Origin of the sequence: Rossellomorea vietnamensis (assembly GCF_008180415.1) — a bacterium.
GTDB classification, from domain to species: domain Bacteria; phylum Bacillota; class Bacilli; order Bacillales; family Bacillaceae_B; genus Rossellomorea; species Rossellomorea vietnamensis_C.
The window spans coordinates 1-57,364 of the sequence record NZ_VTEI01000017.1 but is presented as its reverse complement, the minus strand read 5'-3'; the positions used below and the strand labels follow the sequence as shown (position 1 = coordinate 57,364).

The window sequence follows — 57,364 nt, the reverse complement described above, 5'->3', positions numbered from 1 at the left end:
AGGTCCCTTTTTGAATTAGGAGTATAAACATTCAGCAGAAAAAAGTTCTCAAATTCCAAGGTGATAGACCGTCCTTCCGGTTCACTCTCCTCTTCGCCTATTCCATAAGAGACGGAAAGCGGCTTTTCTTTCGTAAAGACCGCTGTTCCGGAATACCCTTTTCGTTCAGCGTAATTCCAGTATTGATGGTAGTTGTCCAACTCCAGAGAAATTTGTCCTTCCTGGAGCTTGGATTCTTGTATACAAAAAATATCGGCATCTGTCTCATGGAAAAAGTCTAAAAATCCCTTTTTAACACAAGCCCTTATCCCATTAACATTCCAAGATACTAATTTCATAATTGCTTCTCTCCCGTTGATTTACTAGAGTCCTATTCTAACAGAAAACAGAGGCGGCTTCACGTTGTGAGAATTAACTATAGTGCGTTAAAGCGAAAAAGCGTACAATCCTTCAGGATTTGTACGCTTTTTTTTAATTACAAAGGAAATTATAAGATATCTCTTTGTGGATAACTCTTAGCATGTGGCTGATCAAGGCGCTTATGCTTTTGACCCAGAGCGCCTAGCCCCTCGGGGTCAAATAACCTTCAGTGAATCAAAGGAAAGCATTTATTATTTTTTCCTTTGATTCCTGCCTGTTGAAGAACCTCTGGCTGGTCGGCCGGCTGTTTTTCCCCTTGAAGTACCACTGCTGCGGGTCTTTCCGCCTTTGCTGCTTTTATCAGCAAACTTATGGAGAGAGCCTCGTGAAACTTCTTTGGATTCCAATACATTTGATTGTCTTCTACCTTTGGAAGAAGCTGATTTGGAAGTTTTACTGCTCCTGGGTTTATCGGAGGCTGCGGGCTTAGTGCCCCTGCTGTTTCTTGAGCGTGAACGATCCTCAGAGTTGTTCCGGCTGCCCCCTGTTTGTTTCTCTTTAGGGTTTCTTGCTCTGTCGGTACTTGGATTCTTAGCCGATTTTTGTTTTGGCTTCGAATCCCTTTCGGTTACATTCCCGATTGTCTGCTTAGGGAGCTTGATGTTCAAGTCCTTCTCAATTTGAGTAAGATCGTCCTTTTGGGCAGGAGAATAGAATGTAACGGCAAGGCCTGTTTCACCTGCTCTCCCTGTCCTTCCGATTCTGTGTACATAGCTGTCTGCATCTTCAGGAATATCGTAATTGAAGACATGTGTGACGCCCTCAACATCCAGGCCTCGAGCCGCCACATCAGTCGCGATCAATAATTGAAACTCGGCTTCACGGAACTTTTTCATTACCTTCTCACGTTTGGCCTGAGATAAATCACCGTGCAATTCATCACAGCTGAATCCGAACGAAACAAGTTCTCCATATAATTTAGATACTCTTCGTTTTGTTCTGCAGAAAATCACCGCAAGATAGGGTTGTTTTTCTTTTATCATATCGATAAGAGTGGATTGTTTCTCTCTGTCGTTCACGAAAACCGCCAATTGTTTCACACTCTTGGCTGGTCCTTGAGTTCTTTCCGCAGAAATATACTGTGGATTTTTCATATGTTTTTTTGAGAGAACCTTGATTTCATCCGGGATGGTCGCGGAAAATAAAAGAGTCTGCCTGGTCGCGGGAGTTTCCTTAATAATCATCTCGACTTCTTTCAAGAAACCTATGTGAAGCATTTGATCTGCTTCATCCAATACAAGTGTATCAATTTGTGATAAATCAATGGTTCCTCTCCCTATATGATCTAAGATTCTTCCGGGAGTTCCAACAACAATTCCCACATTTCTTTTTAGTTTACTAAGCTGCTTATCCACGTCTTGGCCGCCATACACAGGGAGAACACTGATTCCATCTATATGGCGGATCAGCTTTCGAACTTCTTCCGTTATTTGAAGGGCAAGTTCTCTGGTCGGCGTCACAATCAATGCCTGGATGCTTTGTTTGTCAAAATCAAACCTTTCGATGACCGGCAAGATAAAAGCAAGTGTTTTACCTGTTCCCGTTTGTGCTTGTGCAATTACGTCCTTATGCCCCATAACAGAAGGTATTGCTTTTTCCTGGATGGGAGTTGGAGTTGTAACATTATTTTTCTGAAGTCTTGAAGTAATCTCTTCAGAAATTCCTAATGATTTAAAGTCTTTCAAAATGGAATCCCTACTTTCACCTTTAAAAGGAAATATGCTGCTTTAAGTTTTTGAACTTTAGTATTTTCTATTTTGAATAGCTTTCTGCTTTTCCATCAAGCCGTGAGATTTTTCGATGATATCGGTTAGCACATCGCCTTTATATACTCTTCCAAGCTTCGTGTTTTTTTGATAATAGTCAACAATTTCATCAAGCATATCGGCTGTATCTTTGCTTATGCGGACATTCAACTGAATTCTGTTTGAATCACTCACAGTACTAAACTTCCCTTCATGACAGCTTTCTAGCACTTGTTATCAATCTGCTAGCAGTCTGATAACAGGCATATAGTGAATGATAGCACGTAATTCCTCATAATACAATTGCATTTATCGATATATGTCGGATATTGTCTTAGAAGCATTTAAAACAAAGTGGATTTTTGATAGCGATTTTTCATAAAGTTGATCAATCTATATTCCCCGATATATTTTTTGGGAAAACTAATAAAATGATTCATTGAATTTTGATGCTTTAAAAATAAGCATCTTTAATAGTTAATATAAAGAGAACGAAACATAAATACACAGTGCGGATCTTTTTAAAGAGGAGACTGTTCTTAATCCTAAATCTTTTTTGATGGTTGTATTCGTAGAGATGGATGCTTACAGATATCCAAGGGATAATAAGTTTTTTATCAAAAAAGGGAACAGCTCTTTTCTATATTGCATACCGGCTTAATTCAGTTAACCACTAGCTTTTTAGGCTTTCTTTTTCAAAAAGATCAGGAAAAGAGCTTTAAATACTATTTTATCCACCACCCGCTTTTGCGAAGAAGGATTGGAACGGAAAACCATTACTCTCTAGTAATACAACTTAAAAAAGTTTAGTTTAAAAAAGAAAAAACCTCACAGTAAACATGAGGTTTTTTCCTTCATACGCTAAAAAAAGGATTTCTCCACTCCATCAGTGCAGCATGGTTTCCTGATTCTTCGTCTTCAAGATAATCCGGTATGATACCGACAGGCAGACGTCCACATCGAAGCAAAAAGGAAATGACTTTGTCATGAAGTTCACCTTTGATAACTGCTTCGAGATATTGAGAAGCGGACATTACAGCTGCTCTTTCCCCGTATCCTGGCATTCTTCCCCCGCCCAGGAGACGCTCCAATCGAAGCTGTACAACCACTTCATACATAGACTGCATCAGGGCCTTGCCTAAACCAAGCCCTCTGAATGCGGGAGAGACACCGATGTCTACTATGTAGAGAGCATTACCATTAGGATTATGCGTATGAATATAACCGTCACTGGTCACTTCAGACCAAGAATGCTTTATATCCTGTGGGTCAAAATTAGTGATCATGCCTGTAATTGAACCTGCAATCTCTCCTTCCACCTCTATGCACAGAGCTCCTTCGGGAAATAACGCTAAATGGTTTGATAGTTGTTCCTCACTCCACCATAAGTCTGATGGGAATGGCGGCGGAAAGCTCTCCTGCTGAATCCTTATCAGACCTTGGAAGTCCGAATGTTTATACGTTCTAATGACAGCTTCAAGAGGCTGGTCTCTTTTGAAAACATACAGCTTTTTTCTATACAAATATAGAACCTCCCTGTCCTTTTAAATATAACGCTCTATCGGTTATTAAAGCAGCGTTCACTACTTCTGCCTCTATTCATCTTTTCCAATTGAAATGAATGACGATAGGAGCACATCCTATAATAAGTTATTTATTATTTTACCAAATTGAGTGTATATTGTGAAAGATCAGGGAATGGACTTTTTCTATCAGTCGCCTGACACATAGAAATAATTGGCTGGCGTATTTTTTTGGAAACCCTAATGGAAAGCCTTCTGAGAGGTTACATTAAGATAGAGCAGATTCTTGCTCAATCCTTCATCGGGAGTGAATCTACCATGGCAAGAAACAAACTTGTGGTTCCTGGATCAGAAAGAGTATTGAACCAGATGAAAGAAGAAATCGCCAATGAGTTTGGAGTAACACTTGGAGCAGATACGACCGCACGTGCCAACGGATCTGTTGGAGGAGAGATGACTAAGAGACTGGTCGCTCTTGCCCAGCAGACGTTAGCTGAAGGACAGAATCAGTAAAAGTTTATGTCCCCTTCGTTTTTGAAGGGGACTACACTATTTTATTAATGCTGTTTTCGCATAGATTGTTGCTTTCGGATATCCCCGGATACTAAGGGATTTCTCTCTAATCGGGGGAAAGCAGCTCTTTTCTTTTCATGATCACATGGTTATTAAGATGAATTATGATTAGTTTTTTTAGAAATAGCAACAAAGTTTACGAAAAGAGCCTTTATTAATAAAAAAGCCCCCGTTTCCGGGGACTTAGATAGTTCATTCGGTTAAGCTGCCTGGCATATTTTTTCCGTAAAAGATTTCATCCATTTCTAATTTTAGCTTATCGGTAATTTCCTTCACTTCATGTTCTTCCAGCTTGCTTTTGGTGTAACCAAACAGATAATTGTTTAAATCGAATTCCTTCAGTTTACATTTGGTGTGAAAAATATTTTGCGGATAGACATTTACATCTATCATGTCGTATTCCTCTTTAATTTCTTCAGGAATATAATTTTGAATCGAGTTGATATCATGATCAATGAATAACTTGCGTCCGCTGATATCCCTTGTGAATCCTCTCACTCTGTAATCCATCGTCATAACATCTGTCTCGAACGAATGAATCAGGTAATTTAGCGCTTTAAGTGGGGAAATCTCCCCGCATGTGGATACATCTATGTCAGCACGGAATGTACTGATTCCTTCATGTGGATGGTACTCCGGATAGGTGTGGACAGTGATATGGCTTTTATCGAGCTGCATGGTAACAGCTGAAGGAAGCGGCCCTGGTGACTCGTCGAAATGCTCATTCGGCACTTCCACAATCGGTCCTTCAGAAACAAGAATGGTGACAGAAGCACCTTGTGGGACGTAATCCTGTTTTGCTATATTGAGAACATGTGCCCCGATGATATCCGATACATTGGACAGAATCTTTGTGAGGCGGTCTGCATTATACTGTTCATCGATATATTCAATGTAAGCTTCACGCTCTTCTCTTGTGCGCGTATAACATATATCGTACATGTTAAAGCTTAATGATTTCGTCAGGTTATTAAATTCGTGGAGCTGTATTCTTTCTTCATGAGACATTTTCATAATATTTTCCCCCTATGTAATGATGCAGAAACGGTACGTTTCAACTCTTAGTTATTTGTTATGATACCCTGTCATTCAGAGAATAAAACGGTATTCTTTTTATATGGGTGATGCACCTAGTGAAACCCCTTTTTTAAGAAGAGGTTAGATGGCCTCAGCTTTAAAATACAGTGCAGCAACATTAAATTTCCAGTATAAAAAAGGTTGTTTAATATGTTTCAGAGTTTTTGATAACGGGGAATTCGGGTAAAATGGATATAAGATTGGAGCGTGGACAATGAGAAGATTACTGTTGCTCATTATAATTATAGTCGCAGCTTTTAACACCAAGCCTTATTGGGAAGATTATCTCGATTCTTCCTTTATGAATGATACAATTGCTAAATTTGATTCTTTTAAAGAAAATCCCGATGTGCAGGATGCCTTAACCAAAATCAATGACAAGATCGGATCCATCATTTATGGATTAGAAGGATCACTTCAAGATGTAAAAGAAGAAGTACAGAAGCCCAACGAAGATACAGAAGCGGTAGAGGTAAGCAAGCCGGAACTGACTAAGCCGGAGAATCAGGTGTTCTCCATTCATAACCTTGAAATTGGGGATACAAGAGAGGCGGTTGAGGAAATGATTGGAACTCCCGACCGCTCTTCCGTCAATGAATATGGAGTTGAATGGCATGCCTATCACCAGGATTATCATAATTTCCTCATGGCAGCTTTCGATGAAAATAATCAGATAAGCGCCCTATACACCAATCAGGATTTAATAGCTTCAGATTCAGGGATCGCTTTGAACAGCTCTAAAGATGAAGTACATGAAGTCCTTGGAGAACCTATTTCAAAAATCAGAAAAGGCCTTGTCTATTATCAACTGCAGGATGATGGTGAATATGAAATTTATCAACGGGACAGCAGTTATATTACGGTTTTTTATGATAAGCATGAAAGTGAAACCGTTACGGCACTGCAGGTTATTGACGAAGAAATGGAACAAGGCAAGAAAGATATCTACTCTGACGGAAGTTCTGAATTAAAGGAAGGCTTTGAGTACCAGCTCTTTGACCTTACAAATGCTACACGCGTCAATCATGGTCTTCCTTTATTATCGTGGGATGACCAGGTAAAGGTCACAGCACGGGCACACAGCTTGGATATGGCTGAGAACAACTACTTTAATCATACTAACTTGGAAGGCCAGTCGCCATTCGACAGAATGCAGGAGGACAATATTACCTTCACCGTTGCCGGCGAGAATCTGGCCTATGGACAATTCAGTTCTATCTTCGCCCATGAAGGTTTGATGAATTCAATGGGCCACAGAAAGAATATCATTAAGGAAGATTATGAATACCTCGGTGTTGGAGTCGCCTTTAACGAGGAATCACAGCCGTACTATACAGAGAACTTTTTTAGTAATTAACAATACCGTGCCTTTACCGGCACGGTATTTCTTTGGAGTTGTAATATTACACTATAAAAAATCCGCCTCCAATATGGAAGCGGATTTTTTATAGTAAGACTAGACTAGTTCGCAAAAAAGCTTGGTTAGAAAAACCTTAAAAGAAGCTTTTCTAAGGGACGTTTGGCTGAGTCAAAGAGTTTTTCTAGTAAGATAAGAAAGAATAAAATTCTTAGAGCGAGTATTAGGCAGCGTTTTTGAATCCAGCTCCAGCGCCCGAGGGTCCGTACCCACTGGAACGGACTTAGCCACTCGGGATCAAATAACCCCCGGAGAATAAAAGGAAAGACCGCCTTTTTTTCTCCGGGGAACATTTGCCTGTCGGGGCTAAAAGGGGCACTTGCGCTTTTTTTATAGCAAAGCGGCACTTCGGCTGAAATCTTTTCCTTGAAGGATCCTTGATAAAATCATCGTCGCATAGGCCACAACTCCCAGAATGCCTGAGTGCTTCTTAAGAAACTCAGCCTTTATTTTTTCGCGGTCCCCTCTTCCGCACTCGGGAATAATGGCAGCTGTCACAGATAGGAAACTTGAATCCTGCCGGCAGTCTCTTCCCGCAATTTTTGCATTTCTGGGTAAAGGTTGATACTTCTGTGTTCAAGCTTTCATGTACTCCTTCGGCAATGTCCTGTCGGAGACGCTCCCAATAAATTGCTTCTGTTCCTCTTCCCAGACGGTAGAGGAATAAAAGATGAAGACCTACTGCCTTATAAGCGACTTCCTGCTGTTCAAGATTTTTTTGTTTCAGCTTCGGTTCAGGAAGATCGTTTCCACTTATCAGCGCATCCATTGTTTCAAGCCATTGAGAGGTTAACTCAGGTTCTTTTTTCGAAAAGGGGAGATGCAGAAAGCCATAAAGGTCCATCATTGACAAGCGTCCTTCAATTTCTGTTCCTCTTACAAGTTCATACAGTTCACGTTCTTCATAGAGAGAAGCTTTCTTCGTACCGAATGGACTTTCAAACTTCTCCCATAATTCGAAGAACCTTCCAAGGTCGCGGAAATATTTTTGAAATCGTTCAAAGACGGAGTTTGTAGGCGCAATAGCAAATGATTCTACAGGTTCGTCTTCCTGTTGAAGCAGCTTTTCCATCATTTTAATATTTTTAGTGAAAGCTACTTTTCCGACATCATAAATTCCTTTTCGTCCAGCGCGTCCGGCTATTTGTTTGACTTCCTGCGAGGTCAGAGTCCTTCTTCTTGTTCCATCGAATTTATCATTTTCCAGGAAAACTATCCGGCGGATCGGCAGGTTGAGCCCCATTCCGATGGCATCTGTCGCGACAATGACCCTTGTTTCCCCTTTGATGAATCTCTGCATTTGTTTTTTTCTGGTTTCAGGCGGCATGCTTCCATAAATCATGCTGACCGTGTGGCCGTTATTTTGCAGCCGGGAGGCCGTTTCGAGAACTCTTCTTCTTGAAAAACAGACAAGTGCATCTCCTCTTTTGGCATGTTTTAAAGAGAATTCTCTTTTTTCGACTTCAAGCGGGATATCCCTGCTGTACTCAAGGATTTCTATATCACAGTTTTCAAGCAGTCCGATCAGCATGGGCTTGACATTGCGGCTCCCGATAATGTGAACTTCTTTGGCCCGTGCTTTGGTAATGGCTTTAAACCAGGAGAATCCTCGGTCTTTGTCAGCCATCATCTGCGCTTCGTCAATGACTACTACTTCGTATTCTTCTTTTTCATAGAACATTTCGACAGTGCAGGATAAATGGCGTGCGCCATGTGCCGACTTTTCTTCCTCGCCTGTTTTCAGGGCACATGGTACTCCTTCCTTATTCAGCCTGTCGTATACCTCAAGGGCAAGAAGGCGCAGTGGAGCAAGGTAAAGGCCGCTTTCCGCCCGTTTCATGCTTTCTAAAGCGTGATGAGTCTTTCCTGTATTGGTTTCCCCTATATGAAGGACATAACGGGTATTCCCTCCAAGGGAAGCGCTGTACTCTCTTCCGAATATATCGTTCATCATCCGTTCTTCTTCTTCTCGTTTACGTTCAATAGCGGCTTTTTCTGCTGCTTTTCTCTCTTGCCTCTGAGCTGCATCTCTCTCAAGGATCGCTGCATGAGCTTTTTCTTCATATGGAATCTTAGCCAGGTTCAAAAGGTCATCAATATACTCTTCTTGTAGATGGTCCATGTAAATCTGGGCCTGATCAAGAAAGTCATGCTGCAGCGATTTGCGTATTTCATCAGGAGTCAGTTCGTCTCCAAATGCCTGGTGATACTCAAGGGAATGTTCATCTGCCACTAGGCTGTGCAGCGATTTCGGGAAGGTTTTCAGTACAAAGCTGGAAACGAATTCTTCGTAAACATAATAGTAGGTCTCATATTCCCAATAGCTTCGCCCTCTATGCAAGGTGCGGTGAATAAGTCCATTCAGTTCTTGAAAAAATTCACTCAACACACCGTACTCTTCTGGATCAAAAGGACCTAGTTCCTCCAGCTGCTCCTCCAGCATGAAGGTATCCACATGACGGTATCTGATTTTTTCCTGGAAATCGTTTGCCAGCTTTTGAGCAGCAGCAAACCGGACTGGAAGATACCAGCTATCTTTCAGTTCATGAAACTTCGCACTAAGACTGCTGGTGATTTCCTTTGAGATCATTTTTTGTTTCTCTTCAATCTTGTCCTGCTCTAAGCGCAGCAGATACCCTTCCCTTGCCATTTCATATCGTTCTTCCCATTGCCCTTCCTGATATTCGGCAAGGTCCTGAAGCCAGTGAACGACGTCAAAGGGGTGGTAATCTCTCATTTCATTGCGGAACACCTTATTGATTAATTTCTTGTCGACGCCCTCCACCTCATAGTCCCTGCTGCGGAGGAAGGCTTTTTTGTCACTTCTGCTGATGAAATTGGTGACTTTATTCAACCAGACATTCATCCACAGCTGCTCTATATAATGAATCCTCTCTTGTAGGTAATTGTCGAAAGACGGAAGTGTTTCTTTTTTTTCCATGAAGCGGAAAACATCCTCCTTGACCTTTCTTTTAGTATCTTGAATAGATTCTTCGTGAAGTTCATAAAGTTTTTCCATGTAATCACCTTTTCTTATATTGCTTAAATGATTCAATATTGCCTATAAATCAACTTTGACAGACAGGACAGTAAAATGTTTTCTTGGAGGAGATTTCATCTTTGACAACCTCACTTCCACAACGAAGACAAGGCTCTCCTTCCCGGTCATAGACCAGGCATTTGGAATTATATCCTCCAGTAAGGGTATCTCCTTGATAAAATGGATTCTCCATGTACCCTCCGCTGTTCACCGCATCGCTTAAAATAAACTGCATGGAATGGAAAAGCTTCCTGTTTTCATTTTCGGACAGCTCATTGAATTTCCTTTTGGGAAGCAGTCCAGCATGAAAACACATTTCATCGGAATAGCAATTGCCAATCCCGGACAAAAAGCCTTGATTTACAAGAGTGGTTTTCAGGCTTCCTCTTCTTTTAGAAGACAATTCCAGGAATTTAGTTTCGGTTAATTCACTGGATAAAGGTTCAGGTCCCAATTTTTTCAGCTCTTCACCCGCTTTTTCCATTCCTTTATATAAATGTAGATACCCAAGTCTAAGGCCGATAAAGAATAAATGCTGAGTTCCAAATGATAATTTGACTTGGATGGTCCTGTCAGGTTTCTGTTCTTCGGTTCCGAAAAACATCCATCCTCCCAGCATTAAGTGCAATATTAATACTACATCATTTTCAAGATGAAACAGCAAATGCTTTGCTCGTCTTGACACACTTTTAATTGTTTGGCTGCCGGCAAGTAAAGAAAATTCACTAGCAGGAATGTTGATGGATTTTTCTCTTCCGATTTCCACTCCGGTTATTCTCTTATTTTGAAGGTGCATAGTTAACATTCTCTTATAATGTTCCATCTCAGGCAATTCCGGCATGATATCACTCCTGATTTTTTTCTTATCATTTCCGAATAACAACAAAAAACTAATCCTTTATAAGGGAAAGAGTCCTTTACCACTTTAGCGTGCAAAAAGGGACAGTCCCTTTTTGCACGCTGAAGCACTAAATTAACAGCTGGAAATTTTTTGATGACATATGTCTTGTTTGTCCAATGCAAACTATAAACGATCGATTTTAAAGGAGGCAGTTTATGTTCTATCATGTGAAAGAACTTCAATATAATGCTAAGCCAAGTAATCCAGATCCTGTATATGCCAAGAAACTTCAAGAAATCCTTGGCGGACAATACGGTGAAATGTCCGTCATGATGCAATACTTGTTCCAGGGATGGAATTGTCGGGCTGAAGGTAAATATCGTGATATGATCCTTGATATAGCGACAGAGGAAATTGCTCATGTGGAAATGATTGCCACTATGATTGCTCAATTACTCGATGGTGCACCTGCAGGCGATCAGGATATGGCCGCGAAAGATCCGGCAGTCCAGGCAGTCCTGGGAGGAATGAATCCTCAGCATGCCATTGTAAATGGATTGGGTGCACAACCTAATGATAGTGTCGGTTTTCCTTGGACAGCACGGTATACGATTGCCAGTGGAAATCTACTTGCTGATTTCAGGGCGAATTTAAATGCTGAATCCCAGGGCAGGCTGCAGGTTTGCCGCTTGTACGAGATGACGACTGATCCTGGTGTACGCGACATGCTCTCCTTCTTAATTGCGAGAGATACCATGCATCAAAACCAATGGATGGCAGCTATCGAAGAATTGGAACAAACACAGGGAGCAATTGTGCCAAGCACATTTAATCAAGAGTATGAAAAGCAAGACGTTTCTTATTCCTTCATGAATTTTTCACAAGGAGAAGAAAGCAGCACTGGCCGATGGGCAAGCGGACCTACCTTAGATGGGCAGGCAAATTTTCAATATGTTCAGAGTCCTCAAGCGATGGGACAGAAACCGCAGTTGCAGCCGGGTCCTCCTTATCTTCATGGTACTCCGCCAGAAGACTTGCGCAAAATGCAAGGGCAAGGAAAAATGGAACCGAATCAATGAACGAAAGCCGGCCTTTGAGCCGGCTTTCATGTTTTAACCTATTAAAGGGGAAGGTTTCTTTCGTACGATGAAGCATGAAAGGAACAGTTTTCTTTTTGAGCAAGCCTCTTTTTATGTGAAAGGGAGACAAAAGTCTAATCTTTTCCATAAGATAAAGCGAATTCAATGTTATTTAAGGAGGCTGCTTTATGTATTATAGAGAAGATTTCCCTGTATATGCTGAAGATGAAAGACTGTTATTTCCTTTACTTGCTTTAGGTGCAGCAGGCGCAATTGGCGGAGGTTTTGGAGGATATGGCTACGGCCGTCCCGGTTGGGGATATGGCGGAAGACCAGGCTGGGGTTACGGTTATGGGCGTCCCGGCTGGGGATACGGCCGTCCCGGTTGGGGATATGGCGGAAGACCAGGCTGGGGCTATGGCCGTCCTGGCTACTGGCGGTAAATTAGATAGCATGATTCAAAGTAACACCTTTCCGGCTATGCCTGGAAGGTGTTATACATATTTCTGGTTACAAAGAAAGGCAGGAAACTCGAATGCATTGAAAATAAACCGAATTTAAGTATCAAATCCTCTATAACCTAGAAAAGTCAACGATACCTCCATAAATGAGAAGAAAAATTGACTTTATTCCTACAACCCACTAAAGTGTTACTCTTTTATCACATAGCTTTAGAGTCTTTTAATGATTTTTGAAACAATAGCCTGCGGGGCTTAGGGAGGCACTTTCTCAACTAGTCGAGGAAAGACACTCCAGAATATGGTAAAGTAATCAGTGGTACCGAACATCCAGTTTCAGCACTTTGGGTAGTTATATAGAGGGGAAAATTCCCCTTATTTACTAAAAAGCATGTATAAACAGCTTAAATAGCGGAGGAGATTCCCCTTATTTGACTTTAACACTAGAAAGCAGGTGCAATTTCTTCGTATAACGGGAAAAACTCCCTCTATTTACTCCAACATGAGCTTAGAAATTTCAAGTAACGGGAAAACTCCCCTTATTTTTCCCCCGCTAAATCCTTAATTATGAAAATAACAAGCCGCTTTCGCTATAAAGCCACTACAACGTGCGCCAGCCCAGTGGAGTCGTGACAATCTTAAACGGAAACCAACACTTTTTATAGTACCTGACGAGAAAAAGGCAGAATCGTTCTTTGAAATGAACGATTCTGCCTTTTAGATTTTTGTAGGACCTTTTCAGTTGCCGCGGAAACTCCAGCCTTCACTGAATTATTGTTGAACAGGTTTCTTTAACAATCCAAGCATAACTGCAGTGACAAGTGAACCAATCAGGATTGCCAGGATGTACATGAATGGATTTCCGCTTACAACCGGAATGACAAACATTCCGCCGTGTGGTGCAGGTAGTCCAATGCCGAATGCCATGGAAAGGGCGCCCGCTACTGCCGATCCGACAATTGCAGATGGAATTACGCGTCCAGGATCTGCTGCTGCAAATGGTATGGCACCTTCGGTAATAAAGGATGCTCCCATGAAGTAGCAAGTGAACCCTGCTTTTCTCTCTTGAGGTGTAAATTTGTTTTTAAAGAATGTCGTGGCAAAGGCCAATCCAAGCGGAGGTGCCATTCCTCCTGCCATAATGGCTGCATGAGGACCAAAATTTCCTGCATCGATCATAGCGATACCGAAAGTAAATGCCGCTTTATTGATTGGGCCGCCAAGGTCAACGGCCATCATGCCGCCTAGAAGCAGGCCAAGAAGCACAAGGTTAGTCGTTCCCATTCCGCCAAGCCAGTCTTGAAGTTGCTCATTGAGGAAGGAAACGGGTTCATTCACCACGAACAGCATAATCAATCCTGTAATCAAGATACCAAAAATCGGATAAAGTAATACCGGCTTCAAGCCTTCAAGCCAATCAGGAAGATTAGCAAACAATTTTTTTAGTAACAGCACAACATAACCAGCAAGGAAACCGGCAATCAAACCGCCAAGGAATCCACCGCCGCCAGTAGCTGCAAGGAACCCGCCGACCATACCAGCTGCAAAACCAGGTCTATCAGCAATACTCATAGCAATGAATGCAGCAAGTACAGGAATCATCAGACCGAAAGCACCGCTTCCGCCTCCGATAGTCATCAGGGCTTCAGCAATCGGGCTGTAGCTTTCATGGGTAGGATCAGCTGATTGGATACCGAACATGAAAGAAATGGCGATTAAGATTCCGCCACCGACAACAAACGGAAGCATATTAGAAACACCGTTCATAAGATGCTTATAAAATCCGCTGCGTTTTTCTTTTGTTTCTCCTGATTCTTCAGCCTCTTTTCCGCTGCCTTCATATACAGGAGCGTCACCGTTTACTGCACGGTCAAGAAGTTTATCCGGGTTTCGGATCCCTTCTGCTACAGGGACCTGGATGACTTTCTTTCCTTTAAACCGTTCCATTTCCACTTTTGTATCTGCAGCAACAATAATTGCCACGGCATTTTGGATCTCTTCTTTGGTCAAGACATTTTTCGCACCTGATGAACCATTTGTTTCAACTTTAATATCGATATTTTTATCTTTAGCTTTAGCTTTAAGAGAATCTGCTGCCATGTAAGTATGGGCGATTCCTGTCGGACATGCTGTTACCGCAAGAACTTTACCTGAGGTTCCAGCTGAATCGGTAGAAACTGGCTCTTGGGGCGACTCCGGAGGCTCCTCTTCTGCAAGTACTTCTGTTTCCTTTTCATCGATCAAGCTAAGAACTTCTTCTTCATCTGACGCATTCAAGAGTTTCTTCCTGAACCCATTATCCATCAAAAGAGATGAAAGGCGGGAAAGTGTCTCTAAATGGGCATTATTAGCTCCCTCTGAAGCAGCAATCATGAAGAATAAATGACTGTTTTGTCCATCTAATGCTTCATAATCGATTCCTTCTGAAGAGCGGCCGAAAGCAATTGCAGGTGATTTGACTGCAGCTGTCTTGGCATGCGGAATTGCGATCCCTTCACCAATCCCTGTAGTGCTTTGTTCTTCTCTTGCCAGTATTGCTTTCTTATAAAGCTGGCGGTCCTTCAGTTTTCCCGCATCGTCAAGCTTTCTTACAAGCTCATCGATGACATCGGCTTTAGACCCGGACTTTAAGTTAAGGATCATGGTGTTTTTCTGTAGCAGTTCTGTTATCCTCATGGTTATTTCCTCCCAGTAATAGGCTCAATCTCTATCTGTTTCAAAAGCTCTTCAATGGTTTCTTCCGTGCAGAATCCTGAAGAGTAAGCGGTTGCACTTCCTGCTGCTGCTCCATATTTAAAACTGTTCAACGCATTTCCTGTTACCTCATAAGCGGCCACGAATCCAGCAACGACTGAATCTCCTGCTCCCACTGAGTTAACCAGTTTACCTGGAGGTACAGGTGCAAACCAGGCTTCGGCTTGGCTAAAGTAAAGAGTCCCCTTGCCGCCCATGGAGACAATGACATTCCGGGCTCCCATTTCTACAAGTTTCTTCCCGAATGGAATGGCATCTTCTTTACTGTCTATGGAAACATCAAAAAGGTCGCCAAGCTCGTGATGATTCGGCTTAATCAAGAAAGGCCGGTACTTAAGGACGTTCATCAGCTTTTCGTTTGTGGTGTCCACCACAACCTTGACTTCTCTGGCTTCAAGCTGCTTCATGACTTGTTCATAATAGTCAGCCGCCATTGAAGAAGGGATGCTTCCTGCCAATACTAAGGTATCGCCTTGTTGGAGAACTTCCAGTTGTGTCGTCAAATGGCCTAAGGCTTCTGATGAGATCTCCGGGCCAATTCCGTTAATTTCAGTTTCCTGTTTGCCACGAAGCTTGATATTGATTCGGGTATCAGTCTCCACTCTTACAAAGTCGAAGTCGATGTTTTCCTTTCTCAATTCTTCCAGGATATATTGACCTGTAAAACCGCCTATGAAGCCAAGTGCCTTGTTTTTTATTCCCAATGAAGTTAAAACTCTTGAGACGTTGATGCCTTTTCCTCCAGGAGCTTTGTCTTCATGCTCCATGCGGTTGGTTTCCCCCAAATTCAGTTCTCCGACTGTTACAAAGTAATCAATAGAGGGATTTAGTGTAAGTGTGTAAATCATGTTGTCACAACCTTTATTGAAGTATGCTGCTGATAATTCTGTATGTTCTCGCTATCCTGATTGGTGACCAGAACAGCTTCTTCCAGGTCTGCTATTTTGCTGAATGAAACTTCTCCTATTTTTGACTGATCGGCGAGTACATAGCCCTCTTGTGAAAGTTCAATGGCCACTTGCTTGATCAGTGCTTCTTCAGGATCGGGTGTTGTGTAGCCAAAATCAACATCAACGCCGTTGGTTCCGATGAAGCATTTATCAAAACGATAGGTCTTCAGAGTATCGAGTGCAGATCTGCCAATGATCGCTCGAGTGGAACCTTTTACCATCCCGCCAAGCAAGTAGGTGGTGATGCCTTTTTCGAGCAGGGGATCGACTAAAGTAATTCCATTTGTAACGACAGTTAATTTCTTTTGCTCCAAGAAGGAGATCATCCGCTGCGTTGTTGTTCCGGCATCCAAAAAGATCGAATCACCATCTTGAATGAAGGAAGCGGCTGCCTTAGCTATATTGATTTTATCTTGAAGGTTTTTGAATGATTTTTCGGTCAAGCTGGGTTCGGTGCGTTTTCCCTGCAATAAGGAAGCACCGCCATGCACTCGTTTTAGTTTCCTCTGCTCTTCCAATTGAATAAGATCACGTCTTATTGTAGATTCGGAGGCGTTGGTTTCTTCAATTAGTTCTTGAAGCTTTACTACTCCCTTATCTTTTAAAAGAGAAAGGATGATGAGCTGCCTTTCGGGTGTAAGCATTTTCATCCTCCATTTCATGATGAAGTAACTTCATTATAAAGTAAGCCTTTACATTTTTCAATCATAAAAATTCATTTTCTTTCACAAACGTTCAATGTAGTGATTTTTCTGACTTTTATACTCCTGCTGACTTATTCCAATAGTAAATCTTATAAATCTATTAGGAATCAAAAAAGATCAGAGATACGACTCTGATCTTTTAATGAAGCTATTCTTTCCTGTTCACTTTGGAATATGCATCCAGGAGATCTTCTACCGATATTCCGTCTATTTTCATGCCAGACATGCTGCAGTCCTTAATATCAACATTCTGGAGTGAGCTATTCGTGATGGTAGTGCCCTCTAAGTCACATCTATTGAAAAGGACTTTTCTGCCTTCTAAAGTGGTATCTTGGAAAGAAACGCCCCCCAGGTTGACAAGCATAAACCGGCTCCCTGAAAAGTTAAGATCTGCGTAAAAGGAGTTCTGCAGATTGATATTCTGGAAGCGGGAATGGCTCAAATTACAATTGCTGAAGCTGGTTCCCTCTATATTGCTGTTGCTGAATGAGCTCTCTTTCAAATTCATGCTATAGAACTCTGAATCCGGCAATTCATGGGTCTCAAATTGGTTTTCTTTATCGAGGCTTTTTGCGGTTTCTTTTCTATAACTATATTCTTCCTCATTCTGAAAGACAGTTTCATAAACCATTTTTTCGTAAAAATAATGGTTGTTCCGCTGTCTGCTTGATGTTTCCAAGTCCCAGATTCTGATAGGATTGTACTTTTCCTCTATTAATCGGATGGCCTCAGACCCAATACCTTTCCCTTGGTGTTCCGGAGCTACGAAGATCCTGTCGATTCTCCCATAAGAGTTTCCAGCGATTGTCAGGATGATACCCCCGACTAATTCTCCGTCCATCATGATTTTATAGTATTGCAGCTCATCTATCATATATTTCGTCATTTCGATGGATGCATAACCTGGCGGCTGAATGTTATAGTCTACAACATCTTCTTGATCAGAAAGCCATCTTTTCGCTTCCTCATCAAATGTCCTTTTCATCACTGCCGTTAATTTTTCTGCATCATTCAGCAATGCTTTTATAAGATATATTTTCATTTATTTTGACCCCTGTCTCCAAAATATGAACCGATTAAGTTATTTATTTTCCGATAAAGCCGCCTTCTGATTTAATGGTCTGGCCGGTTATCCAGCCGCCATCACTGCTCACCAAAAACCTAATCAGCTTGGCGGCATCATCTGGTACACCCAGCCTCCCTGCCGGAAATAAAGGAAGCAGTTGATTCTTAATCTCTTCGTTCATCCATCCTGAATCAGTAGGCCCGGGGTCTATGGCATTCACTGTAATTCCAACTGGTGCTAAAGCTACTGAAAGGGGTTCAGTAATACCGATTAACATCCCTTTCGTGGCTATATAAGCAAGATTATTGGGATCAGGGCCTTTAGATACGATGTGAATGATTCTTCCGTCCTTGCTCTCTGGAAAGGCCGCTTCGAATCTTTTGGCAAATTCCACTGATAACAGAATGGTTCCGCTGTTATTTACTTTATAATGTTTGTCCAGAATTTCTCTATTTAACGTTCTAAAGTCTGCGTGGAATTCATATGTGGCATTATTGATAAGGATAGAGGGTGTCCCCAGGATTTCCTCTGCTTTATCTATAATCAACTTAGGGGTCTCCTCTTTGCTTAAATCTGCTTGCATATGGGCTGCCCGGACTCCGAGACTTTGCAGCTCTTTCTTGAAACTTTCAGGGAAGTGGGGTTCCTCTCCATTGCCTGCCTCTTCGTCAAAAGGAGACCAATGAGTAAAAAATATATCTGCTCCCGCTTCGGCAAGGGAACGGCAAATGGCTGCCCCTATCCCCTTAGAACGACTGGCACCTGTAATAATCGCTGTCTTTCCTTTTAATCCTGTCATATATATACCTCCTGATTTAGAAAGCAGAGGTGTTTCAGAGATGTAAATTCTTCTTAAATACAAAAAAGCGGATACCAAGGTATCCACTAGTGTTTAAGGATTTACCAACACCATGCCGCCCTTGTGAATGAATGACACATAGACACACTTCTCCCTTACGATGGGGATGAAGCATTCTATACGATTCTTCGCATCAATACAAGATTGTCCACATGTCAGTTTGTAGTTCCTTTCCTTTACATCTCTATGAGAATAGTATAAAGGAAAAATTTTCTTGTTACAATCGCTTTCTATGCCTCACATAGAGTAAGAATTCTGAAGCGATGAAACTGCTGATCTTGCAAGAGAGCGTACATTCACTACCGATCTAATCACCAGGGCTCTTAACAGAGACAAGAAGAAAAGTTCCAATCTACATCCACTTGACTATCTTCCAGCAGCAACCTCTACTTGTGCCAAGTCAGTGCCGAAGTCCTGGCATCTATCTCTGAATCATCTAAATACTGAAAGAATCCAAGCTGATTTCCCATGGGTCTTTGAAAGAAGCCCATTTGACAGGAACTTCCTCCCTGCCATGGATTTGAAAATGGTCTGTACTCAGTTCAACTATTAGTCTTTCCCGTTCTGAAACGATATCCTTAATGCCAAGACGGATGGGACCGCTGTTTGGAGAAGGGGTCCCTTCTGCAACCTGCAGCCAGCAGCCGGGGAGAAGCTCCCATTCAGCAAAGCCCTCGTGCGGGGTAAAATCAGCCTGCCTGTTTAACAGTCTTTCATACCAATTATTTCCTTCTTTGAAATCTGACACCCTGACTTGATACGTCATTTCATAAATCAACCTGTTTTCCCCCTTTTGTGTCTCTTGTATTCATTTCTCGGAAAATGGGGTGCTCTCCTCTATTCTGCTACTCCCTTTCCATTAAGTCGGCAATTTTTTGAGAGTCATAGATATCTTGATTTCTTAAATTTTCTATCACGTTCTCTTTGTTTTCTTTGCTTTTATTTTGATTGAGCTTCCATTTTCCTTCCAGTTTCTCTATTTTGATTCTGATTCCGACAATCCCATTTAACAGGCGTTTAACTGTCTCAGGTTCCTCCTCTATTTTCCAGGGCTTTTCTAAATCCTTTTCATAGTAATTCACCGATTGGTGAAGAATGGATAACAGTTCATCTGCTTCCTGCAGAATTTCTACCCTGCCCTCGACATGAAGAGCCACGTAATTCCATGTCGGCACATTTTTTCTCTCTTTGTACCACGAAGCTGATATGTAAGAATGCGGGCCTGAGAATACGATAAGAACATTCTTTCCATTCAGGGTTTTCCACTGTGGGTTTGCTTTTGCGATATGTCCTATGAGCTCGGGCTGCTCATTATTGACTAGTATGAATGGCAGGTGGGTCGCTTTTGGTCCTTCCTCGTCTTGTGAGAAAAGAATAGCAAAACTGTTTTCCTGGATGAACTTCAACAGCTTTTCCTGATCTTCTACTTTAAAATCTTTTGGAATAAACATTGTTTTCCTCATTTCAATCTTTTTCTTATACTATACTATAAGAATAGAAAGAATTGAGGAGTGAGATTCATGCAGGCTGAATGGCAGTCGGTTATTCCTGCTTTAAATAAACTAGAGGTCACAGCCAATCCTGATAACGATCCGGTTTCGATTGATGGAGAGTCGGAAGGTTTCCTGCTAATTGGAACGGGTACAGACGCAGCTGTTTTCCGGTCAGAGCTTTTCCCTCATCTGGCCTTCAAGGTATATGCGCAGGAAAAAATAGAGAAGAAGTCCATTGAGGAACATGTATACGACCACCTTGGCTCTTCTCCCTACTTTTCCAGGAAAATCGGAAGCGGGGAGAACTTTCTCGTTTTAAGTTTTGAGGAGGGGACGACTCTGTTTGACTGTTTGCTTCGGGGTATCTTTATCCCTTCCTCCGTTATAGACGAAGTTGAAGAGGCAAGGAGCCATATTCGAAATTGTGGTCTCAATCCAAGGGATATGCATCTTAAAAACATCCTTCTGCAGCATGGAAAGGTCAAAATCATTGATGTATCGGAATATATCCTGCCTGGAAATGACCAGCGTTGGGAATATCTGAAGAAAGGCTATCAACAATATTACCGATATATCAATGGCAAGCCGGTTCCTTCCTGGTTAATGGAAACCGTCCGTACATGGTTTAATCAGACAAAGGGCCCTGACTTTACCTTTGAGGAATTTATGAAAAAGGTTATGGCCTTTACATTTCGATGGAAAATTTAAAGTATTAGAGGAGGTTCCCAGTCCGACAGCACGGCTGAAGAAGGATTCTATATCTCCGTCAGGTTAAATAAATGGAGGACGAAATCTCATAGGATTTCGTCCTTCATTTATTTCTGGAGCCTTCTCAATAACAGAAACCGTAACTCTTTATTCAGATTGCTCTTTAAATGGTTATTTACTTTCTAATTCCTTCAATACAGTAAATAGGAAGTGGTAAATAAGCTGAAGATTTTTCCCAAGGGGTTCATTTTCATTAAAGCCATCGAGTTTGTCAATGGAAAGATTTAAATCAAATAATCCGTCTTTGTCATTCCACATAAGCTGAACTTTATCTTCTCCATGAAGTTTTTCTGACAGGGCGGCTTTCAGGTCGTTGGCCATTTTCTTTTGCAACTTTAATCCAGTAAGCGCGCTGTAATGTCCAAAAACATCGTCGACTTCCAGCGTCAATCCATCTATTCTGATGATTTCAAACCATTTGCTGTCGATGAAAAGAAACTCATGGATATTCCTCTTGACAAAGTTGACCGGGGTGTCAAGGAACTGAGGGGTTTCTTCTGTATGAATCAGTTCTTCGGTTTCCTTGTTGACTCTTTCAATCAGAGAGTCATGAAAACGAACCGCATCATCCAAAGGTTCAACTGTGATTTCACCTGACAGAATGCCGGTTTCAGATGCGAATATCCGTTCATCAGAAAACAAAGCAATCTTATTATCCTTCATTTCTTCTTCTATGTATGCTTTAAGTGATTTGGTCAGCATGTAAGGTCCTCCTAAATTCTATTCACTATTAGTTATATCATAACCTCAAGGATAATTCGTAAACTTTGATGTGGAAACTTAGTAAAAGTCAACCTAATCAAAAATAGTTAAAAACGTTAAAAAGGCTCGTGATTTAATTCACAAGCCCTGCTGTCTGGATTAGTAATATACTTGAGGACAGTCTTCCTGTGTAGGAGCAAAGAAACAGTGTGACTTGAACCTCCCTACGTTTCGCTGGTCGTACCAGGTTGGAGGGCAATCCCCTTCAGGCCTGAAAAACCACAGAGCATAAGAGGCGGGATGATACTTCCATCCCTTTATGACCTGTCTTGCCAGCCCAATATCTTTTTCTCTGGCCCTTTGAAAAAAGTACCCTTTAACTGTTGCTTCATAACCACCTGGACGTTGATAGACCATATCTTCAATGGTCCGGAGATCCTTGAAATCCAGACAGTTGGAAATCACCCTGTTGATCCCTACATTTCCTACCGTCAGCATTCCCAGCCGCCCGTCACCTTCCGCCTCTGCTCTCATAAGCCTTGCCAAAAGTTTCACATGCGCTTCTGGTGCTTTCACCACCGCCATATAAAACCATACCTCCTTTTGTAAAACCTACTACACATATATATTCAAAAGGAGTAAAATAGTGGCGATTATATTCAGGAGAGATTGTTTTGTGATGTAAGAAGTTTTTTAAAATTGGCCCTTATTCAAGCCATAAAGTTTCACCGATATCCAGCATCTTCAATTTTCTTTCATCCATATTTGTTCTTTCCCACTCAGCAAGCAGCCTTTCACGTGCTTCGGGTCCTGTATCATCAGCAAGGCGGTAAGCCCCGTAGTGCATAGGTATGAACAATTCACCATTCATTTCTGCGAAGGCTGTGACTGCATCTTCAGGGTTGATATGACTGTCCCTCATAAACCACTCGGGTTCATAGGCTCCGATCGGCATTAAAATAATTTGGGGCGAAAGTTTTTCAGCTATCTCCTTGAATCCCCTGAAATATCCTGTATCCCCGACAAAGTAAATTGACTTTCCACTCGTGCCAGGATTCAATACCCAGCCTCCCCAATGAGAAGTATTGGTATCGGTTATTGTCCTTTTAGTCCAATGCTGTGCAGGGACAAAGCGCATCGTAACTTCCTGTTCATCAAAGGAATCCCACCAATTGGCTTCAATCACATTTTTATAACCCCGCCTTAAAAAAGCGGACCTTAGACCATGTGGAACATAAAAGGTTGGGTCACCTTTCACCTTTTTGATAGTGGCAAAATCCAAATGATCATAATGTCCGTGAGAAATCAGCACAATATCAATTTCGGGTATATGCCCTAATTGAATCCCCGGGTCCGTCAATCGCTTTCCTGTGCCCATCCTTCTTGCCCAAACTGGATCAGTCAGTATGTTCAACCCATTTAACTGAATAAAAAAGGTGGAATGGCCTATCCAGGTAATAGAGTGGAGATTTCTGTTCCTTTGAAGCTTCTCCGCTTCCTTCTCCTCTGCTTGTGGAATCTGGGAAACGAGGTCTTTGGTTTTTGTCCGCCTCTCCTTCATCCACTTCATAAGTTCTCTGAACGTTTTAGTATTGCTGACATCATCTAAATTTTTATATCGTTTTTTTGGCATAAATTTACCTCGGTTTTTACTTTTATTATACTTCAGGCAATGGAATGCCTACAAAAAATTGAAACAGAGATTCCCAGTACAATGAAATTGCTAAGTACCGGGAATCTCTGTTGTTGTTTTATAGGCTTTTTGAAACTTCCCGAATTAACCTTGTAATCATGAGGAAAAATCGGACCCTTGGGTTTTTTTAACTCAAAATCTTTTTCAAACAACCTTATTTAAGTTCAGCCAGGGCTTCCTTATAATTTCCACTCAGAATCCCTTTTTCAGTGATGATGGCAGTGATATACTCATTCGGTGTTACGTCAAACGCCGGGTTATACACTTTCACCCCTTTTGCGGCAACTTCCACCCCGTTTAAATGCGTAACTTCATCTGAATTTCTTTCTTCAATCGGGATTTCATTTCCCGTTTCTATGGCCAAATCGATTGTCGATAACGGTGAAGCTACATAAAAAGGAATATTGAATGCCCTTGCCAGGATAGCCAGTCCGCGGGTCCCGATTTTATTAGCGGTATCACCATTGGCTGCAATCCGGTCTGCTCCTACTATGATAGCTGAGATATTTTTTTCGGCAATCGTATGGGCTGCCATATTATCGGTAATGAGAGTAACATCTATTCCTGCCTGCATCAACTCCCATACTGTTAGGCGGGCACCTTGGAGGACCGGTCTGGTTTCTGTTGCATAGACCTTTAATTCAACCCCTTTTTCTTTGGAAATATAAAAGGGAGCCAGTGCTGTCCCGTATCTTGCAGTGGCAATCCCGCCTGCGTTGCAGTGAGTGAGTACCGCATCTCCATGGGAAAACAATCCTGCAGCATGTTCCCCGATAGACCGGCAGACTCTCTCATCTTCTGTTGCAATTGCCCTAGCTTCCTCGATAAGAAGAGATTGACCTTCTTCCACAGTGGCTGCTCCGGAAAATCGTTTGAGCAGCCTGGCAAGTGCCCATGCCAGATTCACAGCGGTTGGACGGGAACTTTCCAAATAGCTCCTTTTCTCTTCTAATTCATAGTAAAACCCTAGGAAATTTTCTTTTCCCTTAAAGGATTTTGCCCATAAAGCCAGCCCAAATGCTGCTGTTATTCCGATGGCTGGAGCTCCCCGGACTTTCAAAGAATGTATGCTCTCCCACACATCTTCTATAGTTGTAAGCTTAATGAATTCTGTCTTGTGCGGAAGTTTCTGCTGGTCCAAAAGGAGGATATGGTCTCCCTTCCATTGCACAGACCGTATAGTTGTTGTCCCGGTTGTCATGTTCTTCCCCCTTAATATAATGCAAGTTGTTCAGGTGTTTTAATGATTTTTCTCTGAAGAACCAATCTTCTTCCCAAATCCAGCGCTTCGTGTTTTGCTTTTATACGCTGGGCAGTATCTTCTATTCCATCCAGATCGGCAACATGGGCCAAACCTATTGTACGGCGTATGATTTCACAACCTGCAAATCCGATTGAGTCTTCGAAAATTTCAGCTAGGATATGGTCGAGGTATCCGGCTATTGTGGAATAGGCCTCTTGATTATGTTCAAGCCAAAGCTTCGTAAATTCTGCTCTGAAAACGCTCCAAGTGTCTGATATAATGGCCAGCCTTGAAGCCTGTTCTGCCTTCGTCCGTGAAAGGGCATTAAGAAGGATGTTGGCAAAAAACTGGCCGATATCAAAACCTATGGGACCAAAGAAAGCAAACTCAGGATCAATGATCTTCGTATCCGATTGTGTTACAAAGATGCTGCCTGTATGAAGGTCCCCATGCAGAAGGGCATCTGCCTGTGTCAAAAACTTTCTTTTCAATTTGCCTACTTCGAGTTTCAGTATGTGATCCTGCCACAAACCTTCTGCTTTTTCCCTGAGCTGATCTTCAAAATCGTTGCTGTCACGGTCATAAAATGGGTCTGTAAACACCAAGTCCTCGGTGATTTTACAAAGTTCAGGGTTGATGAATTGACCGACAAGTTCTTTCTTTTCCCTTCCGTTCAAACCGAAATCTGATGTAAAGAAAAGAGTTTTGGCAAGGTAAGCTCCCACATGGTTTGCCAGCAGCGGATATGTCGATCCTTCATTCAATCCTTTTCTTAAAATCTTGTAATCAGATAAATCTTCCATGATGGTCACAGCAAGCTCGCTATCTGTATAGAATACTTTTGGAACAGACTCTGGAGTGAACTCACTATATTTTTTCAAAGCGCTGCTCTCGATTTGGGCCCGCTTAAGTGTCAGCGGCATGCTTTCACCAACCACTTTTGCGTAAGGAAGAGCCTGTTTAATAATAATCGATTTTTCATGAGATCTGCTGATGATCCTGAAAACGTAATTCAGGTTTCCGTCTCCAATCTCTGTACTGACAAGTTCTTCGTTCTCTGAAAAGAATCCCAGAGATTTTGCCAGCATTTTTGCAGTATTTTCAGTTAATGGGTAATAACCCGCTTGTTTTACGATGGCCATTTATATTCCTCCTTGTTTACAAGGCTTTTCAGCATAGTAAAAAGCCCCTTTCATTCAGAAAGAGGCTTGAAGACATTAAAAGGCTTCGCACCTCTTATCTGCCAGAAAGTTTCCTTTCTGTTGGAAGTAGCACCGTGCTGCTAGGTTGAACCTGCGTTTATAAAAAGCGCTCCAGTATATACTGGTCACAGTCGGTTGCTGGGCTTCATCGGGCCAAATCCCTCCGCCTACTCTTGATAAGAGAATGTCGTATTTGATTTTTCTAAACATTTTTATTATTACTGATGAACATTAAACTAGGTTTGTTATGAATTGTCAATAGTTTTTTTAGGGTGTTCATTTACTTTTGAGGAGAAGTATCGTTGAGACCTCCCCCCCATTCATCAATACAGCTCCGGCCTTCTATCCTGAAAAATCGGGATTTGTTTCCTCACTTGTTTCACTTTCTCTAAATCCAAGTCGGAAATGATGACTTCTTCTCCTTCACCAGCTTCGGCTATGATTTCCCCCCACGGATCTATGATCATCGAATGTCCGCCAAATTCATTATTGGGATCGCTTCCGCTCCGGTTGCACGCAACAACGTAGCATTGATTTTCGATTGCTCTTGCCAGCAGAAGTGTCCGCCAATGATTTACGCGCGCAAGCGGCCATTCAGCAGCGACATACAGTACTTCTGCCCCTCCCGCTGTATGGGTTCTCATCCATTCGGGAAATCGAATATCGTAACAAATGAACGCAGCTGAAGGAACACCTTCAATCGTGACCGCTCCGCTTGTGTTTCCTGCTGAGAGATAATGATGCTCGTCCATCAGTTTGAACAGGTGGACCTTACTGTACTCACCCAGGAGATTCCCGGATCGATCGAAAGAATAAAGTGTATTGGTGATATTCTCACCGCTTTTTTTAGCGACAGAACCACCGACGATATTGATGCTGTATTTTTGTGCTAAGCCGGAGAGAAATTCGATTGACTCTTTCCCTTCATCATCTGAGATCTCATCCAGCCTTGACAGGTCATAACCAGTTGTCCATAGCTCAGGAAGGACAACAACATCAAGCTTTTTTTCCTCCTCAAATAATTTCTGAAACTCCCGGGAAACATTTTTCCTGTTCTCTTCCGGTTTTCCATACTGTATATCAATCTGCAAGCATGCTATCCTTAAACCCATGATACTCCTCCTCGAAATATTCAAAAAATTGGCTGGACATTTTTTCATTAACCATATAACATAAGCTACTAGAATTTCAAGAATCTTTCAAAAGGAGCGTCTTATGAAATCTTTTAAACAGTCCAAAACCTTAGAAAATCTTCCTCAGCAGTTTTTTGCGAAACTCGTTAAAGACGTGAATAAAGTAACGTCAGAGGGCCATGATGTGATCAATTTAGCACAGGGAAATCCTGATCAGCCCACACCCGGGCATATTATAGAATCTGCACAAGAAGCAGTCGAGAATCCTCTGTTCCATAAGTATTCTCCTTTTCGCGGCTACCCTTTTTTCAAAGAAGCGGCTTCTGAATTTTATAAACGTGAATACAATGTAGATATTGATCCTGAAACAGAAGTAGCGGTACTGTTCGGTGGTAAAGCCGGTTTGATTGAAGTCAGCCAGTGCCTGCTGGATGAAGGAGATATCGCACTTGTGCCAGACCCAGGGTACCCAGATTATTGGTCTGGAATATCACTGGCAAAAGCAGAAATGGTCCCTATGCCTTTGCATGAGAAAAATGATTTCCTCCCTGATTATTCTCTAGTGGATAAAGGTTCATTAGCAGAAGCTAAACTGATGTTCCTGAACTATCCCAACAATCCTACCGGCGCTATCGCCACGGCTGACTTCTTCTCAGAAACAGTTGAGCTGGCAAAAGACAATAAGTTTTGCGTAGTCCATGACCTCGCTTACGGGGCAATCGGATTTGAAGGGGAAAAGCCACTAAGCTTTCTTCAAACGGAAGGTGCGAAGGATATTGGAATCGAGATTTATACTTTATCAAAGACATACAATATGGCAGGCTGGAGAGTAGGATTTGCTGTTGGTAACCCAAGTGTCATAGCAGCCTTGAACCTCCTGCAGGATCATCTTCACTGCAGCCTTTTTGGAGGGGTCCAAAAAGCGGCTGCCACCGCACTGACGTCCTCTCAGGAAAGTGTGAAAGACTTGGTCTCTTTGTATGAAAACCGACGGAATTTCTTGATGGAGCGGCTGCACGAAATTGGATGGGCAGCGCAAGCGCCAAAAGGGTCCTTCTTTGCATGGCTCCCTGTCCCTGAGGGTTTTACTTCAGAGTCGTTCTTCAAAGTATTGCTGGAGGAAGCGCATGTTGCAGTCGCACCCGGTACTGGATTCGGCGAGTACGGAGAAGGGTATGTCAGGGTAGGCCTCCTGCAGGATGAGGAAGTTCTTGCGGAAGCGGTAAGGAGGATTGGTGAGCTGGGGCTTTTTAAACAGTAGGCTTACGATCCTTCCTTCTCTGTCCAGCACTCTCTGATTCTCAAAATTGACGGAAAACTTACAAAAAGTGTTTGACAACAATTCAAACACGTGTCATAATCCATTTTGAATTACAACAAAATTTATACTATTCCTATTCTTATCAAGAGCAGGCGGAGGGACTGGCCCGATGATGCCCGGCAACCGACTTTAGAGCACGGTGCTAATTCTTGCAGCATATTTGCTGAGAGATAAGAGTTTATTTTTTACTGTAAAAAATAAAACCTCTTCCTCAGCGGGAAGAGGTTTTTTGAGGTTTAGGAAATTATAACATCACCCTCTGTTGATTACTTGCAGCTATATTATCCACGTCCAGCTTCAGCGCCTAGCCCCTCGGGGTCAAATAACCCTCAGAGAATAAAAGGAAAGAGCGCCTTTTTTCTCTGAGGAACATTTGCCTGTCGGGGCTGGTCAAGGCGCTTCCGCTTTTGTTTCGTCCAGCTGCAGCGCCTGAGGATCCGTACCCACTGGAACGGACTTAGCCCCTTGGGGTCAAATAACCCAAAGAGAATAAAAGGAAAGAGCGCCTTTTTTCTCTTTGGAACATTTGCCTGTCGGGGCTGATCAAGGCGCTTCCGCTTTTGTTTCGTCCAGCTTCAGCGCCTAGCCCCTCGGGGTCAAATAACCCTCAGAGAATAAAAGGAAAGAGCGCCTTTTTTCTCTGAGGAACATTTGCCTGTCGGGGCTGGTCAAGGCGCTTCCGCTTTTGTTTTTTGTACATACGTTTTGAAAGGAGCATCATTTATGACAAGTGTAACCGCGTCTTATATTGTCCATGGTTCGACGGACAACTTGGAAAAGAAAGCTGAAGGTATTGCTCTTGGGCTCACGGTCGGGTCATGGACGGACCTTTCCCATCTTGAACAGAAGCAGCTTCAGCGCCATAAAGGCCGTGTTGTGTCGGTAGAAGCCCTGGCGGAAAATAAAGGGCTTATCAAAATTTTTTATCCGGCAGCTAATTTCAGTACAGACCTCCCAGCCATTCTGACAACGGTATTTGGAAAACTGTCTCTTGATGGAAAAATCAAACTGGTGGATCTGCAGTTCTCTGATGAATTAAAGTCTGCTTTCCCAGGTCCTGCCTATGGGATTGATGGTATAAGGAGAATGCTCAATAAGTATGACACACCGCTCTTGATGAGCATCTTTAAGAGCGTAATTGGAAAAGAACTCGATTACTTTTCAACGCAGCTTAGAGACCAGGCACTTGGAGGTATCGACATAGTTAAAGATGATGAAATCCTGTTTGATAATCCCCTTACACCTTTTACTAAAAGAATATCAAAGGCAAAAAGTGTATTGGACGGTGTCTATGAAGAAACCGGCCATAGGACCATTTATGCCGTCAATCTGTCCGGAAAGACCTTTGATTTAAAAGATAAGGCCAAGCGCGCAAAAGAATCGGGAGCTGACCTCCTCCTCTTTAATGTTTTTGCCTATGGGCTGGATGTGCTTCAGGCAATTCGGGAAGATAATGAAATCGGACTGCCGGTCATGGCGCATCCAGCAGTCAGCGGAGCGTTCACATCTTCCCCTTATTATGGTTTTTCTCACAGGCTGCTTTTAGGAAAGCTCCTTCGGTATGCAGGGGCTGATTTATCACTCTTCCCTTCTCCTTATGGAAGTGTAGCGTTGGAAAGAAATTCAGCTTTAGGAATAGCAAGAGAATTAACATCCGAAGATTCCCGTATCAAGAAGGCTCTGCCGGTCCCTTCTGCCGGCATCCATCCAGGGTTGACGCCGCTCCTTTACAGAGATTTTGGCGTTGACTCTGTGATCAATGCAGGCGGAGGTGTCCATGGACACCCCCTTGGTGCAGCGGGTGGAGGAAAAGCGTTCAATCAGGCGATTCGTGCAGTAATGAGTGACATACCGCTAGAACTGGCAGCAATTGATCACCTTGAATTGAAACAAGCAATCGAGCTATGGGGAGTGAGCGAGGCAACGGTATGAAAAAGTTAAAAATCTACTGTGATTTCGATGGAACTATTACCACAACGGATAATATTATCTCCTTAATGAAACAATTTGCACCACCTGAATGGATATCTATAAAAGATGATATCCTGGCACAAAAAACTTCAATAAAAGAGGGTGTTGGCGAGATGTTTCGTCTTCTCCCCTCTTCTTCCAGGGCAAAGCTGATTGACTATTTGTTGGACACCCATCAGCTAAGGACGGGGTTCATTGATTTTATTGAATGGAGCAATCAGAACAACATTGATTTAAAGATTGTAAGCGGCGGAATCGATTTCTTTGTGGAACCTATTTTGGAGGGAATCGTTCCAAATGAAAAAATCTTTTGTAATAGCTCTGATTTTTCAGGGGATACCATCAGAATCACTTGGCCATATTCTTGTGACGAGCACTGCAGTAATGAATGCGGCTGCTGTAAAACAAGCATCATTCGAAACGACTCTGAAAAAGGTGATTATATCATTGTGATTGGTGATTCCATTACGGATCTTGAAGGAGCCAAGATGGCAGACCTCGTCCTTGCATGTGATGATTTCCTTGCCGGTAAATGTGAAGAATTGGGGTTGAATTACCTCTCTTTCGAAACATTCGATGAAGTAATATCCATTTTGAAAGAGATTAATAGAGAGGCTGGAACTTATGGGAAACTACCTTGCGAAGTGGAATGAATTAAGTGAAGTGAAAAGGGAATTGGCCGAGCGGGATTGGTTTTATGGGACCAGCGGAAACCTGTCTATCAAGGTGGACTCCTCCCCGCTCACCTTTTTAGTGACAGCAAGCGGCAAAGATAAACGCAAGACAACCTTAGAGGAATTTCTTTTGGTAGACCAGGATGGGAACCCTGCAGAACAAACTCATTTAAAGCCTTCAGCGGAGACCTTGCTGCATTCTGAAATCTACGGGAGGACTAACGCAGGCTGCTCCCTCCACATCCATACGGTCGATAACAATGTTATCTCCGAACTCTACGGAGATGCAGGGAAAGTGGTTTTTAAAGGGCAGGAGATTATCAAAGCATTCGGTCTGTGGGAGGAAGATGCTGAACTTCATCTGCCTATAATTCCAAATTATGCTGTTATCCCTCGTTTAGCCAGTGAGCTGATCCCTCATATTCAGGGAGACACCGGAGCCGTTTTGATCCGTAACCACGGTATTACAGTATGGGGCAAAAATGCCTTTGAAGCAAAAAAACATTTAGAAGCTTACGAGTTTCTATTTAATTATCATGTAAAACTACTGACTTTGCGCCAAGCTGCGCTTAACTAATAGGAGGAATCAGAATATGGCTGTTATTAAAGTAAGAAACACAAATGAAACGATTTCAGGTGAAGAAAACGTCCGTGAGTTTTTGGCGAAAGAAGAAGTTTTATATGAACATTGGGATATATCCAAACTTCCTGCAGAATTGCGGGACCGCTGCCAAATCACTGACGATGAAAAGCAAACGATCATTGATACTTTTAAAAGTGAAATTGAATCACTGGCAGAACGCCGAGGTTATGGCAGCTGGGATGTAGTGGCATTATCAGAATCAACCCCCGGCATTGAAGAGCTTCTGAAGAAATTCGAACAGGTGCATACCCACACGGAGGATGAAGTCCGTGCCATTACGGCAGGCCACGGGATTTTCATCATTAAAGGGAGCGATGAGACAGGATACTTCGATGTTGAATTGGAGCCTGGAGATGTCATCTCTGTCCCTGAAGGTAATCCCCATTTCTTTACACTGATGGAGGATAAACAAGTAGTGGCGGTACGCCTGTTTATTGAATCAGAAGGCTGGGTGGCTCATCCGTATAAGGATCCAGAATTTTCACAATCATAAATGGTATTATGGCCGGCGGACTATTGATCTGCTGGTTTTTATTTGGTTTATTGAAGAGCCGGTTGGTGGTGGCTGGACACATTCTATTGTCTCTAGAAATTCGCATGAGCACCTTAAAACCACTAACATAACAAAAAAGCCAGCAGATAAGTCTGCTGGCTTAAAATCAAAACGTCTTACCTAATTCTTTCGCACGGGCAATTCCATCTTCCTTAATTTCTTGTGCTTTTTCAGGCATTGCATTGTGGCCTTCGATGAACAACCCTTCGAAGGAAGGAACTCCAAAGAATTGCATGATTATGTCCAAATAGCGATGGCCCATTTCCATTTGAGCTGCAGGGCCCTCTGAGTAGATGCCGCCTCGTGCCTGTATGTGCAATGCTTTTTTGTCAGTAAGCAATCCGATTGGTCCCTCGGCTGTATACTTAAAAGCTTTACCTGCAACTGCCACAGAATCAATATAAGCCTTCATGACAGGCGGGAATGAAAAGTTCCAAAGAGGTGTAACAAAAACATATTTATCGGCTGAAACGAATTGTTCACTTAATTCAGACAGCCTTCCCACTTTTGCCTTTTCTTCTTGAGAAAGCTCTTCAAATCCTGATCCTTTTTGAAGTTTACCCCATCCTGCAAAAACATCCACATCTATTTGCGGAATATCCTCCGTGTAAAGATCTAGATGAATGACCTGGTCCGATGGGTTGGACCCTTTATAAGACTCCAGAAATGCTTTTCCGGCAGCCATGCTGAATGACTGCGTATCATCATGCGGGTGTGCTGTAATGTATAATACCTTTACCATACTGATCTTCCCTTCTAAGTAACTTGACACTTTAGTTTTACTTTTTATGTATTCGTTTATTCACCAATCCCATAGTCATTAAAGGAACAAATAATATTTACCCGGATATTCAAACATTAATCATCCAGTTTATAAAACGAACTAAAGTCTTATGAGGCATTCAAATTATTTATAGAATAGGTAATCAAGACTATCAGATACATAGTAGGGCGAAGCACACAGTTAGAAAAAGACTTTATTTCTAAATTGGTTTTATGTTCTGTTGGTTAATTGGCAGCCAGGTAATTATGTTTCTGCGTTGATGATTCGAATTCTTTGTATCATTAGCATAGGTTTCCCTACGCCTTCATAAGAGAACTAAGAACCAGCCTGAATATTTTGGTGCATTAAAAAGAAGCTGACTCATCGCCAGCTTCTTAATTGTACTTATTCCTGGCCATTTACCTCATATGGGTTTCCGCCAAGATTTTTACGTCCTTCAGGAGTTAAGACGAAAGGCTGTTCGCTTTGAGCAGTATTTACTGCCTCAGTTTCGTTTCTTAATGTTCCATCATAGTGCACGGGCTTGTTATCCATGAGAAATTCCTCCTGATAAAATAGTTGTATGTAGTGTTAACCCTAGCATACCATTTTACACATGATTTTTTCAGGGAATTATGGAAATTTTTTAGGAGGCCGCTGCTGGTTGTTTTTTAATTGAGGTTGATTTTTCACCAAAAACAAGTAAGAAATAAACAGCGCCGATGAAATAAATGCAGCCTGTTATGGCAAAAACAATGGAATATCCCCAATAAGACCCGTAGGCTGCTACAATATAGGTTGATACCGGCCCCATCGTTGCCCAGCCGATTGAAAAAGCCATTTGACTCAGGGAATTTGCAATTCCTTTTTTGTCATCCGGGACTTTCTTCATCATTAGAGCCATCTGTATGGGATTGCCTGCGTTCATAAGTGCCTGCCTGAATAAGAATCCAACTACCGCTAGATACAGGTTTGTCGTGATTCCGGTCAAAATCAAGAATGGCAGGGACGATAACTGAAGCAGCACTACTGCCTTCACTTCACCGATTTTATTGACAACAGCGGGACCGATGATCATCGCGATTGCCGTTGCACCCTGACCTAAAGATAAGATGAAGCCAATTGCAGAGTGAGAGGTTTGAAAGCGCTCGGCAAAATAAAGGTTGAGATAAGGCACAACAAGACCCGAGCCTATACCGATGATGAGCTGAGCCCCAACAAAAAGGAACACCAGTTTCCACTGCTTCCCCTTTCCTCTCCACTGGCTTTTCTCCAGTATCTTCTTTGGCTGTTTTCGCACGGACTCCTTCATTTTTAGGATCGGCAGTATTCCTGCCAAGTAAAGAAAACTACCCAAAATAAGAGTCAGACGAAGACTGGTAAGTGAATCAATCCCGAAAAGAGATAGAACGTCGGATAATAGCCCGCCAAAAAGATTACCGATGACATTCGCAGCCATCATGATGGCGAAATGCATGCTGAATAAGTGCACTCTTTCTTTTTCAGTAGAGTTTTCAGCAAGCCACGGTATCATTGAAACTTGAATGAAGGCCATGAACGCTCCGCTTCCAAATGCCAATATAATCAGAGTGGTTTCTCCTTCAAAGAAAGAACGTCCCAGTAGAGTGAGAGCTGCCAATACTGCTCCTAATGCCATAACCCTCTTTCTTCCCCATAAATCGCTTAAGAAGCCGGCGGGCACAAGGAAAATCGCCTGTGCCAGTGCAGTCATGGCAATAACGTTTCCATTGGTGAGCTCGCTGTACCCCAGATCCCTCAGATACAGATTATACAGGGTCATAAAGATCCCGAGGCCTATCTGTGTAAATAAATTAGCAGCTATGGCCATTTTGACGTTACGGTTATAGCTTTTATAATTAGTCCTGCATTCCAGAATATATGCTTTCATTGAAATTTCTCCGCCTCTATTCTTATTAATCCTTTTTTTAGGGTGTTAAAGACTCCTGTTGTTTTAAATGGGTATGTTGACTTCCATTCCAGGTGTACGACTCCGCGGGGCGGGCGGTGAGCCTCCTCGGCTTCGCCTGCGGGGTCTCACCTGTCCCGCTACTCCCGCAGGAGGTCGTACACCTTCCACTCCAGTCAACATTTGCGGAGGATCTGAGAATCCAATATAAACTGGCATATTAACTAACAGAGCCTTTAAAAAAAGCTGTTTTGGAATATATTGTGGCTTTTGGAAAAATCCTAAGAGCCGGATTTTTCCCCGTATACTAAAGGTTCTCTCTAAATCGCGGAGAACGGCTCTTTTCTTTTCAAATTTCCAGGTTATTCATGTGAATTGTGTTTTTTTTGGGGGATTATTATCAAATAGCAACAAAGTTTACGAAAAGAGCCTAAAAAAAAGAAAGTATAAGATTTTCAGATTGAAAATTAGACAGCGTTTTTGAATCCAGCTCCAGCGCCTAGCCCTCGGGGTCAAATAACCTCCGGAGAATAAAAGGAAAGAGCACCTTTTTTCTCCGGAGAACATTTGCCTGTCGGGGCTGATCAAGGCGCTTGCGCTTTTTTGTGCAATCCAGCTCCAGCGCCTAGCCCCTCGGGGTCAAATAACCTCCGGAGAATAAAAGGAAAGAGCACCTTTTTTTCTCCGTAGAACATTTGCCTGTCGGGGCTGATCAAGGCGCTTGCGCTTTTTTGTGCAATCCAGCTCCAGCGCCTAGCCCCTCGGGGTCAAATAACCTCCGGAGAATAAAAGGAAAGAGCACCTTTTTTCTCCGTAGAACATTTGCCTGTCGGGGCTGATCAAGGCGCTTGCGCTTTTTTGTGCAATCCAGCTCCAGCGCCTAGCCCCTCGGGGTCAAATAACCTCCGGAGAATAAAAGGAAAGAGCACCTTTTTTCTCCGGAGAACATTTGCCTGTCGGGGCTGATCAAGGCGCTTGCGCTTTTTTGTAATAAAACATTATTTCGGGAATAGAAACAATTTTTTTGAAGGATTCCCATTTTTTTAAAAAAACAGGGTATATAATTACCGGCGATATCACATAATCAATCTGGTTTTAACAGATACTACCGCAGAAAATGTAAGGAGGATGTCTATGAAGAAAATGCCAATGACCTCTGTGGCCAGCGGAATGGGGATCGAAGTACTACCGGATCTCTATCATTATACTGTGCAAATTGTCAATATAGCTTTTATCGGAAACCCAAGTGTGAGCAATGAATTTATATTAGTAGATGCAGGAATGCCTGATTCACATGAAATGATCATTAAAGCTGCTCAGGAACGTTTTGGTGATGATTGTGTTTGTAAAGCAATCATCCTCACCCATGGACACTTTGACCATGTGGGAGCTCTTGAAGGTTTATTGAAAAAATGGGATGTGCCAGTTTACGCCCACTCAATGGAAAAGCCTTACCTCTCTGGAGAAAGCAATTACCCGCCTCCGAATACTGAGGAGGCTGGGCTGGTTGCAAAAATGTCCACTACCTTTCCGCGACATAGTATTGATATTTCTGCCAACCTCCATATTCTACCTAAAGATGGTTCAATCCCTGTTCTCCCCGATTGGAGATATGTCCATACACCTGGACATACACCAGGACACATATCTTTGTTCAGGAAGAACGACAAAGCTTTAATAGCTGGTGATGCCTTCATTAATGTGGAGCAGGAAAAGCTTTATGATGTCCTGACGCAAAAGCAGGAAATCCATGGACCTCCCCAATATTTCACAAGGGATTGGCAGGCTTCTTGGAATTCGGTTAAAACTCTCACTGAGCTGCAGCCATCTGTGGCGGTCGTCGGGCATGGCCTTCCGCTTGCAGATGATGAGCTTATCACCAACCTTGAACGTCTTTCAAGAGACTTTGGTGAAACAGAAATACCAGAGAATAAGAAATAGGAGTTCATTTTGAAAATTCCTCTGGGAATTATACTCTGGTTACCCATCAGTACCAAAAAGGAAGCACGGAGTAACCTCCGCCCTTCCTTTGTTTGTTAAAGCATCAAGTGGTTTAACACACTACTCCGTTAATTCGGAGCTTCTTGTTCCGATTATAGATCGATAAATATTTAGCAAAAATTGGGTTGTAAATTAAATACTATATTGAATGGCTCTCAGTTCCATCCTCATTATAAAGAGCTGCAGCAAATAAGGCGATTTTTATCATTTTCTCCAAGGCGATCGTCTCCAAGAAGGAGGGTTTCGCACCAAAAGTGGAAGCGCCTTGGTCAGGCCCGACAGGCAAATGTTCACAAGAGAAAAAAGGCGGTCTTTCCTTTTATTCTCTTGGGGTGATTTGACCCCGAGGGACTAGGCGCTGGAACTAGACGTGAACCTGCAGTTCTCTGCCCGCCATTTTTTCTAACATCTCTTGCTGTTTTTCTACAATAGTCTGCAAAGAAAATATCATTGATTCATGAGCCTTCAACGTATCCCTCATCCTAAGGAATGTCATTTCGTCTGAAGGATCTTCTCTAAAATTCACACCTATCACTCCCTTCCTTTTATACTATGTTCTATTCCTTTGGAGTGAATAGACGATTACTAGAAAACATAGTGAAAATTGACTTGCGCTTCTTTACTTGTGCAAAAACATTTTAGAAGAGAGTCATGAAAAAGAATGAAGCTGTGTTATCATGCTTCATTCTTTTCTTTTGTTAATTTCATGATCTTAGAAAAAACCCATAGTAACAGTGTCACGACCATAACGGGGGTGAAAATGATCAAGTAAAGCAGGATGCTTTCAAACAGAGGCCTCTCCCGCTCCCCTTCACTCTTACTGCTTATATCAGTGGATGCTGCAGTAAGAGACTGACTATTTGTAGAGCCTGCCGCTTCAATATTCAGCGAAGCATTAAAATCAGGAGTGAAATACAGAGAGGTCATCACAATGAAAAACAGAAGAGTACATTTTACAATAGATCTTGCCTTCATAAGCTGTGCTCCTTTCAATTAGAGGGTAGACATATCAGGTTGGATAGGCACAAGTTCAGTCTTGCTAAATAGGATGTAAAGGAAGTTAGAAAAATGATGATGCTGAAAGGAAGGTATTACTTCGTGAAAAATATGTATCCCTATATAGTGTCAGGTATGAACACAAGTTCTATACCATCATCACAAGTGAACATAAATAGTAATCATTATCACGCTCCAGAAATGTATGCCGACCAAGGAGTTTATTATGGCGGTATAGATGAATACAGATTGAACCCTTTGCAGATGTCTGGTATCGATGAAGAGGCCTTAACATCTATGGACCTTTCAGATTACTATGGAAGTCAACAGGGAATGAACCCATCCGATATGTACGGCATGCAGCAGGGAATGAACCCATCTGATATATATGGAAGCCAGCAGGGAATGAACCCATCCGATATGTACGGCATGCAGCAGGGAATGAACCCAACTGATATGTACGGCATGCAGCAGGGAATGAACCCATCTGATATGTATGGCATGCAGCAAGGAATGAGCCCATCTGATATGTACGGCATGCAGCAGGGAATGAGCTCATCCGATATGTACGGCATGCAGCAAGGAATGAACCCAACTGATATGTACGGAAGCCAGCAGGGAATGAACCCATCTGATATATATGGAAGCATGCAGCAAGGAATGACCCCATCCGATATATATGGAAGTCAGCAGGGAATGAACCCGTCTCAGCAGAATCAGATGACAACCATGAACCCCTACCCTATGAATGGCACTGCAGTGAGCAATGGTACCGGCCAGTTTCAAGGCGGAATGGGAGGCGGTTCCTTTCCACATTATGGGCAGCAAAGTGGAGGAGCTTTCGGTCCCACAACTATGCAAGGTGCTGGCAATCCGGGATATGGTCCCGGCATTCCATATGGACCGTATCAAACAGGACCTTCGCAAGGAGCTGCTGGACAGCCATTTATGGGAGGCGGTCCCTCGCAAGGGTTTGGTATGCCCGGCCCTTTCGGTATGAACCCTGGTTTGCCTAGAAGATTCTTTTGGTGATGAGAAGCAGAGCAGATCCTTGCTCTGCTTTTTTTTGTATGTGATTACCTTCGAATTTAACAAGGACATAACCTTTTAAATTCACTGTTCAGGAAGTATCCATCTTCTGCTTTTTCTTCATGAAATTTATTATGTGAAGGCTGCTCTTCTTTTTAATTGGCTCTTTTCGTAAACTTTGTTGCTATTTGACGCCAATTCTGAAAAAACAACCATAGTTCAGGGGAATAACCTGGTAAACATGAAAAGAAAAGAGCTTCTCTCCCAGATTTGAGAAAAAACCCTTAGTATCAGGGAAAAAATCCGGCTCTTGGGATTTTTCCGAAAAGCAACAATGTATGCGAAAACAGCCTTTTAATTAGAGAAGAAACTATATTCTTCATTAGATTATAAAGCAGTTACTTACTACTTCCCATTAAAAATGGCAAACTTCGAACTTATTGCCGTCTGGATCACTGAAAGAAAAGAACGTAACGGTTCCGTCTTGTTCAAGTGATCCTACCTCAACTCCCAGGCCCTTTAACTTTAACTGAGTTTCTTCAATTGCTTCGGAAAAAAGTATAGGTTTCACTGCTGAAGCTCCTGTTTTTCCCTCAATAATGGTGATAGGCGTTTCCCCCTGTCCCACTTTAAAAACGACATGGTTTCCTCCATCGAAAACTTCTTCGAGTTCCAATGTTTCCTGATACCATTGCCTGGCATCATCTAAATTTTTTACATTCAATATGACTGTGTCTATTCTAGAAAACATTCTTAAATCTCCTTTCGTCACTTTCAATAGGGTGTTTTTCCTTCTTTGAACACGATTAAACCGTACTGCTTTAAAGACATAGGAAATCTTCATTCAGCGCTCAGCTATAATACAAAGTTATTACAGAAGCTACTTAAACAAAGACAAGTTTCCTACTATTTCTTTGGCTTTCGGCTTAGGCATCGGAGGCAGGGCGACGACGGTCAAAGAACCAGAAGCAATTTCTGTTCTCCCACTGTCATGGACATAGTAATAGCCTTTCTCCGCTAATTTTTCTAAATCTTTTTGTCTTCCTCTTAGAACAATTTTATTCATTCCGGTTTGATACCATAAAATAAAGTCATCTCGTAAATCTGGAAATAAAGACGAATCCGAAAGAAGGTCGATCGTACTGATGGTTGCCGCATGAGCCGTTTGCGCTCCGATTTTTCCTGGTGACATATTCAACTCTTTATTTACGACGAAGTATTGAACTATCTCGCTGTTAATCATACGTCCTCCTAATAGTTGGGTAAAATAAATTTTTTAAAAAGTAAAAGAGGTTTTGATAGTGGAGATCAGATTTTTTTTTTTTAATTTTGGATGTCCACCAAGGGTACCGTAATATCCAATATATTCATATGTTAGAAGCGAGGGTTGAGAGATTCTGCTATTCAGGATTCAGTCTAGAATCTTACCCTTTGCTAGTTGTTTAGTTAAGGTTTCACTTGTATTCCAAGGGGGGCTCCCTCCCCCGCTGTATTGGATTTACTTTCTATTAATACTATACTTGGTAACCAACATTCTTGGAAAGCAATATTATGATAAATAATAATCAAGGGAATAAATTCTCTTATGCATCGAGGAAAGGACAAATACAAGATGTGCAATAAGCAGGCCTTGAGTCTGTTGTTTATCAGGATTTTCCGGGTTTATTATTGAACTATCTTTCGTGATTAATATCAAATAGCCACAAAGTTTACGAAAACAGCCAATGAAATGAACCGAAGAGGTGTTTTTCTTCGGTTACGTTTCTTGTTTCTTCAGCAAGTTCAATTCTTTGTAGATAGAGACGATTTCATCTATTTTCATCCTAACGAGTCCGCTGGATGAGGGAGCAACGAAATCGACCACACCATCCACGACAGACTTCTCCTGTACGCCCCAAGCTATCTTTCGTTTTTGTGAAAATTGTTGATACACCCCTTTCCCGACATAGCAGGCTATTTTAGGTGCATTTGATTGCAGCTTTTTTTTGAGAATGACCCTTCCCTCGCTGTACTCCTCTTTAGTTATGTCAGCAGCTTCTTTTGTCGGCCGCTCCACGATATTTGTCAATCCATACCCTAATTCCAATAAGGTTGAATCTTCCTCTGGTGCGTACTGCCTTGGAGTCAGCCCTGATAGATGGAGGATTTTCCAGAATCGATTACTGCGATTTGCATAGTTATGGCCGACTTCCCCAGATTTAAGGCTGGGATTGAAACCGATAAACACAATATCAAGATTTTTCTGTAAATGATCCGGTAATGGCTGCATCCTCTTCCTCCTTTCAGTGCTTCTATGCTTTAGAGCACAAAAAGGGACTGTCCCTTGAAAGCTTGGCTGTATTCCCATACATTGTTGCTTTCAGATATCCCCGTATACTAAGAGTTTTCTCTCAAATCTGAGAGAGCAGCTCTTTTCTTTTCCTGTTTACTAGGTTATTCCGATGAATTATGGTTTTTTTCGTAATTATGAAATAGCAACAAAGTTTCGATAAGAGCCTAATGCCTTAAAGTTCTAAAGACTTTACTTTTTATAGCTTCCCAGGATGAATTTCAGGTTATCGTGATCTAATTTCAACGGCTTCTTGCCGGCTCTTTCAAGCAATGAGAGCGTATTTTGGCAGGGGAAATGAAGTTCCCGTGTAAAATAGTGCTTGAAAATACCGAGTGCTTCATTCAATGAATTCTCAAGATCGCTCAACTTGTCCTTTTGAGAGAAAGGAACCAGCTCGAGATTTGGGAACTCCAGCACTTCTTTCACGACCTGAAAAATCTCTTTCTGTTTGAGAGGGGACGGATCCGTAATGTTATAGATCTTTCCATTTTCCCCAAGTGTCAATGCTTCCTTTAGCACACTGGCTACATAATCAACGGGGACGAGATTCATCCTTAATTCCTTTTCTCCAAGAAAACGATAAATGTTATCTTCCCATCCATCCTTCTTTGACACTTTCCGCTTGAGCAGTGAAGCTGCTTTCAGCAAGCCATATACACCAAAGGTGGTGTCTGCTTCACCTGTTCTGGAATCCCCGATAATGATGGATGGCCTAAGGATGATGACTTCCATTTTGTCTTTATAGGAATGAACAAGATGTTCCGCATGATTTTTTGATTCTTCGTAGTGGTTTACAAACTTTCTTTCGGAACTGTATAGTTCTTCTTTTCCTGCTGTTTCCATTCCTACTGTATAGGCTGTGCTCACATAAAGGAACTTTCTGCATTCTATTTTCTCTGAGAATTCCAATGCCCTCCTGGTTCCTTCGAGATTGACATCAAAGCTCTCCTTCTGCTGTTCAGGATCAAAAGAAAGGTAGGCTGCCATGTGAAAGATGGCCTCAACTTTCCCTTTCAAATTCTCTGTTTCTTTCAAGTCCAGCCCAAGCAGACTTGAGCTTAAATTTCCTATCACACAGGTGACGTTTTTCCTTAAACCAAGTGGTATGCCGGTAATGAACGCATTTGCTTTTCTTTCGTTCCTGCAAAGGACGTACAAATGGTGGTTGTCATTTAATAATTCTTCCGTTAATTTTTTGCCTACAAAACCCGTGGCTCCAGTCAAAAAAATATTCAATTACTATCCCTCATTTCTATAAGCTATTTTACCGTATAGAAAGGAAAAGAAACAAATGCTTGTATCTGATCGCCTCTAAGATCGGATCTTTTCATAAACTTTGTTGCTATTTGATACTAATTCCGAAGAAATATCAATCTCAAGAAGGAAAAAATATGGTAATATTGAAAGGCTCTTTTCTAAAAGATTGTTGCTTTGAATGCTATTTTATCTCCTCCTAATTTTCACTTAGAAGGATTGGAGTCGCGCTTGGAGCGGAAATCCATTTTAGAAAAACCAAAATCTTTGCGTAAACAGCCTTATGATCTTTACTGAAGTCCTTCCTATCCGTACATAATCAGTAGAAAGTTTGAAAAGGCTATTATGGAAAGGAGGTTGATCACAATGACTAATAAAAATGATAACCGCGAACGGAAAAATAAGTATCCAAGAAATAAAGCATTCAATGAAGAATTTGCAAAGGATGCAGCCATTCGCAGTGAAATCACCCAGCAGGACATTAAAAATAAATTGAAGTGATAATGGTTATCCCCTGTCTCATAAGGACTAGGGGGGATCTTTTGTTATTTAATAATAAAATGTAATAATAATAGGTTTAGAAATTAAAAGGTTTTTCCTTCCAATTATCGAATTCTATATATATATTAGAAAAATTCCGTTATAATGGAACAATCGAAGAAATTTCCATAGTCGGACAAAGGATATGAAGCTGGAGTCCACATGTAGGAACAGAGTGTCAGCGGAACACATTCTAACTGTAAGTTAAATACAGCCAGTAAGCTTAAAATTCATAGTTGGCCTGATGGACTGGGCATAGGACTAGTCATAAGCCAAAAAGATGGGGTGCCTCCCCTCTTTTTGGCTTTTTTTATATTAAAAAAGGCTGTATTCGCATACATTGTTGCTTTCGGATATCCCCGTAAACTAAAGATTTTCTCTCAAAGCTGAGAGAGCAGCTCTTTTCTTTTCCTAGGTAGGAGGTTATTCCGGTGAATTATGATTGTTTTTTTCGAAATTAGTTTGAAATAGCAACAAAAAAGAAAAACCTTAATGGAGTGAAGAGATTATGAAAAATTTTGTGCTTACTTTTAAAAGGTATTCTGCAGGTCTTCAAGGAGTCGCAAGGTATGGATAACACGCTTGTTATTTATATAAGGAATGAAGCCGACATTGTTGCAGCACGGAAAAAAGGTAGAGAGATTGCTCAACAATTACAGTTCAGCTTAACCAATCAAGCGAGAATTTTGACAGTCGTTTCAGAACTCTCAAGGAATATTTACAGGTATGCGGGCTGCGGCCACATAGAATTTGTATTAGTAGAACAGGATCGGAAAAAAGGGATCAGGATTATTTCAGTAGACCAGGGGTGCGGAATACCGGATGTCGAAAAGGCCATGCAGAAAGGATATTCTACATCTGGAAGTCTTGGTGCAGGTCTTCCCGGAGTGAAGACAATCATGGATGAGTTTGAACTCACATCGGCTCCAGGTTCAGGAACCAGGGTGGAAGCAGTTAAATGGCAAATAAGATAAAATTTATGAAGTTTGATTTCGTCTAAATAAAGAACTGTTATAATCGAACGGTTCTTTTCCACGTTAAAGCATTAAAATAGACAGTCCCTCTTAGTGCTTTAACGTGGTAAAGCGCTGTGAGAAACTATCCCTATTTCAATGTTATGTGCCGATCTCCTCCTGTTAAACAGCCGACTATCATCGGCCGTTAAGTCCTCTTCTTCAGGTTGCTTACACACTTTGTCCCTTCACTTCTAAAAAGGAGCGGCTTCCGATAGAAAAAAAGAAAATGCTTGTTAGAGCAATACCTGCAACGAGCCACAGCATGAAAGGTCCTCCCGCTTCATTGAACAGAAATCCCCCCAAGACAGGGCCGGCAAAGTTTCCTATTTTTCTGAACTGTCCAGCACCAAAATAAATTCCCCTTAAATGTTCAGGTGCCAGTCTGTCAATCAAAACAGAGTTCGCAGGAAAAATCAATATCTCCCCTAATGTCAGAAAGGCGACAGAAACAATGCACATCATCCACCCATCAGCAAAACCAAATCCCATTAATCCTAAACTCATAATGAGAGCGCCAGTGACCATCATTTGCATCGGTTTGAATCTCTCTGCAATTGAACTGACAGGCATTTGCAGAAATACGACCATTACAGCATTGATCGATAGCAAGATGGAAAAAATGTAAATTCCGTCTTCCAGGTGGGCTTCTAAATGCAGAGGTAAAGTGGATTGCAATTGTGAGTAGCCGATATTAACTAATATAATGGCGAGGATTAAAAATCGGAGAGCAGAATCCCGTTTCACTATTGAAAATGCATCACGAAAGGTAACGTTTGATTTGATTTCTCCTGTACCCTCCATTTTAAATTTTCTCAATAGAACCATAAGCGCCAACATATATACCAGATAGATGGTACCGGTTAGAACAAAAGTGGACGCTGCCGATATACTTGCTAAATAGGCACCAGCCAGCGGACCTGCAGCAGCTCCTATATTTATAGCGGTATAGCGGAGAGAATAGGCTTTCATCCTCTCCTCCTTTTTAGTGAGATCTGCCATTAATGCCTGAGAAGTTGGTTCAAAGAAAGAATTTGACAAACCATTCAATGCATTCAGTACGATGAACCAAATCGGATGGTCTGCCATACTGAATCCAAAGAACACAAGTGACATCGAGAGTAAAGAAAACAATAACACTGGTTTCCGGCCATATCTGTCAGATAAATGTCCGCCAACAAACCCCCCTGCCGTAGCCACAAGCGGGCTTGCACCAACGGTCAAACCTATCAGCAGAGGATGCATATCCATATTTCTGGAAAGGTATATTGCCAGAAATGGCATGGTCATGAAAAAGGCCGCTCTCGATAAAACCGTACCAGTCAGAAGAACCCAAATAATCGGGTGAAATTGATTAACATAACTTTTAATAGGATTCACTAGAAATTCCCCCTCTTTTCTTTCTATAACTTACTATATGGCGAAATCAGGGATAAGTAAATTCTATATATTTTATGTTTTTACATAATTAAGTCTTATCAAGGTAAACCCTATTCTTATATTTACAGCCTAAGACAACAGCATGACCATCAAAGGGACGGTTATAATACTCATGGACGTTGTGACCAGAGTACTAAATGAAACGAGATCAGGTTCAGTATCGAATTGGACAGCAAACATCGTTGTATTGGCAGCGGTCGGCATTGCCGCTAGAACAATAAGTACGCTGGCAAGCAGAGTATCCAGGGACAGCATCACGGTGATGGCATAGGCGATAACAGGGGAAATCACCAATCTGATGAATATCACTCCTGATAATTCTTTCATTTCAACGTTTTTCTTGGATATGCTTGCCAGCTGCATTCCCAGAACAAGCATGATGGTAGGAATGGCAGCCGAAGCTATTAGATCCATCCCGTTATAAATGAAATCTGGAATGGAAACAGATCCGATTTGCAGCAGAATGCCTGAAATAGAGCCATAAAGGACCGGCATTTTCAATATTTTAATTAATGATGCCTTCAACGTCCCGCCGCTTTTACTTCCTTTTGCTGCAAAATACAAACCAACGGTATTCATCAGTAAAGATTGAATGACCATCATAATGACCGCATACTGAAACCCCGTTTCACCAAAGGCAAATAGAATGACTGGCACTCCGTAATTTCCGCTGTTCATGAAAGCACCCGCTAATACAAAAGCAGATGTTTTACTGTGCGGCCTATTGGTCATCCTTCCTGCTATAAAAGAGACAAGGATTAAGCCGAACAACAGAAGGAGACAAAACAGTAAGATATAAAGGTAATTCATATTCAGTTCATTTTCATAAAAAGTTTGTAAAGCAAGGAACGGCAGCATCAAATACAAAGCTGCTGTTGAGAGGGACTTAATATCCAATTTGAGCAGCTTTTGACCAATAAAACCGACAGATAGAATGATAAAGACAGGCACTACGATTAATATAAAGCTCATTTTCAAAACTCCAAATCAATATTTTTCTAAAATAACAATCTAAGTATTTCATTAGTATAATTCAATTTGTAAATTCCTGCTTGCCATCTGCCTGATCACTCTACTATTTGTAAGAATGAATATACCCCTTTAATCGCTAAAAGGGGTTGATCCTCTTAAAGCTTTAAAGGGGTAAACGATTCTTGCTAATGGGTCATATTGTCTTTCTTCTTATCAATGTAAAGTGACCCGTCTTTCTGGACTTCTGCATAAAAGACTTCTGATATAGACTGTATTCCTTTTTGCTGAAGTTGTGATATCAGCCACTCTTCTTGAAGGTTGAGTCTTTTCAAATTATTTTCAATCACTTCTCCATCTGCTATGACTTCAGTGGATTGAGGAAATCTTCCACTTGTTAAAGGAACATTCATGTCATGTTTGGTGACGGTTTGCTGTGCCTGATTCTTGAGAACAGATAACTTTCCGTTTGTTTCGAATATCGCATAGTCAACGTCCTTCATGGAAAATACCTGTTTTTCACGCAGCAAGGCCATTAAGCCATCAACATCTAATTGGGTCTTTTTCAAGCTCTGCTCCATTATCTTCCCCTGTTTCACTACAATGATAGGCTCTCCCTCAAGGATTTTCCTTGCAGCTTTAGACTTTATGTCTATGTAAGAGAATCCAACCGTCAAAACAAGCCAGCCTGCAAGCGCAAGGAGTCCATTGCGTATACTTAATTCAGCAGAAACAACGATCGTCCCTCCGATGTTCCCCACAGCGACTGCCGAAATGAAATTGAAGAAAGTCATTTGGCTGATTTCTTTTCTTCCGGAGAGCCGGGCCATGATGAACAAAGCGATAAAAGCAATTACCACCCTTAAAAACAGCTCGAAAACATTCATTGAGATTCCTCCTTTTCCGTTATTATCTTTATAAAAAAGAAAAGTATGAAAAAAGCTCCCAAATTGGACTGGGAGCTCTCTCTTTAATTAATTGTAATTTCTTGAAGAATCTTGAGCATAGCCGGGTATACAGCTTCTGATTCTTCTTCATTAGGATAATGGATAGTGAATTTTAAAATTTTGCCATCAACGCTTTTTACCCCAATGGCCGTTTGAACTTTTGTATTCTGAGCACTGAGAAAAAAATGTGCCTTTTCATAAAACGGAAGAGGATTCTGAGTCCTTAATTCTGTCACAGAACCCAGTGCTGCAAGCTGCTCTCCTGCATTCATTCGCACATTCTTTATGTCCGTTTGAGAATCAAGCACTTCCACCCTTGCAAAGTAATTTTCCTTAGTTTTAGATTGAAGAATATAAGTTCTTGGTTCCTCAGATGTAAAAGTATAACCGGAATTCAAAGGAACATGCAGGCGGATTTTTTCAGCATCGTATCCGGCTGGCATAGTGTGCATCTGACTGACCTTTAGGACCTGTCCTGCAAAGATCAGGTTATTTTTTAAACCATTATTTCTTTTCAGTTCATCTATAGAAATCCCATATTCTTGACTGATGCTCCATAAAGTATCTCCGCTCCGGATAATGACGAAATTGGGAATTTTAAGTTTTTGACCACTGAAAATCGTATCTGATTTCAGTCCGTTCACATATTTTAATTGGTGAACGGTAGTACCGTGTTTTTTTGCAATGCTCCATAATGTATCGCCTTTTTTAACCTTGATGATCTTCTGGATTTGTAGTTGTTCACCTGCATAGATGATGTTGGAAGTGAGATCATTACTCTCCCTCAGTTGCTTCACAGTCATCCCATATTTTTGGGAGAGACTCCAAAGAGTATCTCCTTTCTTAATAAGATGAAAATGTTCAGCTTGTGCATGTGTAAGGCTGAAAGCTGATAGTGCCAATGCGATGGCTGCCGACTTGATAAATGTTTTCTTCATGATTTAACCCCCATAATGTTCTCTCTTGATGTAATTTGCTGTAAATCTCCTTTTACACCTTATTAGACGAAGGGAAGGTCAGCAAGTTACAACAGAATGAGCCCGTTTTGAAGGATTAAACAATAAGAAAATAGGTGCCGAATATGATAGCGATGACAATCACAAAAACAGCCAGGGCAATAATGGTGGCTCTTGATGTGCGGAAGGATTGATTATTTATGGCATCAATTTTTTTAATGTAGGCAAAGAGTGCCATGATGATGGTCAGGATACCGAGTCCGACAGATGATAAGCCAATGATATTCGCAAGCAAATCGCTCAAGGGAGATAGTTTGTCTGCCATTGTAAAATGGAGGTTGGTTACTAGGAACCCGACCCCGATGATGGCAATTGCAGTACGAATCCAGGCAAGAAAGGTCCTTTCACTCGCCAAGTGCTGCTGGATATATTTTGAGTCAATGGTACTTTGAGAATCCTCATCGGAATATTCTCGTTTCTTCATGAGTATACCCCCTTAAAGAATGGATTGTTCACCTTACTTCTTTCCCCCTATAAATTGGCTATATACAAACCTTTCCTTTTCTCATGGCGGCCAGCTCTTGTATTTTAAGCCCTTAGGCGGCGTATTCCCATGGAGTTACATTTAGCATTCCTGCCTTCACGATCTGTGATCGCCAAAACATCTCCAGATAAAGATATTTTTAAAATGAAGTTTTCAAGAATTCATGTAGTTCAGTTCCATAGACGTATTTTTCCTGCTTGAATCTTTCATTCCATTTGTTCATCTTCCGCTTTCCTTCGTAATCGTAACGGATGTAAACTCTCCTTTTTATAGGGCTCTTTTCGTAAACTTAGATACTATTTTATATTAACTTCGTAAGATAACGGCTTTATATTCTGCTAAGCCGGTTCTTTCAAAAAGCTTAGTTAGATGGATTATAAAAAAAGAGAGCCTAAAAAACATTAAAGAAAAATGAGAAACAAAAGGTCCCATACTCGATTGAGCAGGGCCCTTTTATAGGTTGTTTTCGCATATATTGTTGCTTTCGGATATCCCCGGATAGTAAGAGTTTTATTTCTGATGGAGGGAGAGCAGCTCTTTTCTTTTCGGTGACACCATTCTTCCCCCTCTTAATATTGTTGTTTTTTTGGACTTAGTATCGAATAGCAACAAAGTTTACGATAAAAGCCTTATTAAAATATCTTATTCACCATTAAGATGACTCCTGCCAGGAGCCAGAGGAGAACACCAGGTCAGATGGAAGGATTGAACCTCTTATACTTCATTTGATTCTCCACTTTGCTGCTTCAGGAACCGAACCTTGCTTGCATTTTTGCTGTTTGGACATATAAACGCTCCTCTTTGACCAGGACCAGGCCTCTTATTAGACTCTTAAAACCTTAAATTCCCCGCCTCCAAGCAAAGTTTTTACATAATCAATTTTTGCTTCATCAAAATAAACTTTGTCTTTTTCATTAACAAGGAATTGAATTCCTTCTATTTCTGTTACTTCATCTTTTTCTAAAGCTGACTCATCCAGAGTCAGACGCAGCTTAGGGCCTCCTCAGCCAATGCCCATTTCAAGACGGATGAACGGTTTTTTGCCTTGCTCGATGACGTCTTTTACTTGAGAACGAATAACATCTATTGCTGATTGAGTCACTTTAACCATTGATATGCCTCCTTTACAACAAGCTTTTATAGTTGAGGATATGCTTTCTCAATCCTCTAAAAAAAGGCTAAAATCCCTAGATAGTATGATTTTACCCTTTTAAGGGCAGCTATAACAGCAAAATCAAACTATTATAGTATATCCATCCAAATTTTAATGGCAGTTCCCAAGATCAGGAATGCCAGTATATATTGAAGAATCTTGGTATTTAGCTTCTTGCCAGCCATTGCGCCGAGCGGTGAGGCTATCAAGCTTGCAGCAACCATAACCAATGCGGGAAGATAGTCCACCTGCCCCGTGGTAATTTTACCGACTGTTGCTCCGATAGAAGAAATAAAGGTTATGGCAAGCGAAGAGGCAATCGTCATTCGTGTAGGGATTTTCAGTACGACCAGCATGATCGGCACAAGCAGGAAAGCTCCGGCAGCACCGACAATTCCTGCTCCCACACCAACAATCAAAGCCAACGAAGCTGCCAGCCACTTATTGAACTTCACTTTGTCCAGAGGAATGTCATCAATTCCTTTTTTGGGGATGAACATCATAACTGCTGCGATGAGAGCTAACACTCCATACACTAAATTGATTCCGCCTTCTGACATCAGTTTGGAACCATACCCGCCGACGAAGCTTCCGATTAAAATCGCACCGCCCATATAAACTATCAAAGTTTTGTTAAGATATCCGCCTTTACATAAGCCCAAACACCGCCGATCGTGGCGAAAAAAACCTGTACGGCACTGATGCCGGATACCTCATGGGCACTGAATGCTGCCAGCCCAAATAAAGGCGGGATGTATAATAACATGGGGTATTTGATAATTGACCCGCCTATCCCGAGCATTCCTGAAATATATGAACCTATGAAACCTATTAGAAATATAACGATAATAAATCCTATATCCATTCTTATACCTCCTTAAAAAAGGGAACCATGTATCGGTTCCCTCATATATTTACCCTTTTTTAATCCAAAACTTGAAAACATCATTCTCTTCTTCGTGATGAATTAGTTCATGGCCGCCTGATTTTGTCCAGGCTGTAAGGTCGCTTTTAGCTCCTTTATCTGTTGCGTGGATCTCCAGTATGTCTCCTGATTGAAGGTCATTGATGGCCTTTTTGGTTTTCACAATCGGCATTGGACATGCTAGTCCTTTTGCATCTAATACTTTTGTTGAATTCATTTTAATAGCCTCCTGAAAATGTTCATTGTATTTTATTGTTCCTTTATTTCTGTAATCGATAGTTACTAACGATGCCTAAATAGCTCATTTTGAAAAAAGATATTTTTAAGCCATATATAATCTCAAGTGTTATCTTACCGCGCAACGGTTGGGGCCGATCTCCATTTCACGCTGCTGGTCTCTATCTGGAGTGATTTTTCCCATGTTCGTCTTACGGATTTCCTGATAAGCATTTGGCTGAGGAGGAAGGTTTTCTGTTACAAGTGATCTGAATTCTGATTCATCATTGATATTCAATCCATGGTTTTGTGCATATAGTACACCAAGTTTTTCGGATACAGTTCCATCTTCATTTAATTCATCAATGACCATGAAGTGAGCAGGAAGAACGATCAAGTCATTGGAAAGTTCTTTGTACCGCGTGTAGAGTGTTTCACGAAGATCTCCTACCCAGTCTTCAGCCAAGCCAGCAAGGTCAGGTCTTCCGATAGAATCGATGAAGAGGATATCACCCGTCATCAGATACTGTTCGTCTACTACAAATGAAGTTGATCCAATTGTGTGGCCCGGTGAGTACAATGCGTGAATATTGATTTTTGTATTTCCGATTGTTACTTCATTGCCGTCTTCCAAAGCCGCATACTGGAATGTCACTTCTTCAGCATCTTTTGGAGGCAGCCAGTAGGTTGCTCCTGTATCTTCTGCAATAATGCGGCCGCCTGAAATGTGATCGGCGTGAAGGTGTGTATCGAATACATGAGTAATCCTGGCATTTACACTTTGCGCAAACTCCGTATAAATATCGGCCATTCTTGTTGAATCAATGATTGCGGCTTCACCGTTAGAGACTACCATGTAAGATAGGCAGCCTTTCCCAATGCGTACGAATTGGTAGAGCTCGCCCCCGTCTTTTAAGTCGCCTACTTTAACCGGCTCAAGATGTTCACTCCATGCTTTCATACCGCCTTCCAGGTAAGAAACGTCCACCCCTTCGTCAGAAATCATTTCCGCGACCATAACAGAAGACCCCTCTTTAGCACATACGACAAGAATATCTTTGTCTTTTGGCAGTTTATCCATGATTTCCTCAACGCCATCCAGAAGATCGAAGTAAGGAATATTTAGATAATCGAAATTGCGGCCTTCTATCTTCCAATCTTGAAAAGAGTCCTCATTACGAACATCAAGGATAAACAGATCTTCGTTATTGAATACTTTTTGTGTTACTTCTTTTGCATTCATAGCTTTTACAGTCATTTTTATTTACCCCCTGCGGTATTATTGTTTGTAAAAAAATTTAGTTGGGGACCTTATAGGACCCCGGATTTTGATTAATTGGTGTTTGATTCACTGGCGCCGGTCCACTGGCTCATTCCTGGAACAACGTTGATGACGTTACTGAAGCCATTCTCTGTTAGCTTTTGTGAAGCAAGATCGCTGCGGCTTCCAGTGCGGCAAACTACATAGATCTCATCTTCTTTGTTCAGTTCACTCATACGTGATTCTAATTCTCCCAATGGGAGTGAAACTGAATTTGGGATATGGTTAAATACATATTCCGCGGATTCTCTTACATCCAAGACAACAATGCTTTCTCCCAGTCTAGCCGCAAGTTGATCATTATCAATTACATGAGGATGTTTTTTCTCAATAGATTCTTCGCATGATGCTTTTCTCAAGTAATGCTTAAGGACTTCCCCTTCTTCAATTGTACCCAGATACTGATGCCCTGCTTTCTCGGACCAGGCCTTGATATCTGCTTTCGAGCCTTTATCGGTTGCTTCCACTTCCAGAACCTGTCCGGCTTCAAGTCCATTTATGGCCTTCTTCGTTTTTACAATTGGCATAGGACATGCCAGTCCTTTAGCATCCAATACTTCATTTACTTTGATATTTTCCATATGATAACCTCCAATTAATACGCCATAGGGTATAATTTTTCGTAAAAAAATTTATTCTGTTTTACCTTCCCAAGCAAGCATGCCGCCATTCATATTAATGACCTTATACCCCTGATTCTCTAAGAATTGACATGCACGGCCGCTTCTTCCACCTGAACGGCATACCATGATATATTCTTGTGATTTATCAAGCTCATTCATTCGAAATTCAACTAATCCCAAAGGAATATTGACAGCACCGGGAATTTTTCCCTCTGCCACTTCATTCGTTTCACGGACATCGATAATATTTGCAGGTTTACCTTCGTGTACAATTGTTTCGACTTCTCTTGGTGTGATCTCTCTCATATAGCATTCCTCCTTATTTTAAGCTCCTTTCCTGTAGCACATGCTGGGGAAAAGAGCATGAAACTAGCGAAATTATATTTATTTAGACCAGGCTCCCATACCGCCTTTTACATTGGCGACTTTATTGAAGCCTTTTTTCTTAAGAATTTTTGCTGCCTTATTGCTTCTCGTGCCGCTCTGGCACATCAAAACGATTTCTTTATTAGTAGTAAGTTCTTTGGTCTTGTAGGGTAATTCATATAGTGGGATGTTTTTAAAACCCTGAATATTTCTCTTGTTAAACTCACCTTTTGTCCTTACATCAATGAACATTTTGTCTTTATCCTGCAGTTCATTTTCCAGATCAGCTGTACTGATATGCCTTACACCTCTTGCGGGCATAAGACGCATAATAATGATGATGACTAAAATACCGACAAGGATATACCTCATGTAATCCAAGTAATTGGCCCCCTTATTAGATGAACAGGTTAACGTTACCGTCTTCTGCATCCGCTAAATATGCTGCAACCCCAGCATACTCGATACTATCCAATAATTCTTCTTTTTGCAAACCAAGAAGATCCATTGTCATCGTGCAAGAAACAAGTTTTACATCCTGTTCCTGAGCCATCTCAATCAAAGCAGGAAGTGACATTGCATTATGTTTCTTCATGACTCCTTTGATCATCTTTGGTCCCATCCCCGCAAAGTTCATATTGGAGAGCCCCATTTTATCTGCTCCTCTTGGCATCATCTTGCCGAACATCTTTTCCATGAATCCTTTTTTCACTTCGATATTCTCATCTTTTCGAAGCGCGTTCAATCCCCAAAAAGTATGGAAGATGGTAACTTCGTGATCATATGCAGCAGCGCCGTTCGCAATGATGTAAGCAGCCATGGCCTTATCATAATCTCCACTGAATAGTACGATAGTTGTTCTTTTTTTATCTGTCATTGTTTTCTCCTCCTGCTTAACTATTATTTATTTACCACTACCCTATGGGGTATTAAAGTTGTAAAAAAATTATCCCTTTTTAATCCAGAAAGTAAAGATATCCCTTTTTTCTTTATGATCCAACATCTCGTGACCGGTTGATTTTGCCCATGCTGTTAAGTCATTCTTAGCTCCTTTATCAGATGTAAGAACCTCCAGTACTTGACCTGGTTCCAAATCGTTCATAGCCTTCTTTGTTTTTATGATCGGCATTGGACAAGCCAAGCCCTTTGCATCTAATACTTTATCTGCATTCATCTTTATACCTCCAAATAATTTTTAGTAATACCTATAGGGGTATATTACTATGTGAAAAAAAGGTTGTCAACCCTTTTTAGTTTTATCTGCTTTTAACCAGCAGGTTGACAGCCTCTTTTATCATGTCGTCAGATTTTTCTCCACGTTTCTCCGCTTCCAGTACACATTCGACGAGGTTGGAACTTACAATGACTCCGACTGTTCTATCTACAGCAGAACGGACGGCGGATAATTGAGTGATGACTTCTTTGCAATCTTTGTTTTCTTCCATCATTTTTAGAACGCCTCTTAACTGGCCTTCCATACGTTTCACACGATTCTTGACCCCATCATTATATTCCATAACAATACCCCTTTCCCTTATTCTGATTTAGCGGAGATTGTTTTTCAGTCAAAGTATAACCTGCAACCTCAAATCCTTTTCTTCTCAGCATCCTGATGCTCATGTTTTTTTCAACCGGAGTAGATGCTGCGACATGTATCCGGGTGGCTGCCACATCGTCCCAGTTTCTTTTGATATACGCCACTGGGAGATTAACAGCATGAGGTATAGGATTGGCAGATGACTGGTTATAATCCCGAACATCTAATATGAGTATCGATTCCGTCTCTGCTGGAAGTTCAGTGCTGCACTGAACTCCTTTGACGGGAAAGTATCTATTATACATTGCAACCATTATGGTGCTTACTATGATAATCAATAATAACATTTTAATACCGCCCTTATCAATTTATAAGGAAACATCTTGCTTACATGAGTTATTTTATACCCCTGTAGGTATTAAGTCAACCTCTTTTTCCGAAACTAGGAGTTTTTGCTCTTTAGTAAAGCGGCGTTTTGGCTGCCAAATTTACCTAACCTTTTAAAATTCCCCTTGAAGCAAAGTGATTATGAGTTAATCCCCCAGTTAAAAGTGTGCAAGATGATTGGATAATGATTATCATGCTCCTTAGTACAATGAACAGTAGAAGAGATTCCTAAAAATCCTTCCATAATTTGAGCTTTTCAAAGGTCGCTAAATAGTCTTTCTATTCAATGTCCATGTTGATCGTTGAGTAAACTAATTATTCATTGTTGCAACAGTAACATATAAAAATTCGCAAAATCAATGGCAATGCTTACAATACCTATGAGAGATTATAAAAAAGGATGAATTCATCCTGTAAGCTTCCTCTTCATTAAATGCTTTTTTCCATACAGCCTATTAACCGCTCTTCAATATCTTTTGCGAATTCTTTCATGTTTTCATCGTTCAGCATGGAAATGAGTGAGGTAGGTTTCGGCATCCCTATCCTCGTTTCCCCGCCCTCTTGATAAACGACCATTTTACATGGAAGGAAGTAGCCCGCCATAGTGTTCTCATTCAGTACTCTTTGTGCTTCTTTCGGGTTGCAAACTTCTAGTACCCTGAATTCTTTTTCGAACTCCAATCCTTTTTCCTGAAGTTTCTCCTTTATATCAAAAGTCCAGAGTACCCCGAATTGTTCCTCCTTCAAGCTTGTTTCCAGGCTTTCCACTGCCTCATCAATGGTTTTAGGTGTTGAAAGAGTATAATCAAACATGAGCAGCCTCTCCTTAATATAATATTTAAAACCGTTTCTATCTGACTGCACACCGGTTTGGCCCGGTTTCCATCACGGTCTGTTGTTCTTCGTCAGGACTTTCTTTCCCCATATTTGTTTTACGGATCTCTTCATAAGAGTTCGGCTGAGGCGGCAGGTTTTCTGACACTGTTTTTCTGAACTCTTCTTGGTCATTAATATTTAATCCATGGTTTTCCTGATAGAGCGTACCGAGTTTTGCAGATATGCTTCCATCTTCATTCATCTCATTGATTCCCATATAATGAGCAGGCAAAACAAATAAATTTTCATCGAGGTCTTTATACCTCCGATAAAGAGTTGTACGAAGATCTCCTGCCCAGTCTTCTGCTTTACCTGCAAGGTCAGGGCGGCCGATCGAATCGATGAAAAGGATATCTCCTGTTAGTAAATACTGATCATCGATAATATAAGAAGTACTGCCGATAGTATGCCCCGGCGAGTACAAAGCTTTAATGATGGAATAACCTACCTCGTATTGGTCCCCGTCCTTGACCGGCTCATAGGAAAACTGCAAATCCTCAGCATCTTTTGGAGGCAGAAAGTATTCAGCCCTGCTGTGTTCAGTGAGTTCTCTTCCCCCTGAGATATGATCCGCATGCAAATGTGTATCAAGCACTCGAGTCAACTTGATATCATTTTCTGCCAGGATTTTTCTGTAGGGTTCCGTCATTCGGGCTGCATCCACAATTGCGGCTTCTCCGTTGGACTGAATTAAATACGACAGGCAGCCTTTACCGATCCGTACAAACTGATGCAAGGTTCCTCCTCCCTGCAAGTCACCTATTTTGATCGGTTCCAGATGTTCACTCCAGGCACTCATCCCGCCTGTTATTGAATAAACATCCGTATAACCTGCTTCGGCAATTACCTCCGCTGCTTTTAGAGAAAAATTTCCTTTATCGCAAATAACATAAATCCTCTGAGATTCAGGAAGCCTATCTAGGAAAGAGTCAATGCCTTTTTCCTTAATTTCTGTGTAAGGTGCATTAATGACCTCCACATTCCTGCCTTCAACTTTCCAATCATCAAATGCATCAGTGTTCCTAACATCTACAATAAAAACCTTTTCATTACTTAATACTTTTTGAGTTATAGATTATCATATTAAGTCGAACGGCTCGTAAATTAAAATAGCTCAAGTGGGTACACAATAGTTAACGCCAATCAACTAAGGAGTGTTCCCAAATGAGCTATACCCATATCGTACCACAGGAACGTGTATTAATTGAAAGTTATTGCCTGGAAAAGAAGTCGCTCTCCTATATTGCCGCACAGTTGAAAAGAAGCAAGAGCACCATTCATTACGAGCTAAAACGCTGTAAGCCTTATAATGCCCTGCAGGCCCAGCTCGACTACGATGCCAAGCGG

The 57,364-nt window shown here is 41.5% G+C and carries 59 protein-coding genes, 2 pseudogenes and 2 riboswitches (1 of these 63 cut by a window edge); of the genes and pseudogenes, 15 read left to right on the top strand and 46 right to left on the bottom strand.

The features are described 5' to 3' along the window. The 4 genes from FZC78_RS20880 to FZC78_RS20865 all read right to left on the bottom strand — a co-directional run. Positions 1 to 338, bottom strand: partial view of an exodeoxyribonuclease III gene (locus FZC78_RS20880; protein WP_148942021.1) — the 5' end (the start) only. The gene continues 430 nt to the left of window position 1, outside the view; 338 of the gene's 768 nt are visible here — the first part of the coding sequence; it begins with the start codon at positions 336 to 338; its stop codon lies beyond the left edge, outside the window. A 273-nt stretch (positions 339 to 611) separates the two neighbouring features. Beyond that, positions 612 to 2,105, bottom strand: a complete 1,494-nt coding sequence (locus tag FZC78_RS20875) for a DEAD/DEAH box helicase (RefSeq protein WP_148942020.1) — start codon at positions 2,103 to 2,105, stop codon at positions 612 to 614. 57 nt (positions 2,106 to 2,162) lie between these two features. Continuing rightward, positions 2,163 to 2,360 (bottom strand): hypothetical protein, encoded by a 198-nt coding sequence (locus tag FZC78_RS20870; RefSeq protein WP_148942019.1) that lies wholly within the window; start codon positions 2,358 to 2,360, stop codon positions 2,163 to 2,165. Positions 2,361 to 3,019: 659 nt separating this feature from the next. Next, on the bottom strand, positions 3,020 to 3,688 hold the full coding sequence (locus tag FZC78_RS20865) for a GNAT family N-acetyltransferase (RefSeq protein WP_148942018.1): 669 nt from the start codon (positions 3,686 to 3,688) through the stop codon (positions 3,020 to 3,022). 318 nt (positions 3,689 to 4,006) lie between these two features. On the opposite strand from FZC78_RS20865, the gene FZC78_RS20860 reads away from it, so the two are divergent. Beyond that, positions 4,007 to 4,201, top strand: a complete 195-nt coding sequence (locus FZC78_RS20860; RefSeq protein ID WP_148942017.1) for an alpha/beta-type small acid-soluble spore protein — start codon at positions 4,007 to 4,009, stop codon at positions 4,199 to 4,201. 252 nt (positions 4,202 to 4,453) lie between these two features. Here the strand turns inward: FZC78_RS20860 and speD are convergent, their stop codons facing one another. Beyond that, on the bottom strand, positions 4,454 to 5,275 hold the full coding sequence (gene speD, locus FZC78_RS20855) for an adenosylmethionine decarboxylase (RefSeq protein ID WP_148942016.1): 822 nt from the start codon (positions 5,273 to 5,275) through the stop codon (positions 4,454 to 4,456). 277 nt (positions 5,276 to 5,552) lie between these two features. Between speD and FZC78_RS20850 the strand changes: the two genes are divergently transcribed. Then, positions 5,553 to 6,695: a CAP-associated domain-containing protein gene (locus FZC78_RS20850; RefSeq protein WP_187445039.1), complete on the top strand. Its 1,143-nt coding sequence runs from the start codon at positions 5,553 to 5,555 to the stop codon at positions 6,693 to 6,695. A 499-nt stretch (positions 6,696 to 7,194) separates the two neighbouring features. Here FZC78_RS20850 and FZC78_RS20840 read toward each other — a convergent pair whose 3' ends face one another. Together FZC78_RS20840 and FZC78_RS20835 are read right to left on the bottom strand one after the other, a co-directional pair. Further along, positions 7,195 to 9,774 (bottom strand): DEAD/DEAH box helicase, encoded by a 2,580-nt coding sequence (locus FZC78_RS20840; protein ID WP_148942014.1) that lies wholly within the window; start codon positions 9,772 to 9,774, stop codon positions 7,195 to 7,197. A gap of 49 nt (positions 9,775 to 9,823) precedes the next feature. After that, positions 9,824 to 10,636 (bottom strand): Fpg/Nei family DNA glycosylase, encoded by an 813-nt coding sequence (locus tag FZC78_RS20835; RefSeq protein ID WP_148942013.1) that lies wholly within the window; start codon positions 10,634 to 10,636, stop codon positions 9,824 to 9,826. 215 nt (positions 10,637 to 10,851) lie between these two features. On the opposite strand from FZC78_RS20835, the gene FZC78_RS20830 reads away from it, so the two are divergent. Next, positions 10,852 to 11,715: a manganese catalase family protein gene (locus tag FZC78_RS20830; protein WP_148942012.1), complete on the top strand. Its 864-nt coding sequence runs from the start codon at positions 10,852 to 10,854 to the stop codon at positions 11,713 to 11,715. Between the two features lie 188 nt (positions 11,716 to 11,903). Further along, a complete protein-coding gene (locus tag FZC78_RS20825) occupies positions 11,904 to 12,158 on the top strand; it encodes a hypothetical protein (RefSeq protein WP_148942011.1) in 255 nt (84 codons plus the stop codon). A gap of 786 nt (positions 12,159 to 12,944) precedes the next feature. Here FZC78_RS20825 and FZC78_RS20820 read toward each other — a convergent pair. The 7 genes from FZC78_RS20820 to FZC78_RS20790 all read right to left on the bottom strand — a co-directional run bounded on the left by FZC78_RS20820 (position 12,945) and on the right by FZC78_RS20790 (position 19,957). Beyond that, positions 12,945 to 14,849, bottom strand: a complete 1,905-nt coding sequence (locus FZC78_RS20820) for a PTS fructose transporter subunit IIABC (RefSeq protein WP_148942010.1) — start codon at positions 14,847 to 14,849, stop codon at positions 12,945 to 12,947. Positions 14,850 to 14,851: 2 nt separating this feature from the next. Then, positions 14,852 to 15,775, bottom strand: a complete 924-nt coding sequence (gene pfkB / locus FZC78_RS20815) for a 1-phosphofructokinase (RefSeq protein WP_148942009.1) — start codon at positions 15,773 to 15,775, stop codon at positions 14,852 to 14,854. Then, positions 15,772 to 16,521: a DeoR/GlpR family DNA-binding transcription regulator gene (locus FZC78_RS20810; RefSeq protein WP_148942008.1), complete on the bottom strand. Its 750-nt coding sequence runs from the start codon at positions 16,519 to 16,521 to the stop codon at positions 15,772 to 15,774. The genes pfkB and FZC78_RS20810 overlap by 4 nt, the downstream gene beginning before the upstream one ends. A gap of 208 nt (positions 16,522 to 16,729) precedes the next feature. Continuing rightward, the gene (locus tag FZC78_RS20805; RefSeq protein ID WP_148942007.1) at positions 16,730 to 17,623 is read right to left on the bottom strand and encodes a GNAT family N-acetyltransferase; all 894 of its coding nucleotides are present in this window, start codon (positions 17,621 to 17,623) and stop codon (positions 16,730 to 16,732) included. 43 nt (positions 17,624 to 17,666) lie between these two features. Continuing rightward, a complete protein-coding gene (locus FZC78_RS20800; protein ID WP_148942006.1) occupies positions 17,667 to 18,446 on the bottom strand; it encodes an SDR family oxidoreductase in 780 nt (259 codons plus the stop codon). Between the two features lie 496 nt (positions 18,447 to 18,942). Further along, entirely contained in the window at positions 18,943 to 19,284 is a 342-nt protein-coding gene (locus FZC78_RS20795) for a VOC family protein (protein ID WP_353733590.1), read from the bottom strand. A gap of 67 nt (positions 19,285 to 19,351) precedes the next feature. Then, a complete protein-coding gene (locus tag FZC78_RS20790) occupies positions 19,352 to 19,957 on the bottom strand; it encodes an FMN-binding negative transcriptional regulator (protein ID WP_148942005.1) in 606 nt (201 codons plus the stop codon). Between the two features lie 69 nt (positions 19,958 to 20,026). Between FZC78_RS20790 and FZC78_RS20785 the strand changes: the two genes are divergently transcribed. Further along, positions 20,027 to 20,707: a serine/threonine protein kinase gene (locus FZC78_RS20785; protein ID WP_148942004.1), complete on the top strand. Its 681-nt coding sequence runs from the start codon at positions 20,027 to 20,029 to the stop codon at positions 20,705 to 20,707. A 171-nt stretch (positions 20,708 to 20,878) separates the two neighbouring features. Here FZC78_RS20785 and FZC78_RS20780 read toward each other — a convergent pair whose 3' ends face one another. The 6 genes from FZC78_RS20780 to FZC78_RS20755 all read right to left on the bottom strand — a co-directional run bounded on the left by FZC78_RS20780 (position 20,879) and on the right by FZC78_RS20755 (position 26,719). Then, positions 20,879 to 21,469, bottom strand: a complete 591-nt coding sequence (locus FZC78_RS20780; protein WP_148942003.1) for a branched-chain amino acid aminotransferase — start codon at positions 21,467 to 21,469, stop codon at positions 20,879 to 20,881. 159 nt (positions 21,470 to 21,628) lie between these two features. Continuing rightward, entirely contained in the window at positions 21,629 to 22,054 is a 426-nt protein-coding gene (locus FZC78_RS20775) for a cell wall hydrolase (protein ID WP_148942002.1), read from the bottom strand. 121 nt (positions 22,055 to 22,175) lie between these two features. Next, on the bottom strand, positions 22,176 to 23,102 hold the full coding sequence (locus FZC78_RS20770) for an MBL fold metallo-hydrolase (protein WP_148942001.1): 927 nt from the start codon (positions 23,100 to 23,102) through the stop codon (positions 22,176 to 22,178). Positions 23,103 to 23,316: 214 nt separating this feature from the next. Then, positions 23,317 to 24,363, bottom strand: coding sequence for an S-methyl-5-thioribose-1-phosphate isomerase (mtnA, locus tag FZC78_RS20765; RefSeq protein ID WP_148942000.1), 1,047 nt, complete (start codon positions 24,361 to 24,363; stop codon positions 23,317 to 23,319). 11 nt (positions 24,364 to 24,374) lie between these two features. Next, positions 24,375 to 25,547, bottom strand: coding sequence for an S-methyl-5-thioribose kinase (mtnK, locus tag FZC78_RS20760; RefSeq protein ID WP_148941999.1), 1,173 nt, complete (start codon positions 25,545 to 25,547; stop codon positions 24,375 to 24,377). Between the two features lie 91 nt (positions 25,548 to 25,638). Continuing rightward, positions 25,639 to 25,790: riboswitch (SAM riboswitch) on the bottom strand. A gap of 140 nt (positions 25,791 to 25,930) precedes the next feature. Further along, positions 25,931 to 26,719, bottom strand: coding sequence for a carbon-nitrogen family hydrolase (locus FZC78_RS20755; RefSeq protein WP_148941998.1), 789 nt, complete (start codon positions 26,717 to 26,719; stop codon positions 25,931 to 25,933). Positions 26,720 to 26,822: 103 nt separating this feature from the next. Here FZC78_RS20755 and FZC78_RS20750 point away from each other — a divergent pair, with 103 nt between their 5' ends. From FZC78_RS20750 to FZC78_RS20720, 5 genes are all read left to right on the top strand, one after another. Continuing rightward, complete coding sequence (locus FZC78_RS20750; protein WP_148941997.1) at positions 26,823 to 28,001, top strand: pyridoxal phosphate-dependent aminotransferase; 1,179 nt, start codon at positions 26,823 to 26,825, stop codon at positions 27,999 to 28,001. A 136-nt stretch (positions 28,002 to 28,137) separates the two neighbouring features. After that, a riboswitch (SAM riboswitch) is annotated at positions 28,138 to 28,238 on the top strand. Between the two features lie 546 nt (positions 28,239 to 28,784). Then, a complete protein-coding gene (locus FZC78_RS20735; RefSeq protein ID WP_148941996.1) occupies positions 28,785 to 29,993 on the top strand; it encodes a 2,3-diketo-5-methylthiopentyl-1-phosphate enolase in 1,209 nt (402 codons plus the stop codon). After that, positions 29,990 to 30,685 (top strand): 2-hydroxy-3-keto-5-methylthiopentenyl-1-phosphate phosphatase, encoded by a 696-nt coding sequence (locus FZC78_RS20730; protein ID WP_148941995.1) that lies wholly within the window; start codon positions 29,990 to 29,992, stop codon positions 30,683 to 30,685. The genes FZC78_RS20735 and FZC78_RS20730 overlap by 4 nt, the downstream gene beginning before the upstream one ends. After that, on the top strand, positions 30,657 to 31,283 hold the full coding sequence (locus FZC78_RS20725) for a methylthioribulose 1-phosphate dehydratase (RefSeq protein WP_148941994.1): 627 nt from the start codon (positions 30,657 to 30,659) through the stop codon (positions 31,281 to 31,283). The genes FZC78_RS20730 and FZC78_RS20725 overlap by 29 nt, the downstream gene beginning before the upstream one ends. Before the next feature lie 16 nt (positions 31,284 to 31,299). Further along, on the top strand, positions 31,300 to 31,842 hold the full coding sequence (locus tag FZC78_RS20720; protein ID WP_148941993.1) for a 1,2-dihydroxy-3-keto-5-methylthiopentene dioxygenase: 543 nt from the start codon (positions 31,300 to 31,302) through the stop codon (positions 31,840 to 31,842). Between the two features lie 166 nt (positions 31,843 to 32,008). Here the strand turns inward: FZC78_RS20720 and FZC78_RS20715 are convergent, their stop codons facing one another. From FZC78_RS20715 to FZC78_RS20710, 3 genes are all read right to left on the bottom strand, one after another. After that, positions 32,009 to 32,644: an FMN-dependent NADH-azoreductase gene (locus tag FZC78_RS20715; RefSeq protein ID WP_148941992.1), complete on the bottom strand. Its 636-nt coding sequence runs from the start codon at positions 32,642 to 32,644 to the stop codon at positions 32,009 to 32,011. A 426-nt stretch (positions 32,645 to 33,070) separates the two neighbouring features. Beyond that, a complete protein-coding gene (locus FZC78_RS23930; RefSeq protein WP_187445038.1) occupies positions 33,071 to 33,220 on the bottom strand; it encodes a hypothetical protein in 150 nt (49 codons plus the stop codon). Between the two features lie 91 nt (positions 33,221 to 33,311). Continuing rightward, positions 33,312 to 34,574, bottom strand: coding sequence for an MFS transporter (locus FZC78_RS20710; RefSeq protein ID WP_148941991.1), 1,263 nt, complete (start codon positions 34,572 to 34,574; stop codon positions 33,312 to 33,314). 1,152 nt (positions 34,575 to 35,726) lie between these two features. On the opposite strand from FZC78_RS20710, the gene FZC78_RS20700 reads away from it, so the two are divergent. Next, a complete protein-coding gene (locus FZC78_RS20700; RefSeq protein ID WP_148941990.1) occupies positions 35,727 to 36,533 on the top strand; it encodes an MBL fold metallo-hydrolase in 807 nt (268 codons plus the stop codon). 424 nt (positions 36,534 to 36,957) lie between these two features. On the opposite strand, the gene FZC78_RS23925 is transcribed toward FZC78_RS20700, so the two are convergent. Together FZC78_RS23925 and FZC78_RS20695 are read right to left on the bottom strand one after the other, a co-directional pair. Further along, on the bottom strand, positions 36,958 to 37,119 hold the full coding sequence (locus FZC78_RS23925; protein WP_187445037.1) for a hypothetical protein: 162 nt from the start codon (positions 37,117 to 37,119) through the stop codon (positions 36,958 to 36,960). A gap of 149 nt (positions 37,120 to 37,268) precedes the next feature. After that, positions 37,269 to 37,568: a hypothetical protein gene (locus tag FZC78_RS20695; RefSeq protein ID WP_148941989.1), complete on the bottom strand. Its 300-nt coding sequence runs from the start codon at positions 37,566 to 37,568 to the stop codon at positions 37,269 to 37,271. A gap of 93 nt (positions 37,569 to 37,661) precedes the next feature. Between FZC78_RS20695 and FZC78_RS20690 the strand changes: the two genes are divergently transcribed. Next, positions 37,662 to 38,621 (top strand): hypothetical protein, encoded by a 960-nt coding sequence (locus FZC78_RS20690; protein WP_148941988.1) that lies wholly within the window; start codon positions 37,662 to 37,664, stop codon positions 38,619 to 38,621. A 412-nt stretch (positions 38,622 to 39,033) separates the two neighbouring features. On the opposite strand, the gene FZC78_RS20685 is transcribed toward FZC78_RS20690, so the two are convergent. From FZC78_RS20685 to FZC78_RS20670, 4 genes are all read right to left on the bottom strand, one after another. Further along, positions 39,034 to 39,369: a VOC family protein gene (locus tag FZC78_RS20685; protein ID WP_187445036.1), complete on the bottom strand. Its 336-nt coding sequence runs from the start codon at positions 39,367 to 39,369 to the stop codon at positions 39,034 to 39,036. A gap of 129 nt (positions 39,370 to 39,498) precedes the next feature. Further along, a complete protein-coding gene (locus FZC78_RS20680) occupies positions 39,499 to 39,861 on the bottom strand; it encodes an aminoacyl-tRNA hydrolase (protein WP_148941986.1) in 363 nt (120 codons plus the stop codon). Between the two features lie 513 nt (positions 39,862 to 40,374). Beyond that, positions 40,375 to 40,887 carry a mismatch-specific DNA-glycosylase gene (locus FZC78_RS20675; protein ID WP_148941985.1) on the bottom strand — a complete coding sequence of 171 codons (513 nt, stop codon included), beginning with the start codon at positions 40,885 to 40,887 and terminating at the stop codon, positions 40,375 to 40,377. A gap of 252 nt (positions 40,888 to 41,139) precedes the next feature. After that, positions 41,140 to 42,186, bottom strand: a complete 1,047-nt coding sequence (locus FZC78_RS20670; RefSeq protein WP_148941984.1) for an SDR family oxidoreductase — start codon at positions 42,184 to 42,186, stop codon at positions 41,140 to 41,142. Positions 42,187 to 42,570: 384 nt separating this feature from the next. On the opposite strand from FZC78_RS20670, the gene FZC78_RS24645 reads away from it, so the two are divergent. Beyond that, a complete protein-coding gene (locus tag FZC78_RS24645; protein ID WP_286365512.1) occupies positions 42,571 to 42,705 on the top strand; it encodes a hypothetical protein in 135 nt (44 codons plus the stop codon). A gap of 608 nt (positions 42,706 to 43,313) precedes the next feature. Continuing rightward, the gene (locus FZC78_RS20665; protein WP_148941983.1) at positions 43,314 to 43,718 is read left to right on the top strand and encodes an anti-sigma regulatory factor; all 405 of its coding nucleotides are present in this window, start codon (positions 43,314 to 43,316) and stop codon (positions 43,716 to 43,718) included. Between the two features lie 210 nt (positions 43,719 to 43,928). Here FZC78_RS20665 and FZC78_RS20660 read toward each other — a convergent pair whose 3' ends face one another. From FZC78_RS20660 to FZC78_RS20580, 17 genes and pseudogenes are all read right to left on the bottom strand, one after another. Beyond that, the gene (locus tag FZC78_RS20660) at positions 43,929 to 45,137 is read right to left on the bottom strand and encodes an MDR family MFS transporter (RefSeq protein ID WP_148941982.1); all 1,209 of its coding nucleotides are present in this window, start codon (positions 45,135 to 45,137) and stop codon (positions 43,929 to 43,931) included. A gap of 129 nt (positions 45,138 to 45,266) precedes the next feature. After that, on the bottom strand, positions 45,267 to 46,169 hold the full coding sequence (locus tag FZC78_RS20655; RefSeq protein WP_148941981.1) for an AEC family transporter: 903 nt from the start codon (positions 46,167 to 46,169) through the stop codon (positions 45,267 to 45,269). A gap of 185 nt (positions 46,170 to 46,354) precedes the next feature. After that, complete coding sequence (locus tag FZC78_RS20650) at positions 46,355 to 47,053, bottom strand: YetF domain-containing protein (protein WP_148941980.1); 699 nt, start codon at positions 47,051 to 47,053, stop codon at positions 46,355 to 46,357. 515 nt (positions 47,054 to 47,568) lie between these two features. Continuing rightward, positions 47,569 to 47,685, bottom strand: a pseudogene (locus FZC78_RS24920) (LysM peptidoglycan-binding domain-containing protein); the annotation flags it as partial. A gap of 481 nt (positions 47,686 to 48,166) precedes the next feature. Further along, a complete protein-coding gene (locus FZC78_RS20640) occupies positions 48,167 to 48,553 on the bottom strand; it encodes a YidH family protein (protein WP_148941978.1) in 387 nt (128 codons plus the stop codon). Between the two features lie 1,302 nt (positions 48,554 to 49,855). After that, a pseudogene (locus FZC78_RS20635) lies at positions 49,856 to 50,631 on the bottom strand (sulfite exporter TauE/SafE family protein). Positions 50,632 to 50,680: 49 nt separating this feature from the next. Continuing rightward, on the bottom strand, positions 50,681 to 50,908 hold the full coding sequence (locus tag FZC78_RS20630) for a sulfurtransferase TusA family protein (RefSeq protein ID WP_148941977.1): 228 nt from the start codon (positions 50,906 to 50,908) through the stop codon (positions 50,681 to 50,683). A gap of 129 nt (positions 50,909 to 51,037) precedes the next feature. After that, positions 51,038 to 52,165 carry an MBL fold metallo-hydrolase gene (locus FZC78_RS20625; RefSeq protein WP_148941976.1) on the bottom strand — a complete coding sequence of 376 codons (1,128 nt, stop codon included), beginning with the start codon at positions 52,163 to 52,165 and terminating at the stop codon, positions 51,038 to 51,040. 74 nt (positions 52,166 to 52,239) lie between these two features. Beyond that, positions 52,240 to 52,809 carry a sulfurtransferase TusA family protein gene (locus FZC78_RS20620; RefSeq protein ID WP_148941975.1) on the bottom strand — a complete coding sequence of 190 codons (570 nt, stop codon included), beginning with the start codon at positions 52,807 to 52,809 and terminating at the stop codon, positions 52,240 to 52,242. Between the two features lie 51 nt (positions 52,810 to 52,860). After that, a complete protein-coding gene (locus FZC78_RS20615) occupies positions 52,861 to 53,157 on the bottom strand; it encodes a rhodanese-like domain-containing protein (RefSeq protein ID WP_148941974.1) in 297 nt (98 codons plus the stop codon). Positions 53,158 to 53,235: 78 nt separating this feature from the next. Next, complete coding sequence (locus FZC78_RS20610) at positions 53,236 to 53,589, bottom strand: rhodanese-like domain-containing protein (protein WP_187445040.1); 354 nt, start codon at positions 53,587 to 53,589, stop codon at positions 53,236 to 53,238. A gap of 25 nt (positions 53,590 to 53,614) precedes the next feature. Beyond that, positions 53,615 to 54,094 (bottom strand): DsrE/DsrF/DrsH-like family protein, encoded by a 480-nt coding sequence (locus FZC78_RS20605; protein WP_148941972.1) that lies wholly within the window; start codon positions 54,092 to 54,094, stop codon positions 53,615 to 53,617. A gap of 69 nt (positions 54,095 to 54,163) precedes the next feature. After that, positions 54,164 to 54,391, bottom strand: coding sequence for a sulfurtransferase TusA family protein (locus FZC78_RS20600; protein WP_148941971.1), 228 nt, complete (start codon positions 54,389 to 54,391; stop codon positions 54,164 to 54,166). A gap of 82 nt (positions 54,392 to 54,473) precedes the next feature. Continuing rightward, complete coding sequence (locus FZC78_RS20595; protein ID WP_148941970.1) at positions 54,474 to 54,734, bottom strand: metal-sensitive transcriptional regulator; 261 nt, start codon at positions 54,732 to 54,734, stop codon at positions 54,474 to 54,476. Continuing rightward, positions 54,724 to 55,101, bottom strand: coding sequence for a hypothetical protein (locus FZC78_RS20590; RefSeq protein WP_148941969.1), 378 nt, complete (start codon positions 55,099 to 55,101; stop codon positions 54,724 to 54,726). Before FZC78_RS20590 ends, FZC78_RS20595 begins: the two co-directional genes overlap by 11 nt. Positions 55,102 to 55,570: 469 nt before the next feature. Then, positions 55,571 to 55,954, bottom strand: coding sequence for a DUF302 domain-containing protein (locus FZC78_RS20585; RefSeq protein ID WP_148941968.1), 384 nt, complete (start codon positions 55,952 to 55,954; stop codon positions 55,571 to 55,573). 37 nt (positions 55,955 to 55,991) lie between these two features. Then, on the bottom strand, positions 55,992 to 57,089 hold the full coding sequence (locus tag FZC78_RS20580) for an MBL fold metallo-hydrolase (protein ID WP_148941967.1): 1,098 nt from the start codon (positions 57,087 to 57,089) through the stop codon (positions 55,992 to 55,994). 92 nt (positions 57,090 to 57,181) lie between these two features. On the opposite strand from FZC78_RS20580, the gene FZC78_RS20575 reads away from it, so the two are divergent. After that, positions 57,182 to 57,364, top strand: a 183-nt coding sequence (locus FZC78_RS20575; protein WP_148941966.1) for a helix-turn-helix domain-containing protein, incomplete at its 3' end; no start/stop codon positions are given.

Coding starts and splice junctions, on each gene's coding strand:
- FZC78_RS20715 (WP_148941992.1), bottom strand. CDS start 32,644: ATGGTAAAGGTATTATACATTACAGCACACCCGCATGATGATACGCAG.
- FZC78_RS20650 (WP_148941980.1), bottom strand. CDS start 47,053: ATGAATGTTTTCGAGCTGTTTTTAAGGGTGGTAATTGCTTTTATCGCT.
- FZC78_RS20640 (WP_148941978.1), bottom strand. CDS start 48,553: ATGAAGAAACGAGAATATTCCGATGAGGATTCTCAAAGTACCATTGAC.
- FZC78_RS20830 (WP_148942012.1), top strand. CDS start 10,852: ATGTTCTATCATGTGAAAGAACTTCAATATAATGCTAAGCCAAGTAAT.
- FZC78_RS20810 (WP_148942008.1), bottom strand. CDS start 16,521: ATGCTTACACCCGAAAGGCAGCTCATCATCCTTTCTCTTTTAAAAGAT.
- FZC78_RS20725 (WP_148941994.1), top strand. CDS start 30,657: ATGGGAAACTACCTTGCGAAGTGGAATGAATTAAGTGAAGTGAAAAGG.
- FZC78_RS20850 (WP_187445039.1), top strand. CDS start 5,553: ATGAGAAGATTACTGTTGCTCATTATAATTATAGTCGCAGCTTTTAAC.
- FZC78_RS20735 (WP_148941996.1), top strand. CDS start 28,785: ATGACAAGTGTAACCGCGTCTTATATTGTCCATGGTTCGACGGACAAC.
- FZC78_RS20775 (WP_148942002.1), bottom strand. CDS start 22,054: ATGGCGGTGGTGAAAGCACCAGAAGCGCATGTGAAACTTTTGGCAAGG.
- FZC78_RS20630 (WP_148941977.1), bottom strand. CDS start 50,908: ATGAATTCAACAAAAGTATTAGATGCAAAAGGACTAGCATGTCCAATG.
- FZC78_RS20860 (WP_148942017.1), top strand. CDS start 4,007: ATGGCAAGAAACAAACTTGTGGTTCCTGGATCAGAAAGAGTATTGAAC.
- FZC78_RS20710 (WP_148941991.1), bottom strand. CDS start 34,574: ATGAAAGCATATATTCTGGAATGCAGGACTAATTATAAAAGCTATAAC.
- FZC78_RS20655 (WP_148941981.1), bottom strand. CDS start 46,169: ATGAGCTTTATATTAATCGTAGTGCCTGTCTTTATCATTCTATCTGTC.
- FZC78_RS20685 (WP_187445036.1), bottom strand. CDS start 39,369: ATGTTTTCTAGAATAGACACAGTCATATTGAATGTAAAAAATTTAGAT.
- FZC78_RS20590 (WP_148941969.1), bottom strand. CDS start 55,101: ATGTTATTATTGATTATCATAGTAAGCACCATAATGGTTGCAATGTAT.
- FZC78_RS20585 (WP_148941968.1), bottom strand. CDS start 55,954: ATGTTTGATTATACTCTTTCAACACCTAAAACCATTGATGAGGCAGTG.
- FZC78_RS20720 (WP_148941993.1), top strand. CDS start 31,300: ATGGCTGTTATTAAAGTAAGAAACACAAATGAAACGATTTCAGGTGAA.
- pfkB (WP_148942009.1), bottom strand. CDS start 15,775: ATGATTTACACACTTACACTAAATCCCTCTATTGATTACTTTGTAACA.
- FZC78_RS20790 (WP_148942005.1), bottom strand. CDS start 19,957: ATGTTTATTCCAAAAGATTTTAAAGTAGAAGATCAGGAAAAGCTGTTG.
- FZC78_RS20755 (WP_148941998.1), bottom strand. CDS start 26,719: ATGGGTTTAAGGATAGCATGCTTGCAGATTGATATACAGTATGGAAAA.
- FZC78_RS20820 (WP_148942010.1), bottom strand. CDS start 14,849: ATGAGGATAACAGAACTGCTACAGAAAAACACCATGATCCTTAACTTA.
- FZC78_RS20700 (WP_148941990.1), top strand. CDS start 35,727: ATGAAGAAAATGCCAATGACCTCTGTGGCCAGCGGAATGGGGATCGAA.
- FZC78_RS20615 (WP_148941974.1), bottom strand. CDS start 53,157: ATGAGAGAGATCACACCAAGAGAAGTCGAAACAATTGTACACGAAGGT.
- FZC78_RS20675 (WP_148941985.1), bottom strand. CDS start 40,887: ATGCAGCCATTACCGGATCATTTACAGAAAAATCTTGATATTGTGTTT.
- FZC78_RS20805 (WP_148942007.1), bottom strand. CDS start 17,623: ATGAAAATATATCTTATAAAAGCATTGCTGAATGATGCAGAAAAATTA.
- FZC78_RS20780 (WP_148942003.1), bottom strand. CDS start 21,469: ATGCTGACCAAATCACTTAAAGCATACATAGAAGAAGAAATGAAGGAT.
- speD (WP_148942016.1), bottom strand. CDS start 5,275: ATGAAAATGTCTCATGAAGAAAGAATACAGCTCCACGAATTTAATAAC.
- FZC78_RS20800 (WP_148942006.1), bottom strand. CDS start 18,446: ATGACAGGATTAAAAGGAAAGACAGCGATTATTACAGGTGCCAGTCGT.
- FZC78_RS20620 (WP_148941975.1), bottom strand. CDS start 52,809: ATGGAAAATATCAAAGTAAATGAAGTATTGGATGCTAAAGGACTGGCA.
- FZC78_RS20695 (WP_148941989.1), bottom strand. CDS start 37,568: ATGAAGGCAAGATCTATTGTAAAATGTACTCTTCTGTTTTTCATTGTG.
- FZC78_RS20835 (WP_148942013.1), bottom strand. CDS start 10,636: ATGCCGGAATTGCCTGAGATGGAACATTATAAGAGAATGTTAACTATG.
- mtnK (WP_148941999.1), bottom strand. CDS start 25,547: ATGGCCATCGTAAAACAAGCGGGTTATTACCCATTAACTGAAAATACT.
- FZC78_RS20680 (WP_148941986.1), bottom strand. CDS start 39,861: ATGATTAACAGCGAGATAGTTCAATACTTCGTCGTAAATAAAGAGTTG.
- FZC78_RS20605 (WP_148941972.1), bottom strand. CDS start 54,094: ATGACAGATAAAAAAAGAACAACTATCGTACTATTCAGTGGAGATTAT.
- FZC78_RS20825 (WP_148942011.1), top strand. CDS start 11,904: ATGTATTATAGAGAAGATTTCCCTGTATATGCTGAAGATGAAAGACTG.
- FZC78_RS24645 (WP_286365512.1), top strand. CDS start 42,571: ATGACTAATAAAAATGATAACCGCGAACGGAAAAATAAGTATCCAAGA.
- FZC78_RS20610 (WP_187445040.1), bottom strand. CDS start 53,589: ATGAGGTATATCCTTGTCGGTATTTTAGTCATCATCATTATTATGCGT.
- FZC78_RS20770 (WP_148942001.1), bottom strand. CDS start 23,102: ATGCCAAAAAAACGATATAAAAATTTAGATGATGTCAGCAATACTAAA.
- FZC78_RS20785 (WP_148942004.1), top strand. CDS start 20,027: ATGCAGGCTGAATGGCAGTCGGTTATTCCTGCTTTAAATAAACTAGAG.
- FZC78_RS20840 (WP_148942014.1), bottom strand. CDS start 9,774: ATGGAAAAACTTTATGAACTTCACGAAGAATCTATTCAAGATACTAAA.
- FZC78_RS20625 (WP_148941976.1), bottom strand. CDS start 52,165: ATGACTGTAAAAGCTATGAATGCAAAAGAAGTAACACAAAAAGTATTC.
- FZC78_RS20730 (WP_148941995.1), top strand. CDS start 29,990: ATGAAAAAGTTAAAAATCTACTGTGATTTCGATGGAACTATTACCACA.
- mtnA (WP_148942000.1), bottom strand. CDS start 24,363: ATGACAACCGGGACAACAACTATACGGTCTGTGCAATGGAAGGGAGAC.
- FZC78_RS20690 (WP_148941988.1), top strand. CDS start 37,662: ATGATGATGCTGAAAGGAAGGTATTACTTCGTGAAAAATATGTATCCC.
- FZC78_RS20600 (WP_148941971.1), bottom strand. CDS start 54,391: ATGAATGCAGATAAAGTATTAGATGCAAAGGGCTTGGCTTGTCCAATG.
- FZC78_RS20595 (WP_148941970.1), bottom strand. CDS start 54,734: ATGGAATATAATGATGGGGTCAAGAATCGTGTGAAACGTATGGAAGGC.
- FZC78_RS20665 (WP_148941983.1), top strand. CDS start 43,314: ATGGATAACACGCTTGTTATTTATATAAGGAATGAAGCCGACATTGTT.
- FZC78_RS20750 (WP_148941997.1), top strand. CDS start 26,823: ATGAAATCTTTTAAACAGTCCAAAACCTTAGAAAATCTTCCTCAGCAG.
- FZC78_RS23930 (WP_187445038.1), bottom strand. CDS start 33,220: ATGGATAACAAGCCCGTGCACTATGATGGAACATTAAGAAACGAAACT.